This is a genomic window from Pseudomonas gingeri, assembly GCF_013385425.1.
In the GTDB taxonomy this organism is placed as follows: Bacteria; Pseudomonadota; Gammaproteobacteria; order Pseudomonadales; family Pseudomonadaceae; genus Aquipseudomonas; species Aquipseudomonas gingeri_D.
In genome coordinates this window covers 115,344-170,392 of the sequence record NZ_JACAQA010000006.1, presented here as the reverse complement: position 1 = coordinate 170,392, position 55,049 = coordinate 115,344, and the positions used below count along the sequence as shown (strand labels likewise).

At 63.3% G+C, this 55,049-nt stretch carries 55 protein-coding genes (1 of these 55 only partly in view); 33 read left to right on the top strand and 22 right to left on the bottom strand.

The window, feature by feature from the left end; genetic code table 11:
• The 3 genes in view from HX830_RS12180 to HX830_RS12170 are tightly spaced (at most 23 nt apart) and all read right to left on the bottom strand, a layout consistent with a single transcriptional unit that may run on beyond the window.
• Positions 1–809, bottom strand: partial view of an ATP-binding protein gene (locus HX830_RS12180; RefSeq protein ID WP_152737177.1) — the start only. The gene continues 1,087 nt to the left of window position 1, outside the view; 809 of the gene's 1,896 nt are visible here — the first part of the coding sequence; the start codon lies at positions 807–809; the stop codon falls past the left edge of the window.
• Positions 806–1,717, bottom strand: coding sequence for an ABC transporter substrate-binding protein (locus HX830_RS12175; protein WP_177100424.1), 912 nt, complete (start codon positions 1,715–1,717; stop codon positions 806–808). Before HX830_RS12175 ends, HX830_RS12180 begins: the two co-directional genes overlap by 4 nt.
• Positions 1,718–1,740: 23 nt before the next feature.
• The gene (locus tag HX830_RS12170; protein ID WP_177100422.1) at positions 1,741–3,819 is read right to left on the bottom strand and encodes a TonB-dependent receptor plug domain-containing protein; all 2,079 of its coding nucleotides are present in this window, start codon (positions 3,817–3,819) and stop codon (positions 1,741–1,743) included.
• A gap of 240 nt (positions 3,820–4,059) precedes the next feature.
• Here HX830_RS12170 and HX830_RS12165 point away from each other — a divergent pair, with 240 nt between their 5' ends.
• From HX830_RS12165 to sixA, 3 genes are read left to right on the top strand one after another with little or no spacing between them, the layout of a single operon-like run.
• Positions 4,060–5,085, top strand: a complete 1,026-nt coding sequence (locus tag HX830_RS12165; RefSeq protein WP_177100378.1) for an NAD(P)H-dependent glycerol-3-phosphate dehydrogenase — start codon at positions 4,060–4,062, stop codon at positions 5,083–5,085.
• Between the two features lie 24 nt (positions 5,086–5,109).
• Positions 5,110–5,445: a DUF4389 domain-containing protein gene (locus HX830_RS12160; protein WP_100940855.1), complete on the top strand. Its 336-nt coding sequence runs from the start codon at positions 5,110–5,112 to the stop codon at positions 5,443–5,445.
• The gene (sixA, locus tag HX830_RS12155; protein WP_177100376.1) at positions 5,442–5,891 is read left to right on the top strand and encodes a phosphohistidine phosphatase SixA; all 450 of its coding nucleotides are present in this window, start codon (positions 5,442–5,444) and stop codon (positions 5,889–5,891) included. Before HX830_RS12160 ends, sixA begins: the two co-directional genes overlap by 4 nt.
• A 3-nt stretch (positions 5,892–5,894) precedes the next feature.
• On the opposite strand, the gene HX830_RS12150 is transcribed toward sixA, so the two are convergent.
• Positions 5,895–6,710: a pentapeptide repeat-containing protein gene (locus tag HX830_RS12150; protein ID WP_256350467.1), complete on the bottom strand. Its 816-nt coding sequence runs from the start codon at positions 6,708–6,710 to the stop codon at positions 5,895–5,897.
• 222 nt (positions 6,711–6,932) lie between these two features.
• Between HX830_RS12150 and HX830_RS12145 the strand changes: the two genes are divergently transcribed.
• The 5 genes from HX830_RS12145 to HX830_RS12125 all read left to right on the top strand — a co-directional run bounded on the left by HX830_RS12145 (position 6,933) and on the right by HX830_RS12125 (position 11,293).
• Positions 6,933–7,376: a hotdog fold thioesterase gene (locus HX830_RS12145; RefSeq protein WP_177100374.1), complete on the top strand. Its 444-nt coding sequence runs from the start codon at positions 6,933–6,935 to the stop codon at positions 7,374–7,376.
• A 111-nt stretch (positions 7,377–7,487) separates the two neighbouring features.
• The gene (locus tag HX830_RS12140) at positions 7,488–8,297 is read left to right on the top strand and encodes an alpha/beta fold hydrolase (protein ID WP_177100372.1); all 810 of its coding nucleotides are present in this window, start codon (positions 7,488–7,490) and stop codon (positions 8,295–8,297) included.
• Positions 8,294–9,148, top strand: a complete 855-nt coding sequence (locus HX830_RS12135) for an alpha/beta hydrolase (RefSeq protein WP_152737174.1) — start codon at positions 8,294–8,296, stop codon at positions 9,146–9,148. The genes HX830_RS12140 and HX830_RS12135 overlap by 4 nt, the downstream gene beginning before the upstream one ends.
• Positions 9,149–9,295: 147 nt before the next feature.
• Positions 9,296–10,114, top strand: a complete 819-nt coding sequence (locus tag HX830_RS12130; RefSeq protein ID WP_103498788.1) for a DUF4892 domain-containing protein — start codon at positions 9,296–9,298, stop codon at positions 10,112–10,114.
• A gap of 126 nt (positions 10,115–10,240) precedes the next feature.
• On the top strand, positions 10,241–11,293 hold the full coding sequence (locus HX830_RS12125; protein WP_177100370.1) for an AI-2E family transporter: 1,053 nt from the start codon (positions 10,241–10,243) through the stop codon (positions 11,291–11,293).
• 135 nt (positions 11,294–11,428) lie between these two features.
• On the opposite strand, the gene xopAW is transcribed toward HX830_RS12125, so the two are convergent.
• The 3 genes from xopAW to HX830_RS12110 form a co-directional block, all read right to left on the bottom strand.
• Entirely contained in the window at positions 11,429–12,301 is an 873-nt protein-coding gene (gene xopAW, locus HX830_RS12120; protein WP_177100369.1) for an EF-hand domain-containing protein, read from the bottom strand.
• A 115-nt stretch (positions 12,302–12,416) separates the two neighbouring features.
• Complete coding sequence (locus HX830_RS12115) at positions 12,417–13,457, bottom strand: ATP-binding protein (protein WP_177100367.1); 1,041 nt, start codon at positions 13,455–13,457, stop codon at positions 12,417–12,419.
• Positions 13,457–14,221 carry a response regulator gene (locus tag HX830_RS12110; RefSeq protein ID WP_152737172.1) on the bottom strand — a complete coding sequence of 255 codons (765 nt, stop codon included), beginning with the start codon at positions 14,219–14,221 and terminating at the stop codon, positions 13,457–13,459. The genes HX830_RS12115 and HX830_RS12110 overlap by 1 nt, the downstream gene beginning before the upstream one ends.
• 351 nt (positions 14,222–14,572) lie before the next feature.
• Between HX830_RS12110 and kdpF the strand changes: the two genes are divergently transcribed.
• The 6 genes from kdpF (at position 14,573) to HX830_RS12080 (ending at position 22,582) form a co-directional block, all read left to right on the top strand.
• The gene (kdpF, locus tag HX830_RS12105) at positions 14,573–14,662 is read left to right on the top strand and encodes a K(+)-transporting ATPase subunit F (RefSeq protein ID WP_017128001.1); all 90 of its coding nucleotides are present in this window, start codon (positions 14,573–14,575) and stop codon (positions 14,660–14,662) included.
• Between the two features lie 11 nt (positions 14,663–14,673).
• Positions 14,674–16,368, top strand: coding sequence for a potassium-transporting ATPase subunit KdpA (gene kdpA / locus HX830_RS12100; RefSeq protein ID WP_152737171.1), 1,695 nt, complete (start codon positions 14,674–14,676; stop codon positions 16,366–16,368).
• A 10-nt stretch (positions 16,369–16,378) separates the two neighbouring features.
• Entirely contained in the window at positions 16,379–18,442 is a 2,064-nt protein-coding gene (kdpB, locus tag HX830_RS12095; RefSeq protein ID WP_103498617.1) for a potassium-transporting ATPase subunit KdpB, read from the top strand.
• A 70-nt stretch (positions 18,443–18,512) separates the two neighbouring features.
• Positions 18,513–19,064, top strand: a complete 552-nt coding sequence (gene kdpC / locus HX830_RS12090; RefSeq protein ID WP_103498618.1) for a potassium-transporting ATPase subunit KdpC — start codon at positions 18,513–18,515, stop codon at positions 19,062–19,064.
• Positions 19,065–19,204: 140 nt separating this feature from the next.
• On the top strand, positions 19,205–21,856 hold the full coding sequence (locus HX830_RS12085; protein ID WP_103498619.1) for a sensor histidine kinase: 2,652 nt from the start codon (positions 19,205–19,207) through the stop codon (positions 21,854–21,856).
• A gap of 36 nt (positions 21,857–21,892) precedes the next feature.
• On the top strand, positions 21,893–22,582 hold the full coding sequence (locus HX830_RS12080) for a response regulator (protein ID WP_177100365.1): 690 nt from the start codon (positions 21,893–21,895) through the stop codon (positions 22,580–22,582).
• Here the strand turns inward: HX830_RS12080 and HX830_RS12075 are convergent.
• Positions 22,579–23,625 carry a patatin-like phospholipase family protein gene (locus HX830_RS12075; protein ID WP_103498621.1) on the bottom strand — a complete coding sequence of 349 codons (1,047 nt, stop codon included), beginning with the start codon at positions 23,623–23,625 and terminating at the stop codon, positions 22,579–22,581. The genes HX830_RS12080 and HX830_RS12075 overlap by 4 nt on opposite strands.
• Positions 23,626–23,834: 209 nt before the next feature.
• Here HX830_RS12075 and HX830_RS12070 point away from each other — a divergent pair, with 209 nt between their 5' ends.
• The 6 genes from HX830_RS12070 to HX830_RS12045 all read left to right on the top strand — a co-directional run bounded on the left by HX830_RS12070 (position 23,835) and on the right by HX830_RS12045 (position 29,892).
• Complete coding sequence (locus tag HX830_RS12070) at positions 23,835–24,113, top strand: hypothetical protein (RefSeq protein WP_100940841.1); 279 nt, start codon at positions 23,835–23,837, stop codon at positions 24,111–24,113.
• Between the two features lie 269 nt (positions 24,114–24,382).
• Positions 24,383–25,300, top strand: a complete 918-nt coding sequence (locus tag HX830_RS12065) for an AAA family ATPase (RefSeq protein ID WP_103498623.1) — start codon at positions 24,383–24,385, stop codon at positions 25,298–25,300.
• Positions 25,270–26,253, top strand: a complete 984-nt coding sequence (locus HX830_RS12060; RefSeq protein ID WP_177100363.1) for a DUF58 domain-containing protein — start codon at positions 25,270–25,272, stop codon at positions 26,251–26,253. Before HX830_RS12065 ends, HX830_RS12060 begins: the two co-directional genes overlap by 31 nt.
• Positions 26,250–28,220, top strand: coding sequence for a transglutaminase TgpA family protein (locus HX830_RS12055; RefSeq protein ID WP_177100361.1), 1,971 nt, complete (start codon positions 26,250–26,252; stop codon positions 28,218–28,220). The genes HX830_RS12060 and HX830_RS12055 overlap by 4 nt, the downstream gene beginning before the upstream one ends.
• A 7-nt stretch (positions 28,221–28,227) precedes the next feature.
• The gene (locus tag HX830_RS12050) at positions 28,228–28,992 is read left to right on the top strand and encodes a CHAD domain-containing protein (RefSeq protein ID WP_152737167.1); all 765 of its coding nucleotides are present in this window, start codon (positions 28,228–28,230) and stop codon (positions 28,990–28,992) included.
• A gap of 102 nt (positions 28,993–29,094) precedes the next feature.
• Positions 29,095–29,892 carry an acyl-CoA thioesterase gene (locus HX830_RS12045; RefSeq protein WP_177100359.1) on the top strand — a complete coding sequence of 266 codons (798 nt, stop codon included), beginning with the start codon at positions 29,095–29,097 and terminating at the stop codon, positions 29,890–29,892.
• A 36-nt stretch (positions 29,893–29,928) separates the two neighbouring features.
• On the opposite strand, the gene HX830_RS12040 is transcribed toward HX830_RS12045, so the two are convergent.
• From HX830_RS12040 to HX830_RS12030, 3 genes are all read right to left on the bottom strand, one after another.
• Positions 29,929–30,168, bottom strand: a complete 240-nt coding sequence (locus HX830_RS12040; RefSeq protein ID WP_177100357.1) for a terminase — start codon at positions 30,166–30,168, stop codon at positions 29,929–29,931.
• A gap of 83 nt (positions 30,169–30,251) precedes the next feature.
• On the bottom strand, positions 30,252–31,730 hold the full coding sequence (locus HX830_RS12035; protein ID WP_177100355.1) for a methyl-accepting chemotaxis protein: 1,479 nt from the start codon (positions 31,728–31,730) through the stop codon (positions 30,252–30,254).
• Positions 31,731–31,827: 97 nt separating this feature from the next.
• Entirely contained in the window at positions 31,828–32,634 is an 807-nt protein-coding gene (locus HX830_RS12030; protein WP_177100354.1) for a TatD family hydrolase, read from the bottom strand.
• A gap of 237 nt (positions 32,635–32,871) precedes the next feature.
• Between HX830_RS12030 and HX830_RS12025 the strand changes: the two genes are divergently transcribed.
• From HX830_RS12025 to HX830_RS12015, 3 genes are all read left to right on the top strand, one after another.
• Positions 32,872–34,296, top strand: a complete 1,425-nt coding sequence (locus tag HX830_RS12025; protein WP_177100351.1) for a transglycosylase SLT domain-containing protein — start codon at positions 32,872–32,874, stop codon at positions 34,294–34,296.
• 101 nt (positions 34,297–34,397) lie between these two features.
• Positions 34,398–34,835, top strand: coding sequence for a DoxX family protein (locus HX830_RS12020; protein WP_100940830.1), 438 nt, complete (start codon positions 34,398–34,400; stop codon positions 34,833–34,835).
• A gap of 345 nt (positions 34,836–35,180) precedes the next feature.
• The gene (locus HX830_RS12015) at positions 35,181–35,489 is read left to right on the top strand and encodes a class I SAM-dependent methyltransferase (RefSeq protein WP_177100349.1); all 309 of its coding nucleotides are present in this window, start codon (positions 35,181–35,183) and stop codon (positions 35,487–35,489) included.
• 30 nt (positions 35,490–35,519) lie between these two features.
• Here the strand turns inward: HX830_RS12015 and greB are convergent, their stop codons facing one another.
• The 3 genes from greB to HX830_RS12000 are packed head-to-tail and all read right to left on the bottom strand — an operon-like array spanning position 35,520 to position 39,239.
• A complete protein-coding gene (gene greB / locus HX830_RS12010; RefSeq protein WP_103498635.1) occupies positions 35,520–36,017 on the bottom strand; it encodes a transcription elongation factor GreB in 498 nt (165 codons plus the stop codon).
• A 34-nt stretch (positions 36,018–36,051) separates the two neighbouring features.
• The gene (locus HX830_RS12005; protein WP_152737162.1) at positions 36,052–38,556 is read right to left on the bottom strand and encodes an ABC transporter permease; all 2,505 of its coding nucleotides are present in this window, start codon (positions 38,554–38,556) and stop codon (positions 36,052–36,054) included.
• Entirely contained in the window at positions 38,556–39,239 is a 684-nt protein-coding gene (locus HX830_RS12000) for an ABC transporter ATP-binding protein (RefSeq protein WP_103497657.1), read from the bottom strand. The genes HX830_RS12005 and HX830_RS12000 overlap by 1 nt, the downstream gene beginning before the upstream one ends.
• Before the next feature lie 10 nt (positions 39,240–39,249).
• Here HX830_RS12000 and HX830_RS11995 point away from each other — a divergent pair, with 10 nt between their 5' ends.
• The 3 genes from HX830_RS11995 to HX830_RS11985 all read left to right on the top strand — a co-directional run bounded on the left by HX830_RS11995 (position 39,250) and on the right by HX830_RS11985 (position 41,296).
• Positions 39,250–39,855, top strand: a complete 606-nt coding sequence (locus tag HX830_RS11995) for an arylesterase (protein ID WP_103497656.1) — start codon at positions 39,250–39,252, stop codon at positions 39,853–39,855.
• A 54-nt stretch (positions 39,856–39,909) separates the two neighbouring features.
• Positions 39,910–40,203, top strand: a complete 294-nt coding sequence (locus HX830_RS11990; RefSeq protein WP_100940825.1) for a hypothetical protein — start codon at positions 39,910–39,912, stop codon at positions 40,201–40,203.
• Between the two features lie 127 nt (positions 40,204–40,330).
• Positions 40,331–41,296: a L,D-transpeptidase family protein gene (locus HX830_RS11985; protein ID WP_103497655.1), complete on the top strand. Its 966-nt coding sequence runs from the start codon at positions 40,331–40,333 to the stop codon at positions 41,294–41,296.
• 133 nt (positions 41,297–41,429) lie between these two features.
• Here HX830_RS11985 and oprI read toward each other — a convergent pair whose 3' ends face one another.
• A complete protein-coding gene (gene oprI / locus HX830_RS11980; RefSeq protein ID WP_100940823.1) occupies positions 41,430–41,681 on the bottom strand; it encodes an outer membrane lipoprotei OprI in 252 nt (83 codons plus the stop codon).
• A 684-nt stretch (positions 41,682–42,365) separates the two neighbouring features.
• Between oprI and HX830_RS11975 the strand changes: the two genes are divergently transcribed.
• On the top strand, positions 42,366–42,647 hold the full coding sequence (locus HX830_RS11975; protein ID WP_040065473.1) for a GNAT family N-acetyltransferase: 282 nt from the start codon (positions 42,366–42,368) through the stop codon (positions 42,645–42,647).
• Between the two features lie 60 nt (positions 42,648–42,707).
• On the opposite strand, the gene HX830_RS11970 is transcribed toward HX830_RS11975, so the two are convergent.
• Together HX830_RS11970 and HX830_RS11965 are read right to left on the bottom strand one after the other, a co-directional pair.
• A complete protein-coding gene (locus HX830_RS11970; RefSeq protein WP_103497654.1) occupies positions 42,708–43,784 on the bottom strand; it encodes a 3-deoxy-7-phosphoheptulonate synthase in 1,077 nt (358 codons plus the stop codon).
• Between the two features lie 129 nt (positions 43,785–43,913).
• The gene (locus HX830_RS11965; protein ID WP_103497653.1) at positions 43,914–44,360 is read right to left on the bottom strand and encodes a PilZ domain-containing protein; all 447 of its coding nucleotides are present in this window, start codon (positions 44,358–44,360) and stop codon (positions 43,914–43,916) included.
• Between HX830_RS11965 and HX830_RS11960 the strand changes: the two genes are divergently transcribed.
• The 4 genes from HX830_RS11960 (at position 44,359) to cysB (ending at position 47,523) form a co-directional block, all read left to right on the top strand.
• A complete protein-coding gene (locus HX830_RS11960; protein WP_177100347.1) occupies positions 44,359–44,745 on the top strand; it encodes a thioredoxin family protein in 387 nt (128 codons plus the stop codon). The genes HX830_RS11965 and HX830_RS11960 overlap by 2 nt on opposite strands.
• Positions 44,742–45,707: a putative 2-dehydropantoate 2-reductase gene (locus HX830_RS11955; protein ID WP_177100345.1), complete on the top strand. Its 966-nt coding sequence runs from the start codon at positions 44,742–44,744 to the stop codon at positions 45,705–45,707. Before HX830_RS11960 ends, HX830_RS11955 begins: the two co-directional genes overlap by 4 nt.
• A 229-nt stretch (positions 45,708–45,936) precedes the next feature.
• Positions 45,937–46,437 (top strand): universal stress protein, encoded by a 501-nt coding sequence (locus HX830_RS11950; RefSeq protein ID WP_103497650.1) that lies wholly within the window; start codon positions 45,937–45,939, stop codon positions 46,435–46,437.
• A gap of 111 nt (positions 46,438–46,548) precedes the next feature.
• Positions 46,549–47,523: an HTH-type transcriptional regulator CysB gene (cysB, locus tag HX830_RS11945; protein WP_040065465.1), complete on the top strand. Its 975-nt coding sequence runs from the start codon at positions 46,549–46,551 to the stop codon at positions 47,521–47,523.
• A gap of 189 nt (positions 47,524–47,712) precedes the next feature.
• Here cysB and HX830_RS11940 read toward each other — a convergent pair whose 3' ends face one another.
• The 5 genes from HX830_RS11940 to rloA form a co-directional block, all read right to left on the bottom strand.
• Entirely contained in the window at positions 47,713–48,447 is a 735-nt protein-coding gene (locus HX830_RS11940) for a phosphoadenylyl-sulfate reductase (RefSeq protein WP_100940816.1), read from the bottom strand.
• A gap of 108 nt (positions 48,448–48,555) precedes the next feature.
• On the bottom strand, positions 48,556–49,899 hold the full coding sequence (gene pabB, locus HX830_RS11935) for an aminodeoxychorismate synthase component I (RefSeq protein WP_177100420.1): 1,344 nt from the start codon (positions 49,897–49,899) through the stop codon (positions 48,556–48,558).
• A gap of 117 nt (positions 49,900–50,016) precedes the next feature.
• Positions 50,017–51,003, bottom strand: a complete 987-nt coding sequence (locus tag HX830_RS11930) for an alpha-L-glutamate ligase-like protein (protein WP_177100342.1) — start codon at positions 51,001–51,003, stop codon at positions 50,017–50,019.
• Positions 51,003–52,535: an osmotic stress tolerance membrane protein RloB gene (gene rloB / locus HX830_RS11925; RefSeq protein WP_152737159.1), complete on the bottom strand. Its 1,533-nt coding sequence runs from the start codon at positions 52,533–52,535 to the stop codon at positions 51,003–51,005. Before rloB ends, HX830_RS11930 begins: the two co-directional genes overlap by 1 nt.
• A 5-nt stretch (positions 52,536–52,540) precedes the next feature.
• Positions 52,541–53,080 carry a retropepsin-like aspartic peptidase RloA gene (gene rloA, locus HX830_RS11920; protein ID WP_103497647.1) on the bottom strand — a complete coding sequence of 180 codons (540 nt, stop codon included), beginning with the start codon at positions 53,078–53,080 and terminating at the stop codon, positions 52,541–52,543.
• 303 nt (positions 53,081–53,383) lie between these two features.
• On the opposite strand from rloA, the gene HX830_RS11915 reads away from it, so the two are divergent.
• Both HX830_RS11915 and prpB read left to right on the top strand, forming a co-directional pair.
• On the top strand, positions 53,384–54,106 hold the full coding sequence (locus tag HX830_RS11915; protein WP_103497646.1) for a GntR family transcriptional regulator: 723 nt from the start codon (positions 53,384–53,386) through the stop codon (positions 54,104–54,106).
• The gene (gene prpB, locus HX830_RS11910) at positions 54,103–55,002 is read left to right on the top strand and encodes a methylisocitrate lyase (protein ID WP_103497645.1); all 900 of its coding nucleotides are present in this window, start codon (positions 54,103–54,105) and stop codon (positions 55,000–55,002) included. Before HX830_RS11915 ends, prpB begins: the two co-directional genes overlap by 4 nt.
• Positions 55,003–55,049: the final 47 nt, after the last annotated feature.

Here is a 55,049-nt window from a genome sequence, read left to right as displayed (position 1 = left end):
GCCAGGAAGTCCGACTTGGCATTGTTCGCCCGCTCCGCCTCTTCACGGGTCTGTATCAGTTGGGCGATGGCCTGGTGCTGTTCGCGACTGGCCTGGTCGAGGGCGCCGGCGAGGTTGTTGATATGCCGCGCCAGGGCGCCGAGCTCGGCGTCGTCGACCACTGGCAACTGGGTCTTGTAGTCACCCTGTTGAATCGCCTTGACCGCCAGGCCCATGGCGCTGATCGGCTGCGCCAGGCTGGCTGCCAGGCGCCGCGCGAGGAGAAAGGTGAAGATCAGGGCGAACAGCGCGAGGATCCCGGCCTTGAGCAGTATTTCCTGTTGCCGCTGGCTGAAGGCGTCATTGGACATGCCGACAATCACCCGCCCCAGGTAGTCCTCGCTCTGCGTTACGCCGGGTGCGCTGCCTTCCTGCAGGAAGTCATTTTCCAACTGAATCCGTTGCAGGCGTACCGGCGCCTGGAACAATTTCACCGACTGCAGCCGGAAGTGTTCCTGGGAGGGCTGCTCGACATACACCAGGATATTGTTGCTGCGGTCCTGAACCTCGAGGAAACGCACGTGGGGGGTGGCCAGGGTCGCCCGCATCAGGCTTTCGAGGACTTCGTTGTTGCCGGAAATCACCCCGTATTCGGTGGCCGGCGCCAGCTGGTTGGCGATCAGTTGACCGGTGTGGTCGAGCTCCTGGCGCAGGTCCTGGATCCGCACGAAGGTGAAGAAACTGATCAGCAGCAAGGTCAGCAACAGCGCGGGGCCGAGGCTGATCATCTGGGTCCGGGCGCTGATGCCCCAATACCGTCGCAGGGTCATGGGCGGGTCTCTCCTTCGGCCAGCCGGGAGGCGAGCGAGGCTTCGTCGATCGGTTCGATACCCAGGGAACGGGCGACTTGCGGGTTGCTCAGGACCTTGAAGCGTTGCGGGTACAGGCTGCCCGGCCAACTGGACGGGGCGCGGTCGAGCAACTGGTCGAGGACCGCCAGCCAGTCGGTCTGGTCGCTGAAGGTGCTGGCCAGGCTGCCGGCCTTGACGAAGCCGGCGTTGGGGCCGATCAGTGCCAGTTGCCGGGCATAGCTGCTGAGCAGCAGGTTCTTCGCGGTCCTGGGGTTGTACAAGGTCGGGTCGTCCAGCCCGAGCAGCACGTCGCAGCTCTTGAGCAGGGTTTGCAGGGGCCGGCTGTCGCCGGTGTCGTCCCAGCGCTGGGGGACGATCTCCAGTCCCAGGGGGCGGGCCGCCTGGTTCAGTTCGGCCAGCAGGAATTCGCTGTCACGGGTATAGAGCACGCCGATCCGCCTTGCCTGGGGCATCACTTCGTGGATCAGGCGCAGTTGGCGCGACAGCGGCGGGTCGCTCCAGAGCAGGCTGAGATTGGCGGTCGCTGCGCTGTCCAGGCGTTGCATGGCCTGCAGGCGGCTGATACGCAGGACCAGGGTCGCCGGCCCCTGTTTATCCTTCAGCCGCCAGTCCAGGCTGGGTGGGTCCAGCAGGATCAGGCGGGTGGCCGGGGGCAGGCGGCTGGGTTCGGGCATCTGCGCCAGGGGCACGAAGCGTATCTGGTCGTGCGGGCGCTGTTGCGCCAGGGCGGCGGTAAAGGCCTGGACCCCGGGGCTGTCCTCGACGCCGGTCAGCAGCACCTCGGCCGAGCGAGCCGGGAGGCTCGCCAGCAGCACGAGCAGGGCCAGGCCCAGTCGCCTCAGGCGCCAGCTCCATGCCGATGTCATCCTTGACCCCAGGCGGCTCATGTTCAGAACTCCAGTTCTGCGCTGAAGTACAGGGCACTGCGCTGGTTGTAATTGTTGTCGGGCCAGGTGATGGGCTGGTCGTCGAGACGTTGTTGCAGCATCCCGGCCAGTTCCAGGCTGGCCCGGCGAAAGGGAATCCGCTTGGCCAGGCGCAGGTCGACCCGTTCGAAGCGATACTGGTTGATGGCGTCGTCGCCATAGTAGAAGACCGAACTCGACCAGCCGCCGCCCCAGTCGCGCATCCAGCCGGCCGAGCCACTGTTGCGGGCGGTGAACTGCTTGTCGACCGGGTTGCTGGCCTGGACATCGACATAGGCATAGGTCAGGCGCAGGCGGTTGGCACTGTCCAGGCGCCAGTCGAACTGGGCTTCGCTGCCGGTGAAGCGGGAGCTGTTGACGTTGCTGGCGATAAACTGGTTGTTGCGCAACGGCGTGCTGATCATGTCGCTGATTTCGTCATAGAACAGCTTCACGTCCAGGCTCAGGCCGATCTCGGCGAAGAAACCGTTGTAGCCCAGTTCCCGCGAGCGCATTCGCTCCTTGTCCAGGTTTCCCGGGCCACGGGTCTGGACGAAATACTGGCCGCTGGTCTGGCCGTAGGTGGGCGAGCTCAGGTTGGTGACCTTGTAGCTCCAGTTGACGTTGTTCTCGAACATATCCGGCGAGCGGATCGCTTCGGAATAGACCGCGCGCAAGCCGTGCCGGGGATTGATCAGGTAGTTGACTGCAAAGCGCGGGGTCAGGGAGGCGCCGGTCAGTTGCGCGTCTTCGTACATGGCACCACCCTGCACCAGCCAATGCTCGCTGGCGCGCCATTCGAGCTGGCCGAACAGGCGCCAGGTACTGTCGTCGATGGTGCCGTTGAAATAGGTCTCGGAGTCGGCCTTGTCATAACGATAGTTCATGCCGCTGACCAGGCGCAGGCTGTCCGAGAGGCTCAGGGTGTCCTGCAGTTCGAGGTCGTAGCGGGTCTCGCGGGTGCTCTGGTCGATATTGCCGCAGACCGTCTGGCTGGCGCCCTGATTGAACCATTGGTCCAGAACCTGATTGGCCAGTGCCTGTTCCGAGACGCCACCCGGAGGGGGCCTGCCGACTGCGTACTGGGTCATGTTACGTGCCAGGTTTTCGGCATAGTTGGGGTTCAACTGCCACAACTGAGTCAGTTGTGGGCTGAATGACACCTTGGCATCACAGGCTTGCCAGACCTGCTGGCGATCCCAATGTTGGGCCGAACCCTGGATATACAGGCTGTGTTGGGGATTGATATCCAGGTTCCAGCGCAGGGAACCGGCGTAGTCCTTGGCCAGCACATCGGAGTTGTCGCCGGCCGCGGTGATCCCGGGGAACACCGCCTGGTAGGTATAGGGCCGCTGGTTGGTGCCGTCCTTGACGTTCAACTGCCAGTCGATGCTCTGTTGTTCGTTGAGCATCTGGCTGACCGAGAGGCTGACCCGGGTGACACGCCGGCCGTCGCGGTAGTCATTGCCCAAGTGGTCGCTCTGGAACCCCTCGTCCTCCTCGCCGGACATCGACAGGCGCAGGTCGCCGGTACCCCAGCCGGTGCCCTGGCTGGCGTACCAGTCATTGATGCCGCGCTCGCCGCGGGTGATCTTCAGGGTTGAGCCATGGGTGCTGCCCGGTGACTTGGTGAGGATATTGACCACCGCCATCAGCGCATTGGCGCCGTAGCTGACGGTGTTCGGGCCGCGAAATACCTCGATGCGCTCGATATCCTCGAGGGCTACCGGGATATCGCTCCAGTCCACGGTCGCCAGGCCCGCGCGATAGACCGAGCGGCCATCGATCAGCACCTGCATGCGCCGGGCGTTGGAGGCATCGGTGCCATGGTAGTTGATGCTGGCCTGGTTGCCGTTGGTGTAGCCGACCATCATCCCCGGCACCAGGCGCAGCAGCTCGCTGATATCCCGGGCGCCGCTGGCCTTGATCAGTTCGTTGTCGATGACCGTCATGCTGCCGGGTACCGCGGCCGGCGATTGTTTCAGGCGGGTGGCCGTCAGCACCTCGGGCAGGGGCTGGTTTTCCATAAACAGGTCGTCAGCCAGCAACGGGCCGCTGAACATCAGGGCCAGGACGAAGGAGGAACGCGTGGTGGGAGGGCCAAAAGACACGGCACAGCCTTGAAAAAAATAATAGCCGTGCATGTTAACCGAGCTTGCCGGGTTTGCCATGGCGTATGGCCGTCATTGTATAGGCTGAATCGGTCAAGCGCTCAGGCCAGGGGATTCGTATTGGGGCTGGCTGCCGGTGGCGTGCTCCGTATAATGCAGCCATCGCCATTGGTAGGGATAGACGGGTTACATATGACTGAACAGTACCCAATCGCGGTTCTGGGGGGCGGAAGTTTCGGCACCGCCATCGCCAATCTGCTGGCCGAGAACGGTCACCGGGTGCGCCAATGGATGCGCGATCCCGAGCAGGCCGAGTCCATTCGCGTCAATCGTGAGAATCCGCGTTACCTCAAGGGCATCAAGGTGCATCCGGCGGTCGAGCCGGTCACCGACCTGGTCGCGACCCTCGAGGACTGTGAACTGTTTTTTGTCGCCTTGCCCTCCAGCGCCTTGCGCAGTGTGCTGGCGCCCCATGCCGGGCGCCTGGTGGGCAAGCTGCTGGTGAGCTTGACCAAAGGCATCGAGGCCCACACCTTCAAGCTGATGAGCGAGATCCTCGAAGATATCGCCCCGCAAGCACGGATCGGCGTGTTGTCCGGGCCGAACCTGGCCCGCGAAGTGGCCGAGCACGCCTTGACCGCCACGGTGGTCGCCAGCGAGGACGAAGAGCTTTGCAGCCGTGTCCAGGCCGCGTTGCATGGGCGGACCTTCCGCGTCTATGCCAGCGCTGACCGCTTCGGCGTCGAGCTGGGCGGAGCGTTGAAGAACGTCTACGCGATCATTGCCGGCATGGCGGTGGCGCTGGACATGGGCGAGAACACCAAGAGCATGCTGATTACCCGGGCCCTGGCGGAAATGACCCGCTTTGCCGTCAGCCAGGGCGCCAACCCCATGACCTTCCTCGGCCTGGCCGGGGTCGGCGACCTGATCGTCACCTGTTCCTCGCCGAAGAGCCGCAACTATCAGGTCGGCTTTGCCCTCGGCCAGGGCCTGAGCCTGGAAGAGGCGGTCACCCGCCTGGGTGAAGTCGCCGAAGGGGTCAATACTCTCAAGGTGCTGAAGGTCAAGGCGCAGGAAGTCGGAGTCTATATGCCCCTGGTGGCCGGTTTGCATGCCATTCTGTTTGAAGGGCGAACCCTGACCCAGGTGATCGAGCTATTGATGCGCGGCGAGCCGAAAACCGATGTCGATTTTATTTCCACCAGCGGTTTCAACTGATATTCAGCGCCACGGGAGCGAGCCATGAACGAGTCCAAGTACGAATCCATTGTGTTGCGCATTGTCTGGATGCTGGTGTTCCTGCTGGTCTGGCAGGTCGCGCAGTTCATCCTCGGCGGGGTGGTGCTGGTGCAGCTGGGTTACAGATTGTTCTACGGCGCGCCAAGCGCCAACCTGATGAACTTCGGCGACAGCCTGAGCCAGTTCCTGGCCCAGATCGGTCGCTTCGGCAGTTTCCATACCGAACAGAAGCCCTGGCCGTTCGCCGATTGGCCGACCCCTCGGGCTCCGGAAGGCGAAGCCCCGCATGTGGTGCCGCCAGCGCCGCATCCGGCCCGTGATGAGGAGCCCAAGCTATGAAAGTCTGGGTTCTGCGTCATGGTGAAGCCGAACCCCAGGCCCGCAGCGACGCCGAACGGGCGTTGACCGCCCATGGCCGCGAGCAGGTCCTGCGCAGTGCCGCGCACCTGATCGGCCAGCCATTGCAGGCGATCTACGCCAGTCCTTACCTGAGGGCGCAGCAAACCGCGCAGCTGGTACGTGATGCGCTGGGTTTCGATGCAGAGATCATCACCGTGCCCTGGCTGACCCCCGAGGGTAATCCGCGGGATGTCAGCCAGCGGCTCGACACCGGCGAGAACCTGTTGCTGGTCAGCCATCAGCCGTTGGTGGGCAATCTGCTCAGCCTGTTGCAGCACGGCCATGTGCGCCAGCCGGAGCCCATGGGCACCGCCAGCCTGGCCGAGCTGGAAGGGGAGTTGCCGCTGGACGGGGCGATGACGCTGCTGGGCGTCAGGCACCCCTGAGGTTCAGTGACTCAACACCGCGCCGAGCAGATCGGTGCGGGTGTTTTTCAAGGTCGCGGCGTTGACCTTGGCGCCCTTGAACAGACAGGCTTCAAAGTGACCGGAGAGCACCGCATTCCTCAGGTCGCAATGGCTGAAGTCGTTGCTTTTGAAACCACTCGAGAGCAGCGCGCCGTTGAGGTTGGCCGCCCTGAAGTCGGCCTCCTGGTATTGCCCGAAAAATCTCACCCCGCGTAAATCGCCGCCGCTCAGGTCGACGCCGATCATATTGACGTTGGTCACCTGCAAGGTCCGTAACGCCTGGCAGATGGACGCCTTGCTCCAGTACCTGAACGCACGGCGGGTTTCGTCGTCCTGGAATGGCAGGCACGCGACGGCTTGATGATCCTTGGTGGCAATGTTCTGGGCGCAGCGCTTCAGGGCGTTGGTCAGTTGCGGTGACAGCGAGGGCGGCACCCGCAAGTCGAAGAGTTTCTTCTGCACATGCAGGGATACCCGGCCGCCACCGTCCAGGTGAACGCCGTCCCAACTGTTGAGGATGCCGGTAAAGCGCGCGGCGGCGGCCACCATCAATTCCAGCAGGTCGGCCAACGGGTACTGGCGCAGGGACGGCGCGCTGCCGAGGAACACCCGAGCCTGGGCCAGTGAGTCCTTCAAACCCAGCAGGGTCAGGTCCCGTTCGATCTGCGAGAAATCGTCTGGCATCAGCTCGCAGATCGTGCGGCTGTGCAGCTCGCTCGGGTGGGGGGTTGAGAGAACGGGGACCTGGGGGTTACCCGTGGGCATGAAGCGACGAAGAAGACGGCCTATCGTTGCCATGGAGATCTCTTGCAAGGGCTGGAAGGCGGAAATTCGACGCGATATGCCCCTTGGCGACTATCAGATTCCGCCCGGATTTCCTCGTGTGGGCTGTTGCCTCCTGCGTGCCGCAGGGCCTTTTTCAGCTTGCGAGCTTCTGTTCTTCCGTGAAATAGTCGACCGAGCGTCTGCTTGGTTGGCTGGCCGCCGGCATGACGAACAACCACAGTAGGGGAATCAACCATGGCTTTGTGGCGCACCGTACCGAATCTCGAACAACTCAATGCCTTGCAGAAAAACACCATCGGCGAACTGCTGGATATTCGCTTCGAAGCCTTTGACGATGAATCGCTGACCGCCAGCATGGTGATCGATCATCGCACCCACCAACCCTACGGGCTGCTGCACGGCGGCGCCTCGGTGGTGCTGGCCGAAAGCGTCGGCTCGATGGCCAGCTACCTGTGCATCGACGCGAGCAAATTCTATTGCGTGGGCCTGGAAATCAACGCCAACCACCTGCGCGGCTTGCGCAGCGGGCGGGTGACCGCCGTGGCCAAGGCCATTCATATCGGTCGCACCACCCATGTCTGGGATATCCGCCTGAGCAGTGACGAGGGCAAGGCCAGCTGCGTGTCGCGCCTGACCATGGCCGTGGTGCCGCTGGGGCAAACACCGCCGGCGCGCTGAGCCGGGTCATAGCCATGGCCGGACTGTCATCATTCCTGGCAGTTACGGTCATTGCTGTGGGACCCGCGCGTGCCGACAATGAACACCTGTCTTTTTCGAGATGCTCCCGGTATGTCGCAACCCGTGTTCTTTGCCCACGCCAACGGTTTTCCCTCGGGGACCTACGGCAAGTTGTTCGCCGCGCTGGCCCCGGAATATCAGGTGGCGCATCTGCAACAGCATGCCCACGACCCGCGTTTCCCGGCGGACGATAACTGGCACAACCTGGTCGACGAACTGATCCACCATCTGGAGCAGCAGCCCGAACCGGTCTGGGGTGTCGGCCATTCCCTGGGCGGTGTCCTGCATCTGCACGCGGCCCTGCGTCGCCCGCAGCTCTACAGGGGCGTGGTGATGCTTGACTCGCCGGTGCTGACCCGTGCCGACCAGTGGGTGATCCGCGCCGCCAAGCGCCTGGGTTTTATCGATCGGCTGACGCCGGCCGGGCGCACCCTGGGACGGCGGGAAGAGTTCACCGACCTCGCCGCCGCGCGTCAGTACTTTGCCGGCAAGACCCTGTTTCGCGGCTTTGATCCGGAGTGCTTCGACGCGTACCTGCAACATGGTCTGCGCCAGGACGGCGGGCGCTTGCGCCTGAGCTTCGATCCGGCCACGGAAATCAGCATCTATCGTGGTGTGCCGCACACCAGCCCGGGCCTGGCCCGGCATTTGAAGGTGCCACTGGCGGTGGTCCGTGGCCAGCAGAGCCGGGTGGTCATGCCCCATCACACCCGCAGTGTCGGCCGCCTGCCCCATGGCGAATCCCTGAGCATGCCCGGCGGCCACATGTTTCCCCTGGAGCGTCCGCAGGACACCGCGCGTTTGCTCAAGGACATTTTCGCCCGCTGGGAACGCCAGGACGGGCAGGGACGTTGCGCATGAGCCATCCGGTCGAAGAGGTACGCCTGAGCCTGCCGCATATCGAGTTGGCGGCTCATCTGTTCGGTCCCGAGGACGGGCAGCCGGTGATTGCCCTGCACGGTTGGCTGGACAACGCCAACAGCTTCGCGCGCCTGGCGCCGAAGCTGCACGGCCTGCGTATCGTCGCCCTGGACATGGCCGGGCACGGGCATTCCGGACATCGACCGGTGGGCGCCGGGTATGCGTTGTGGGACTACGTCTACGATGTCTTGCAGGTGGCTGAACAGTTGGGCTGGAAGCGCTTCAGCCTGTTGGGGCATTCGTTGGGCGCGATTGTCTCGATCGTGCTGGCCGGTGCCTTGCCGGAGCGGGTGACGCGCCTGGCCCTGATCGACGGCGTGATTCCTCCTACCAGCAGTGGCGAAAACGCCGCCGAACGCCTGGGCATGGCCTTGCAGGCGCAGTTGGAATTACAGGACAAGCGCAAGTCGGTGCATGGGACCCTGGACCGGGCCATCGAAGCGCGCATGAAAGGGATGGTGGCGGTCAGCCGTGAAGCCGCTGAATTGCTGGCCCAGCGCGGACTGATGCCGGTGCCCGGCGGCTACACCTGGCGCAGCGACAACCGCCTGACCCTGCCGTCGCCGTTGCGCCTGACCGAGGAGCAGGCCATGGCCTTTATCCGTCGTATCGCCTGCCCGGCGCAGTTGGTGGTGGCCGAGCAAGGCATACTGGCCCAGCACAAGGACTTGCTCGATCGTCTACCCTTTAGCCTGGAGCACCTGCCGGGTGGGCACCATCTGCACTTGAACGACGAGGCCGGGGCCATCCTTGTCGCAGACTGTTTCAATCGCTTTTTCTCCACGCCTTGACTTGTCGCCTGCAACTGTCGAGGCTTGGTGGGTTGAAAGGGAGACAACCATGCCAGACCTCGACCTCCACACGACCTTGAGTCGTCCTGTTCCGGCACGTTCTGTTCCGGTTATCGCGCTTACCGTTCAGGCCCTGTCTATCCGATGATGAAGTTATCCACAGCCCTGGCCTGCGCCTTTGGGATGGCCTGCTGCAGTTCGCCGCTTTTCGCCGCCGATGTACCGGGCAGTCATGACCTGGCGCTGGTGCCGCGTCTGGCCGATGCGCAGATCGTCGACTATCGGGCGCCGGCCGAGCTGGAACGGATTTATCCACAGAGCGCGATCCGCAAGATCAGCAACCGCCTGCGCACCGATGCCCAGGTCAGCGCCCGTGGGCAGATGACCTCGGTGACCTATGAGCTGCCGCCCGAGCATGGCGCCGACGAAGCCTTCACCGCGGCGCGCGAAGCCTTGCAGAAGGAGGGCGCGCAGTTGCTGTTCTGGTGCCAGGCTCGCGACTGTGGGGAAAACAGCCTGTGGGCCAATGAAGTGTTCGGTAATTCCACGTTGTCCGGTGCCGACGATCAGCAGGCTTACCTGCTGCTGCGCCTTGCGGCCCCGGCGGACAATTCGCTGGTGGCGTTGTACAGCATCACTCGCGGCAACCGCCGCGCCTACCTGCATGTGGAGCAGTTCGCCTCCGCTTCGCCGCTGGGCGAATTGCTGCCCACCTCCGCGACCTTGCTGCGGGAACTGCGCGATACCGGCAAGCTCGATTTCCCGAAATTGGCCGGCGCCCCCCAGGATACCTGGGTCACCCTGATTTCCCGGGGCCTGAACCTGGACGCTACCTTGCGGGTCAGCCTTTCTGGAGCCTCCGCCGAGGCCTGGCGCCAGGCGCTGATGGCCCAGGGCGTGAGGGCCGCGCGCCTGGAGGCGGGCAGCGCCACCTCCAGCGGTTTGCATATCGAATTGCTGCGTTAGGCGCTGTACGAATGACCACCGAGAGACGATCATGCGCGTTTACCGCTGAACCCGGGTCGTCTGTCGGTAAACGCCTGACCCGGGCTTGGCCTACGCTTTCATTGCCGTCTCTTGTCTGGAAAGACCATGCCCAATAATGATCGTCTGCTGGTGCAGATACTGCTCCTGGTACTGTTCGGTGCCACCTTGTGGGTGCTGGCGCCGTTCTGGTCGGCGCTGTTCTGGGGTGCCGTGCTGGCGTTTGCCAGTTGGCCGCTGATGCGCCTGTTGACCCGTGTGCTCGGTCACCGCGAATCCCTGGCGGCCGGGCTGCTGACGTTGGGCTGGATGTTGCTGGTGGCCGTGCCCCTGGTCTGGCTGGGGCTCAACCTGGCGGACCATGTGCGCGATGCGGTGACCTTTATCAAGGATGCCCAGGTCGACGGACTGCCCGCGGCCCCGGCCTGGCTGGGCAGCTTGCCGATCGTCGGCGAGCGCCTGGTGGGCCTCTGGAACACCATCGACCAGCAAGGCGCGGCCATGCTGCTGGCGATCAAGCCTTATCTGGGGCAGGTCGGCAACTGGTTGCTGGCGCGCAGCGCGCAGATCGGCGGCGGGATCCTCGAACTGACCCTGAGCATTGTCTTCGTGTTCTTTTTCTATCGCGACGGTCCGCGACTGGCGACCTTTATCCACGGCTTGCTGGAGCGGCTGATCGGCGAGCGTGCCGATTACTACCAGGAGCTCGTGGCAGGCACGGTGCAGCGGGTGGTCAACGGGGTGATCGGCACGGCGGCGGCCCAGGCCCTGCTGGCGTTGATCGGTTTCCTGATCGCCGGTATTCCCGGGGCCCTGGTACTGGGCATCGCGACCTTCCTGCTCAGCCTGATTCCCATGGGGCCGCCGCTGGTCTGGATTCCCGCCACGGCCTGGCTGGCCTGGAAAGGCGAGTACGGGATGGCGGTGTTTCTCGGGATCTGGGGCACGTTCATCATCAGTGGCGTGGACAACGTACTCAAGCCGTACCTGATCAGCCGTGGCGGCAACCTGCCGTTGGTGATTGTGTTGCTGGGAGTGTTCGGGGGCTTGATCGCCTTCGGCTTTATCGGCCTGTTTATCGGCCCGACCTTGCTGGCGGTGGCCTACAGCTTGCTGATCGACTGGAGCGCGAGCCAGTCGCGGCGTGAAGAGAAGTCCTGATCTTCGTTCGATCTTGAAAGCAGCACCGAACCTGTAGGCGCGTGTCTTGCCCGCGAAGAGGCCCTTGAGACCGCTAAAAGCTTCGCGGGCAAGCCACGCTCCTACAAGGTCAGGTGTGTTCTTACAGCCGATGGATCAGGCCGCGGCGGCAGTGACGTTACCGCTCTGCGCCACGGTCTGGCTCTTGAGGTTGACCATCAAGCGGCTCAACGCCTCTTTGATGTTGTCCTGGGCGGTCTGGCTATTGGTGCCCGAACCGGTACCCGAGCCGCTACCACTGTTGCTGCTGCCGCTCGCATTGGCCAGGGCCTGGAGCAGGAACGTGGTGGCGTTGAAGCTGCTGCTGGTGGTGCTGCTGGTCGCGTCAGTGCTCGAGCTGCTGGTCGAGGTGCCCTGCAAGGCGCTGGTCAACTCGGCCTGGCTGATGCTGCCGTCGCCATTGGTGTCCAGTTCACTGAACAGGTCAGTGGCGGACACGGCTTGTGGCGGTGGTGGTGGCGGCTGGATTCCGGACAGGGCCGAAGCCAGTTCGCTGCTGCTGATGCTGCCGCTGTTGTCGGTGTCCAGAGCGCTGAACAGCGAGGAGCTGTCGGCGGTGCTGCCGGCGTTGGTCAGCCCGGCGGCCAGTTCGCTGCTGCTGATGGAACCGTCACCATTGGTGTCCAGGGACTGGAGCAGCTCATCGGCCAGTTGGGTATCGGGCTTGCCGCCGCCATGACCGCCGTGGGCGTGAGGCTTCATCGCCGACAGTTCGGTGGCACTGATGGTGCCGCTGCCGTCGGTGTCCAGCGCGCTGAAATTCTGACTCAGGTCATTGAGCACTTTGCTGCCGCTGTTCTGCGACAGGGCGGCGTTCAGTTCGTCCTTGCTGATGGAGCCGTCACCATTGGTGTCGAGCTTGGCCAGCAGTTGCTTCTGGAACTGTTGCTGGCGTTGTGTCGCTGTCGTGCTGCTGGTGTTGTAACCGGTATAGCTCGAGTAGTTGCTGACGCTACTGATCGTGCTCATAAGTGCACACTCCCTAAGTGTTGGCAAAGCCAATGACAGTGCATCGGCTTGTGCAGACTCCAAGGCTCAGGTGTCGAGGGTGTGTGGGCTTTGTACCTGTTGTTACACAGAGGGCTCAGACCCGGGGCAGACGGACCACGGCGGTCAGGCCGCCGCCCGGGGTTTCCTCCAGGGTCAGCTCGCCGCCCAGGCGCTGGGCCGCTTCCCGGGCGATGGTCATGCCCAGGCCGACGCCGCCGGAGTTGCGGTTGCGCGAACCTTCCAGGCGATAGAAGGGTTCGAACACCGCCTCGCGTTTTTCCGCGGCAATCCCCGGACCATGGTCGATCACCCGGATCAGCAATTGCCGACGGCTGTCTTCCAGGGTGATCAGGGCGTCGCCGGCATAACGCAGGGCATTGTCCAGCAGGTTGTTCAGGCACGAACGCAATGCCATGGGCTGCACCAGCAACGGCGCGCAGTGGCCGCTGGCCTGGACCTGCGAGCCCTGGTCCTGGGCGTTTTCGCAGAGGGATTCGACCAGCGCCTGGACGTCCATCCATTGCATGGCTTCGCTGGTGCGCTGCTCATGCAGGTAACTGAGGGTGGCATCGAGCATGCCGATCATGTCGTCCAGGTCCTGGCGCATCTGACCCTGGAGTTTCATGTTGTCGACCTGTTCGAGCCGCAGCTTGAGGCGTGACAGCGGCGTGCGCAGGTCGTGGGACACCGCGCCGAGCATGCGCCCGCGTTGCTGCACCTGTTCACGGATGCGTTGCTGCATCAGGTTGAAGGTGTTGGCCGCCAGCCGTGCTTCACGGGGGCCGGTCTCATCCAGCGGCGGGCTGTTGAGGTCTTCGCTGAGGCGTTCGGCGGCGTCGCTCAGGCGCTGGATCGGCCGCGATAGCAGCTTGGCGCCATACCAGGCGACAATCACCAGGGAAATGATCTGCAGCGTCAGCGGCACCAGCGGTCCGCCGAACCAGGGGCGGGGCGGGCGGCGGTGGGGCGGCGGATGGTCGGGGTCGAAATTTTCCATCATGCCGGGAGGTGGCGGTGGTGGTGGCCCGCCACCGTAATGATGGAACCAGAGAAAACCCAGCAAATGGGCGAGGATGATCGCCACCAGCGACACGCCGAACAGGCGACCGAACAGCGTGTCGAGGCGTGCGCGCATCAGCCGATCTCTTTTGCGTCGAACAGGTAGCCTTCACCGCGCACGGTCTTGATCAGTTGCGGCGATTTCGGGTCGTCGCCGAGTTTCTGCCGCAGACGCGAGACCAGCAGGTCGATGCTACGGTCGAAGGCCTCGATGGAGCGACCCCGGGCGGCATCGAGCAACTGCTCGCGGCTGAGGACCCGGCGCGGGCGTTCGATAAACACCCAGAGCAGGCGGAACTCGGCGTTGGATAGCGGCACCACCAGCCCGTCGTCGGCGATCAGCTGGCGCAGCACACTGTTCAGGCGCCAGTTGTCGAAGCGGATATTGGCCCGCTGTTCGGTGCGGTCGTCACGTACCCGGCGCAGGATGGTCTGGATCCGGGCCACCAGCTCACGGGGTTCGAAGGGCTTGGCCATGTAATCGTCGGCGCCCAGTTCCAGGCCGATGATCCGGTCGGTGGGTTCGCAACGGGCGGTGAGCATCAGGATCGGGATGTCCGATTCGGTGCGCAGCCAGCGGCACAGCGACAGGCCGTCTTCACCCGGAAGCATCAGGTCGAGGACCACCACGTCGAAGGTTTCAAGCTGCAAGGCCTGGCGCATGCCGGCGCCGTCGGTGACACCGGTGGCCTGGATGCTGAAGCGTGCCAGGTAGTCGATCAGCAGTTCGCGGATGGGAATATCGTCATCGACGATCAGCGCGCGGACATTCCAGCGCTTGTCATCGCCCGGTGAGAGCGGTTTGTTGACATCAGCCAGAGGAGCGGGAGTGTTCTGCATGCGGGCGATTATCTACCGGTAAGCGGCCAACCACGAAAGAGGGGCCGCGAATTGTTGCAGGATAGGTACCCGGTCCGAAGGCCGGAATCCCTTTCAAGTGTAGCTATGCACGAAGCTACAGGGGGCGGATGTTGGCCGCTTGTCGGTTTTGTATCGAGACTGATACAAGCGGCCCGCGTCAAATCGGTCATCTCCCTGGAACTCCTACGGATTCTAGGGTGTAACTCCTACGTAAAGTCACTCTTTACGCCTTCTTTACGCATCGCCCCCGGCCTCGCCCTCGTTCCTTTACGGCCTCCCTCACGACAATAAGCCCCACACACGGCCGTTGCCGTACCAAGGGGAAATTCCATGAGCATTCTGGACGGGGTGTCACTGCTGCTGGCTGTGGCGCTGTTCATTTATCTACTGGTTGCGCTGTTGCGCGCGGACCGGAACTAGGAGCGGCAGGTATGCACAGTTATGACTATTTGCTGATCCTGGCGTTTCTCGTGCTGGTGCTTGCGCCGGCACCGGCATTGGGGCGGTTCTACTACAACGTGATGGAAGGTAAGCGGACCTGGCTGACGCCGGTGTTCGGGCCGCTGGAACGGGCCTGTTATCGCTTGTCCGGGGTCGATGCCAGCAGCGAGCAGAGCTGGCAGAAATATGCCCTGGCCTTGCTCGCCTTCAACCTCGCGGGCTTCCTGGTGTTGTTCGCGATCCTGCTGTTCCAGCAGTACCTGCCGCTCAACCCGCAGAATCTGCCGGGTCTGGAGTGGACCCTGTCGTTCAACACCGCCATCAGTTTCATGACCAACACCAACTGGCAGAACTACAGCGGTGAAGCGTCCCTGAGCTACCTGAGCCAGATGGCCGGCCTCACGGTGCAGAACTTTGCCAGTGCCGCCACCGGCCTGGCCGTATTGGTCGCTCTGTGCCGCGGCATCAGCCGACGTTCAACGGCGACCCTGGGCAACTTCTGGGTCGACATGACCCGTGCCATTCTCTATGGCTTGCTGCCGATGTGCCTGATCATGGCGCTGTTCCTGGTCTGGCAGGGTGTTCCGCAGACCTTCGCCCACTACGTCAATGCCGTGACCCTGCAGGGCGCCGACCAGGTCATTCCCCTGGGCCCGGCGGCCAGCCAGATCGCGATCAAGCAATTGGGTACCAACGGCGGCGGTTTCTTCGGCGTCAACTCGGCCCATCCGTTCGAAAACCCGACCGCCCTGAGCGACCTGATCGAACTGGTGTCGATCATCCTGATTCCGGCGGCGCTGGTGTTCACCTTCGGGCATTACGTCAAGGACCTGCGCCAGAGCCGAGCCATCATGGGTTGCATGCTCGCCCTGCTGCTGATCGGCGGCGCGGTGTCGCTGTATGCCGAATATCAGCCGAACCCGGCGTTGCACAATCCGCTGGTGGAGCAGACCGCTCCGTTGGAAGGCAAGGAAACCCGCTTCGGTACTACCGCCAGCGTGGTGTGGGCGGTGACCACCACCGCCGCCTCGAACGGTTCGGTCAACGCCATGCATGACAGCCTCAACCCCCTGAGCGGGATGGTGGCGCTGGTCAACATGATGGTCGGCGAGGTGATCTTCGGCGGCGTCGGCGCGGGCCTCTACGGCATGCTGCTGAACGTGCTGATCGCGGTGTTCCTCGCGGGCCTGATGATCGGTCGTACTCCGGAATACCTGGGCAAGAAACTCCAGGCCAAGGAAGTGCAACTGCTGGTGGTGACCTTGCTGGTGATGCCAGTGGGCACCCTGGTGCTCGGCGCGCTGGCTGCCAGCCTGCCTGGACCGGCCGCGGCCGTCAGCAACCCGGGGCCCCATGGCTTCAGTCAACTGCTGTACGCCTACACCTCGGCCACCGCGAATAACGGTTCGGCGTTCGGTGGTTTCAGTGCCAACACCGCGTTCCACAACCTGATGATGAGCCTGAGCATGCTGCTCGGTCGCTTCGGTTACATCTTCCCGGTACTGGCCCTGGCCGGCAGCCTGGCGATGAAGAAGACCGCACCGATTGGCCAGAACAGTTTTCCGACCCATGGCCTGCTGTTTGTCACGTTGCTGACGGTGACCATCCTGCTGGTGGGTGGCTTGACCTTCCTGCCGACGCTGGCGCTGGGCCCGATTGCCGAACATCTGAGCATGGGTTTCTGAGGAAATAATGATGAATATGCCTCTTCCCGCAGCAAAAACGGCGCAAGCCAGACCGGCCGAGCCAGCCAAGACCGCGATGTCCGCCCTGTGGCGTCCGGCCCTGGTCCAGGCTTTTGTCAAGCTCGACCCGCGCCAGTTGCAACGTGCACCGGTGATGTTCGTGGTCGAACTGACGGCGATCCTGACCACTGTCCTGTGCTTTGTGCCGGACAGCACTGTTTCGATCTTTATCTCCGCCCAGATCGCCCTCTGGCTGTGGTTCACCGTGTTGTTCGCCAACTTTGCCGAGGCCCTGGCCGAAGGGCGCGGCAAGGCCCGCGCCGACAGCCTGAAGGCCGGCAGCGAAGGCCTGGTGGCCCATCGCCGCAAGGCCAATGGCAGCTTCGAATCGGTTCCCGCCGCCAACCTGCGCAAAGGTGACGTGGTACGGGTGGCCGCCGGGGAAATGATCCCTGGCGACGGCGAGGTGATCGAAGGGATCGCCGCGGTCAACGAAGCGGCGATTACCGGTGAATCCGCACCGGTGATCCGTGAGTCCGGCGGCGATCGCTCGGCGGTCACCGGCAATACCCGGCTGGTGTCCGACTGGCTGATCGTGCGCATCACCGCCAACCCCGGTGAGTCGACCCTGGACCGCATGATCGCGTTGGTGGAAGGTGCCAAGCGCCAGAAGACCCCCAACGAAGTGGCGCTGGATATCCTGCTGATCGGCTTGACCCTGATCTTCCTGCTGGTGGTGGTGACCCTCCAGCCGTTCGCCCACTTCTCCGGTGGCAGCCTGCCGCTGGTGTTCCTGGTGGCATTGCTGGTGACCCTGATTCCGACCACTATCGGCGGCCTGCTCTCGGCCATCGGTATCGCCGGGATGGATCGCCTGGTGCGCTTGAATGTGATCGCCAAATCCGGCCGCGCGGTGGAAGCGGCGGGTGACGTGCATGTGCTGTTGCTGGACAAGACCGGCACCATCACCTTCGGTAACCGTCGCTGCACGGCGGTCTACGCCACCCCTGGCGTCAGCGCCAAGGAGCTGGCTGAAGGCGCCTTGCTGGCTTCGCTGGCGGACGACACCGCCGAAGGCAAGTCGATTGTCGAGTACCTGCGTGAACTGCATCCGCAGCAAGAACCGACCGCGGCCGAACTGACCGCCGTGCCGTTCAGCGCCGAAACGCGGCTGTCGGGTGTCGACTACCAGGGCCGGGTCTATCGCAAGGGCGCGGTGGATTCACTGCTGGCCTTTGTCGGCCAGAAACGCAGCGACCTGTCACCGGTTTTGTCCCGGGAAGTCGACCGGATCGCCCAGAGCGGTGGTACGCCGTTGCTGGTCTGCGCCGATGGTCGTCTGCTGGGGGCCATTCACCTGAAGGATGTGGTCAAACCAGGCATTCGTGATCGCTTCGCCGAATTGCGCAAGCTGGGTATCCGCACCGTGATGGTGACCGGCGACAACCCCCTGACCGCCGCCGCTATTGCGGCCGAGGCGGGGGTTGACGATGTGCTGGCCGAAGCCACTCCGGAGAAGAAACTGGCGCGGATTCGCCTGGAGCAGAACGACGGTCGTCTGGTGGCGATGTGCGGTGACGGTGCCAACGACGCCCCGGCACTGGCCCAGGCCGACGTCGGCATGGCGATGAACGATGGCACCCAGGCGGCGCGTGAAGCGGCGAACATGGTCGATCTCGACAGCGACCCGACCAAGCTGCTGGACGTGGTGCAGATCGGCAAGGAATTGCTGGTCACCCGAGGGGCGCTGACCACCTTCTCGATTGCCAACGACGTGGCCAAGTACTTCGCCATCCTGCCGGCGCTGTTCGCCTCGATTTATCCACAGCTGGGCGTGCTCAACGTCATGCACCTGACCAGCCCGCAGAGCGCGATCCTCTCGGCGATCGTGTTCAACGCCCTGATCATCGTCGTGTTGATCCCGCTGGCCCTGCGTGGCGTGCGGGTGCAGGCGGCGAGTGCCGCCCACCTGTTGCGGCGCAACCTGCTGATCTACGGGCTGGGCGGGATCGTGGTGCCGTTCGTGGGGATCAAGGCCATCGACATGCTGCTGACGGCGCTGCACCTGGTGTGACGCGTTTTTCTGCAGGGGCCGGCAAGCCGGCGCCTGCAGGTTGTGTACCCCTGAATTTGAGGAATTGAACATGTCCAGCGTAGTACGTCCGGCCTTGAGCCTGTTGGTCCTGATGACCCTGATTACCGGTGTCGCCTATCCCCTGGTGGTCACCGGCGTGGCCCAGGTGGTCTTCCCGGCGCAGGCCAATGGCAGCCTGGTGCGTGATGCCGACGGCAAGGTCCGTGGCTCGAGCCTGATTGCCCAGGATTTCACAGGTGACACCTGGTTCCATCCGCGGCCTTCGGCGGGGGCCTTTGCCACCGTGTCGAGCTCGTCGAGCAACCTGAGCCCGAGCAACCCGGCCCTGGCCACGCGGATCTTCGACGATGCGACCAAGCAGGCGGTGCCCGGCCAGGGCCCGGTGCCTCTGTCGATGCTGACCACCTCGGCCAGCGGCCTCGATCCGCACTTGCCACCTGAAGCGATTCGCTATCAACTGGCGCGGGTAGCGCAGGCGCGCAACCTGCCGACGGCCGATGTCGAGCGACTGGTTGAAATGCATATCGAGCAACCGCTGATTGGCCCACCGGTGGTCAATGTGCTTGCCTTGAATGCGGCCCTGGCCGAAGTTTCGAAGTAACGCGGCCAATGCCGCCAACACCTTTGTGGGAGCCGGCTTGCCGCCGATGAGGCCCTTGGAGCCTGCGTCGATCTTTTGGTCGCCATCGCCGGCAAGCCGGCTCCCACAAGGTGTCAGCTTTATAAGTGAGAACCGATGACATGAGTGATTCCGGTCGCGCCGACGCGCTCCTAGCAGAACTGCCCCGCGACGGTCGTGGCCGGCTCAAGGTCTTCCTCGGCGCTTCGCCCGGTGTCGGCAAGACCTACGCCATGTTGCAGGCCGCCCACACTCAACTGCGCCAGGGTGTGAAGCTCCTCGCCGGGGTGGTGGAAACCCACGGCCGTGCGGAAACCGAGGCGCTGCTCAGCGGTTTGCCGCAGCAGCCGCTGGTGCGCTCCGAATATCGCGGGGTCCTGCTTGAAGAAATGGACCTCGACGGCCTGCTCAAGGCCAAGCCCAAGCTGGTGCTGGTCGATGAACTGGCCCACAGCAACGCCCCCAACAGCCGTCACGTCAAGCGCTGGCAGGATGTCCAGGAGTTGCTGGCCGCCGGTATCGATGTGTTCACCACGGTCAACGTCCAGCACCTGGAAAGCCTCAATGACCAGGTGCGCGGTATTACCGGTGTACAGGTCCGTGAAACCTTGCCGGACTGGGTCCTGCAGGAGGCCGACGAACTGCTGCTGATCGACCTGCCGCCCCGGGAACTGCTGGAGCGCCTGCGCGACGGCAAGGTCTATGTGCCGGAGCAGGCCCGCGCCGCCATCGATGCATTTTTTACCCAGACCAACCTCACCGCCTTGCGCGAACTGGCCATGCAGACGGCCGCGGCCCAGGTCGACAACGACCTGGCCCTCGGTTACCGGACCCTCGGCCAGGCGGCGCCGGCCCTGCGCGGACGCCTGCTGGTGGGAGTGGATGGCGATGCCCAGGCCGAGCGCCTGGTGCGCCATGCCAGTCGGGTCGCCCAGCGCCGGCATCTGCCCTGGAGCCTGGTGCATGTGGACAATGGCAGCGTGCGCGACGAGCAGTCGCGCCTGCGTCTGCAAAGTGCCCAGCAACTGGCCGAGCGTCTCGGCGGCGAAGTGGTGCTGCTGCGCGCCGGGGAAGTGGCCAAGACCCTGATTCAACATGCCGCCGAACGCCGCGCCAGCCTGGTGCTGGTGGGGCAGTCACGGCAACGTTGGCATCGCCGACTGTTTGGCGGAGGCCTGGCGGCGCGTTTGTTGCGCAGTGCCCACGGCCTGGAAATCAACGTGCTGGACCGTGACGAAGAGCAACAGGTGGCGCGTACCCGCGATCCGCAAGCGGTGGTCTGGTTCGACTACGCGATGGCTCTGGTGGCGACGATCCTGGCCACCGCCCTGGCCTGGGGCGTGGCCAGTGTGCTGCCATTGCCGAATATTTCCCTGGTGTTCCTCGCCGCCGTGTTGCTGGTGGCGGTGCGCAGCAGCCTGGGGCCGTCGCTGGCCTGTGCGGTGCTGTCGTTCCTGAGTTACGACTTCCTGTTTATCCCGCCGAAATTCTCCTTCGCCATCCAGCGTGAGGAGGATGTGCTGACGCTGCTGTTTTTCCTCTTGATGGCAGCGCTCACCGGTAACCTCGCGGCGCGTCAGCGGCGGCAACTGGAGGCCCTGCGCGATACCCAGGAAGAAACCAGCGAACTGCTCGACCTGTCGCGCAAGCTGACCGCGGCCACTGATCGCCAGGCAGTCATCAGTGCCGCTTCACAGCACCTCAGTGGCTGGGAAGAGCTGCAAATCTGTCTGCTCAACCGCGATGGCCAGGGCGGCTGGAAAGTCGAGACCGGTGGCCCGCAGACCTTCTCCGAGTCCGAGCGGGCCGCCGCCGATTGGGCCTGGCAGCACGACCAGCCAGCGGGCATGGGCACCGGCACCTTGCCGTTCGGGCGTTGGTGGTGGTGGCCGTTGTCGGCGGAAGAGGGGCCACTGGCCCTGTTGGGTGTATCCCCCAAAGAGGGACAGACCCTGAGCGGGCAGCGTCGCCGTTTGTTGACCGCCCTCAGCCAGCCGCTGGCCCAGGCCCTGGCCCGGGCGCAGTTGGCCGATGACCTCGAGGCCGCTCGCCTGCACGGCGAAACCGAACAACTGCGCAGTGCCTTGCTCGCCTCGGTGTCCCATGACTTGCGTACCCCGCTGACGTCCATGCGCGGCAGCATCGACAGCCTGTTGGCGTTGGGCGAGGCGATTCCCCTGGAAGATCGCCGGGAACTGCTGGAAGGCACCCGCGACGAAGCCGAGCGCCTGGACCGTTATATCCAGAACCTGCTGGACATGACCCGGCTCGGCCACGGGGCGCTGAAGCTGGCCCGCGACTGGGTCGCGCCGGCGGATATCATCGGCAGCGCGCTGAACCGGCTGCGAGCGGTGTTGGCGCCGTTGCAGGTCAGTACCGAGTTGCCGGCGGATTTGCCGCTACTCTATGTGCACGCGGCGCTGATCGAACAGGCGCTGATCAACGTGATGGAAAACGCCGCGCGCTTTTCACCGCCCCAGGGGCGCCTGCAACTGCGTGCCGGCACCACCGACAAGGAGCTGTTTTTTTCCGTCAGTGACGAAGGACCGGGGATTCCGCAAGATGAGCGGCACAAGATTTTCGACATGTTCTACACTGCCGCCCGTGGCGATCGCGGCGGGCAGGGTACGGGCCTGGGCCTGGCGATCTGCCAGGGGATGGTCGGCGCACACGGCGGACATATTGCCGTGGATGATGGCATTGACGGCCATGGCACCTGTATCACCCTGTTCCTCCCTTTGCAGGAGCAACCGGGCATTGAAAGTGAAGCCTGATATGCTTTGGCCACCGATTGCCATGATGTTAAGACCATGACCCAGACCACGACCATCCTGGTCATCGACGACGAACCGCAGATCCGCAAGTTCCTGCGCATCAGCCTGGTGTCCCAGGGCTACAAGGTGCTGGAGGCCGGTACCGGCGCCGAGGGCCTGGCCCATGCCGCCCTGAACAAGCCGGACCTGCTGGTGCTCGACCTCGGCTTGCCGGACATGGACGGCCAGCAGGTGCTGCGTGAGTTTCGCGAATGGTCCACGGCGCCGGTGCTGGTGCTCTCGGTGCGGGCCGGCGAGGGGCAGAAGGTCGAGGCGCTGGATGGCGGGGCCAACGACTACGTGACCAAGCCGTTCGGTATCCAGGAGTTTCTCGCGCGGATTCGCGCCCTGTTGCGCCAGGCGCCCAGTGGCGAGGCCCAGGAGGCGGCGCTGACCTTTGGTCCGCTGACCATCGACCTGGCCTACCGGCGGGTGTTGCTCGATGGCGCGGAAGTGGCGCTGACCCGCAAGGAGTACGCGGTGCTGGCGCAACTGGCGCGGCACCCCGGGCGGGTGATCACCCAGCAGCAGTTGCTCAAGGATATCTGGGGGCCGACCCATACCGAAGACAGTCACTACCTGCGGATCGTGGTCGGGCATCTGCGCCAGAAGCTGGTGGATGACCCGACCGCGCCACGGTTTATCGTGACCGAGGCGGGGGTCGGTTACCGGTTGCTCGATAACTAGCCCTGGCGCCCTTCTTCCTCATAGCGGTCCAGCGTATCGCTGGCAATCAAGCGTCCCAGGGCGATCAGCTCCGGGGCCTTGTAGAACTCGAAGAAGCGGCACACCCGCTTGGGCACGTTGATCAGGATATCCGGCGGGTAGCCGGCGATCTTGTACTGCGCCAGCGAGGTCTGCATCACCTCGAAACTCTGGTTGATCAGGTCCAGCAGCGAGGCCGGGCCGACGTTGTCGATGATGAACGAGCCGGTGGCGGACTTCGGCGCGCCGTCGTTTTGCGGTGCGGCAGCCGGTTGCCGGGCCTGGGGTTCCTGGCCATCGAGCCAGGGATTGCCGACCTGGGCAGCCTCGCTGGCGAGGGTCTGTTGTTCCAGGCGCAATAGCTCCTCGGCCTGTTTACGGCGGAACGGCAGGCGCGAGCCCATGGAACTGAGCAGGTTGTTGAAGCGGCTCTTGAACGCCGGCGGTCGTTGGATCACCGGTAGCTGGTACTGCTTCTGGTTGGTGGCGTTGAGGTTGACGGCGATGATCAGGTCGCAGTGGCTGGAGACCACCGGAACGATCGGCAAGGGATTGAGAATGCCGCCGTCCACCAGCATGCGGTTGCCTTGCATCACCGGGGTGAACAGGCTGGGAATCGCCGCCGAGGCGCGCATCGCCTGGTGCAGGCAACCTTCCTGGAACCAGATTTCCTGCTGGTTGGTCAGGTCGGTGGCGACGGCGGTGTAGGGAATACGCAGGTCCTCGATATTGACCTCGCCGACGATCTTGCGGATCTGCCCGAAGACCTTTTCGCCGCGAATGGCGCCCAGGCGAAAACTCACGTCCACCAGGCGCAGCACATCCAGATAGTCCAGGCTCTCGATCCAGCGGCGGTAGTCGTCGAGTTTGCCGGCCGCATAGATGCCGCCGACCACCGCGCCCATGGAGCAACCGGCGATACAGGCGATGTCATAGCCGCGTCTTTCGATTTCCTCGATCACCCCGATATGGGCATAACCCCGGGCCCCACCCGAGCCCAGCACCAGCGCAACACGTTTTTTCATGAGTCAGTCCTTGAACAAGCGGTTGTTAACAATGCACCTCCGGCGAGGCGGGTACAATCGTGGCATCGGCTGTTCTTTGCCGTTGAATTGTCTCGACTGCACCCATCGTCATCTTGATTGGCTAAGCTTGAGTGAAAGACCAAGGCACTTTTTGCCTGGCGTGCCGTCATAACCTGCACAAGTGTTTATTTTCTCCTGAGGTGTCATCGATGAAAGCCTGGATCTGTGTGCCATTGATTGCGTTGGCGTTGGCCGGTTGTGCTGGCAAAACTGCCTACCGGGACAGCTGTGGTACCGAACTGGATGCCGCCTGGCACGAGCTGGACCTGGCCAAGGCCGAAGGTTTTGCCGGGACCGTGAGCTACTCCAAGGCGCTGTCGCTGCTGACCGGGGCCAAGACCCAGCAGCAGTTCGAAGCCTATGAGGGCTGTACCAACAAGGCCGAGAAAGCGCGTTTCTACATCCGTGAGTCCCGCGCCGGACGTTGAGCCCATTAGTGCGGTCCCTTATAGACGCATGGCATGCCCAATGCCCGTCAGTCAAGGCCGAACACAATCCCCGTAGGAGCAGGGCTTGCCCGCGAAGAGGCCCGTGAGGCGGCCAAAAGCTTCGCTGGCAAGCCAGGCTCCTACAGGTTGGGTGTTGTTGCAGAAAGCAGGTTCGGTGTTGTTATGGAAAATAGCGCTATTTCACAAACCTGCATTGCAGTAGAAACACGGTAGTATCTTCGGCTTCTCCCAAGTTCGGATGTCTGCCTATGCGCAGTAAACTGGAAGCCTGTCTGCAGGCCGTGAACCAGGTAGTGTTGGGCAAGGATGCGCAGGTTCGCCTGGCCCTGACCTGCCTGCTGGCCAACGGTCATCTGCTGATCGAAGACCTGCCCGGCATGGGCAAGACCACCCTCAGCCACACCCTGGCCAAGGTCCTTGGCCTGAGTTTCCAGCGTATCCAGTTCACCTCCGACCTGTTGCCCAGCGATATCCTCGGCACCTCGGTGTTCGACAAGGACAGCGGGCTGTTCGTGTTCCACCCGGGACCGATCTTTGCCGAGCTGGTGCTGGCCGACGAAATCAACCGGGCTACGCCCAAGAGCCAGAGCGCCTTGCTCGAAGCCATGGAAGAAGGCCAGGTGACCATCGAAGGCGCCACCCGGCCCTTGCCATCGCCGTTCTTCGTGATCGCCACGCAAAACCCCAGCAGCCAGGGCGGCACCTTCGCCTTGCCGGAGTCGCAACTCGATCGTTTCCTGATGCGGGTATCCCTCGGCTATCCGGCCCGGGCCGCGGAAAAGGCCCTGCTGCAAGGCGTGTCGCGCCGCGACCTGTTGCCAAAACTGCAACCGCTCCTCAACCATGCCGAATTGTCGGCGCTGCAACAGCAGGTCAAGCAGGTGCGCACCAGCGATCCGTTGGTGGACTATGTGCTGCGTCTTGTTGGCGCGACCCGCGACCAGCCGCAATTCGCCTGGGGACTGTCACCACGCGCGAGCCTGGCGATCCTCGCCGCCGCCCGTGCCTGGGCGCTGTTGGCCGGGCGCGACTATGTGGTGCCGGAAGACGTCCAGGCGGTCCTGCCCTCGGTGGTCAGCCATCGCCTGCGCGAGCGTGCCGATCCCACCGGGCAGGGCGGTGGTGCCCTGGTGCAGTGGCTGCTGCGCGAGGTGCCGGCGCTTTGATCCGGCGCCTGCGCGAGTACTGGCAGGCCTGGCTGGCGCGGCGCCTGCCGCCTTCGGCGCGGATTCAACTGACCCAGCGGCAGATCTTCATCATGCCCAATCGCGCCGGCGGGGTATTTGCCGCGCTGCTGGCGCTGATCCTGATGGTCGCCATCAACTACCAGAGCAGCCTGGCCTACGCCCTGTGCTTCCTGCTGCTGTCGGTGTTCGTGGTGGCGATCCTGCATACCTGGCGCAATCTGCAGGGGCTGGTGCTCAGTGCCGGGACCGGGCCTGCGGTGTTTGTCGGCGAGCAGGCGCGTTTTCTCGTGCGCCTGGAGAGTGCCGGCAAAGCCCATCAGTCCATTGGCCTGGGCTGGTCGGCGCAGGCTGTGCACAGCGTCGATGTGCCGCCCGCGGGTTTCTGCGAACTGGAGTTGAACCGGCCGACCCTGGTGCGCGGCTGGCTGCACGCGCCGCGCATCGGTGTCGAAAGCAGTTTTCCGCTGGGGATCCTGCGGACCTGGAGCCGGCTCGACCTGGGACAGAAGGTGCTGGTTTATCCACAGCCCCTGGAAGGCGAGCTGCCGACCCTGGCCAGTGCGCTCGCCGATGACCGCGAAGAGGGGATGCGCGCCCACGGCCAGGGTGTCGATGACTACCAGGGCCTGAAGGTCTATCAGCCCGGCGACTCCTGGCGGCGCCTGCACTGGAAAGCCTACTCCCGTGGCCAGGGCCTGCTGATCAAGGAATTCGCCCGGCTCGACGGTCGTGAGCTGTGCCTGGACTTCCTGGCCCTGGGCGGGGATGTCGAGCAGCGCCTGTCACGCCTGTGTTATTGGGTGCTGGAGTTGTCCCGTCGCGAGACCATGTTCTCCCTGCATCTGCCTGACCAGATGCTGGACAGCGATACCGGTGCGGCCCACTGCGAGGCCTGCCTGCGGGCCCTCGCGCTGTTCGGGAAAAGCCCATGAGCGCCGCGCCACTGATTTCCCGCGCCAGCCTGGTCTGGTTGCTGGTGGCCCAGACCCTGGTGATGCTGCCGTTCTGGTTCCATGTGCCGCCGTGGATGGTCGGGTTGTGGCTCGGCTGCACGGTCTGGCGGATTCAGGTCTACCGCATGCGCGCGCGTTTTCCCGGACGCCTGATGGAACTGCTTCTGTTGCTGGTCACCATCGGCGGTATCTGGCTCTCGCGCAGCAGCCTGATCGGACTGGACGCCGGGGCGGTGCTGCTGGTGGCGATGTTTATCCTCAAGCTGGTGGAAACCCGCACTCGCCGCGATGCCCTGGTGCTGATTTTCCTCGGGCTGTTCTGTGTCGCGGTGGCCTATCTGTTCGAGGACAGCCTGCCCTGGGCGTTCTACAGCCTGCTGCCGGTGGGGGCGCTGCTGGCGGCCCTGGTCGGTTTGCAGCAAGGCGCGACGACCCGGCCGCTGAAGACCTTGTGGTTGTCCATGACCCTGTTGCTGCAAGCCTTGCCGTTGATGCTCCTGCTGTTCCTGTTTTTCCCCCGTATCGCGCCGCTCTGGTCATTGCCGTTGGCCATCGACAAGGCACAGAGCGGGTTGTCCGAAAGCATGTCGCCGGGGGATGTGGCCGAGCTTGGGCGTTCCGCGGAACTGGCCTTTCGCGCCAGCTTCGAAGGCCCCATGCCGGCGCGTCGCGACCTGTATTGGCGGGCGCTGACCCTGGAGCAATTCGATGGCCGGCGTTGGAGCCAGGCGCCATCGGTGAACTACAGCCAGGCGCCGAAATGGCAGGCCGCTGGCGAGTCCTGGCGCTACAGCATCATTCTCCAGGCCAGCGGCAAACCCTGGTTGCCGGCACTGGATGTGGCCCGCACCGATCAGGTCGATGTGCACCAACTGGCGGACTATCGGGTGCAACGCCAGCGGCCGGTGCAGCAGGTCTTGCTCTATCGGGCCGAGTCCTGGCCGCGGGTGATGCGCGATCCGCAACTCAGTGACCGGGCTCGGCGCCAGGCCTTGCAGTTGCCGACCCAGGGCGATCCGCGCAGCCGGCAGTGGGCAACACAGTTGCGGCAAACTTATCCACAACCCCAGGCGCTGGTGGCGGCGCTGCTCAAGCATTTTCACGACGAGCCCTATTACTACACCCTCAAGCCGCCGACCCTGGGCGCCGACAGTATCGACGCTTTCCTCTTCGACAGCCGCCAGGGCTTCTGTGCGCATTATGCCGGGGCCATGGTCTACGTGTTGCGGGCGGCGGGAATTCCGGCGCGAATGGTGGCCGGCTATCAGGGCGGTGAGCTGAATCCGGGGGGCAATTTTCTCACGGTGCGTCAGTTCGATGCCCACGCCTGGGTCGAATACTGGCAGGACGGACAGGGCTGGCGCAGCGTCGATCCGACCTATGCGGTGGCTCCGCAGCGTATCGATCAGGGCTTGGAGCAGGCCCTGGCGGCCGACGAGGATATGCTCGGCGCCTCGTCACTCTCACCACTGCGTTACCCACATCTGACCTGGCTCAATAATCTGCGCCTGGGCTGGGATAATCTCAATTACGGTTGGCAGCGCTGGGTCCTGGGTTATCAGGGCGACCAGCAATTGCAACTGCTGGGGCGCTGGTTCGGCGATCTCACCGCCTGGGCCCTGCCGGTCGGTCTGGTGCTGATCCTGGGGCTGCTCTCGCTGTTGCTGCTGCGCCCCTGGCGCAATACCTCCGATCCGTCGCTACGGGTATTCGCCGCCTTTGAAAAGCTCCTGCGTCGGCGTGGGCTGGTGCGCGAACCGGGCGAGGGCCCACAGGCGTTTGGCGAGCGGGCGGCCCGGGAGTTGCCACGCCAGGCGGAAAATATCAATGCATTTGTCCAGAGCTTCGTGGCCCAGCGCTATGCTGAACAGGCCCCGTCGATGGATGCATTGCAACAGAGGTTGCGGTCATTGCGTCGTAGTCTTGGAAGTTCGATTTGGGAGTAAGTGTCGAATGTCTGCCCTGGTGGATGAATTGGTGGTTCAGGTCCTGAGCCTGGAAGTGCGCTTGTTGGCCTGTCATGCGCGGGTGGATGCGCTGACCGACGAGGAGGGCCTGCATGATTTACGCACTACGGTACGGCGTCTGCGCAGTTTGTTGCGGCCGTTGCGTGGCTTGCCGGGTGTCGAACAGGTCGAGCAGGCGGCGCAGCAGGTCGGCAGCCTGACCACGCCGATTCGCGATCGTGAAGTGCTGGCCGCCTACCTGCATCGGCAGGGGCATCATGTGGCGGCGGCGCGGCGTACGGAACAGTTGTCCGATGATTACTGGGCCGTGGCGCGTAGTCCCGAACTGAAACAGCTGTTCAGTGTGCTCGATGCCTTTCCGCGTTTTCTCCGGGCTTCGCAACACCAGGGCCTGTTGAAGGGCCTGCACAAACGCATCGAAAAGCGCTTGGCCAAACAGTGGGAGGCGCTGGATGAAGCCTTGCATGACCCGCTGCATGACCGCCATCGGTTGCGGCTGTTGATCAAGCGCGTACGTTACGCCGCCGAAGCCTATCCGCATCTGAACCGCTTGCCGGCGCCAGCCTTGAAATCCTTGAAGTCGGCCCAGGAAGCGCTGGGTGATTGGCATGATTGCTGGCAATGGTTGTTGCGGGCGGAACAGGAGCCGGACCTGCAATCCTGTGTGACGGGTTGGCGCAGGACCATGGCCCTGGCCGAGAACAAGGCCGACCGGGTGCTGGATCGGTTGAGCGAGACCTGTTTCAGCTGAGTGCCGACGGCTTGTTTGACCGCTGCTTTGGCCGGTATGAGTGCTGTGTGCTGCGAATGAGCTGGTTACTATTCTGTAGGATTTTTTCCAGCTGAGGTCAGCATGCGCTTTTCAGATTTGCTCGATGCGGTTCGCCGCGAGCCCAAGGGGCTTTCCATTCCTGCCGAGTGGGCGCAGGGGCGCGCCACGTTTGGCGGCCTGATGGTGGCGCTGCAATACGAGGCGATGCGCGCCCGGGTACCGGCCGAGCGGCCGGTACGTTCGCTGGCGATCACTTTTGTCGGGCCGGCCGAGCCTGGGGTGCCCATCGATTTTGAAGTCGAGGTGCTGCGCGAGGGCAAGGCGGTCAGCCAGGTGCTGGGCCGGGCCATGCAAAATGGCCAGGTGGTGACGTTGGTTCAGGGTAGCTTTGGCGCGTCGCGGGAATCGGTGGTGGAGGTGGCGGCTGAGCCGGCACCCGCGTTCAAGCATTGGGACGAATGCCCGGAGGCGCCCTATATCCCGGGAGTGATGCCGGAGTTCATGCGTAATCTGGCGATGCGCTGGGGCGTGGGTGGCATGCCTTTTACCGGTAACAAATCCCGCGAGATGGGCGGCTGGGTGCAACTGCGTGGGGATGTCCGGCAAGAGCCGCTGACCGAGGCGCACTTGCTGGCCCTGGTGGATGCCTGGCCGCCGGCGGTGTTGTCACACCTGGGCAAACCGGCGGCCGGCAGCACCCTGACCTGGACGGTGGAGTTCGTCCAGCCATTGCTGGAACTCGATACCCTGGACTGGTGCAAATACCGCGCGGTGATCGAGCATGCCCGCGACGGCTATGGCCATGTGGCGGCGGCGTTGTGGAGCGCCGATGGACGGCTGATCGCATTGAGCCGGCAGACCGTTACCGTGTTTGCCTGAGGCCGGCAAGCCGGCCTTCAGGGGAACGGTGCTGGCTCAGGCTTCCAGTGCCAGGCTTTGACCTTTGCTGCGCAGGCTGAATGCGGCCACCAGGCCCAGCACGCCAACGGCGAAGTTGGTCGGGTTCTGCGCGAACACGCCGGAACTCACCAGCAGGAAGGACAGTGCGAACAGGGCCAGCGCCAGCAGTTGCATGCCTTCGCGGGTGCCATCGTTCGAAGCTTGGGGGGCAACCCGCCATTGCCAGGCGGGGAAGTTGGGGTGACGTTGGCCCATGATCGTGTCCTCTGTTCGTGTAGTCGGTGAACAGAGAGTAAGCCCGGCCAGCTTTCCGGGCGAATCAACTCTTCCTATCGATCCTATAGTTTGAGCTGGCCAATCGCCTTGCTCAGCTCTCCCGCCAGCTTCGCCAGGTCATGGCTGGTGGTGGCCGAGTCCACGGTCTGTTGCACGGTGTTCTCGGTCACGTCGCGGATGCTCACCACCGCCCGGTTCATTTCTTCCGCGACCTGGCTCTGCTGTTCGGCGGCCACGGCGATCTGGGTGTTGCTTTCGCGCATCTGGGCCACCGCGCTGGTGATCTGCGCCAGCGCTTCCCCGGCTTCCTGGGCCTGTTGCACGCAGTCGTCGGCCTTGAACGAGCTTTCCTGCATAAAGTCCACGGCGTCGCGGGTGCCGGCCTGCAAGGCGGAGACCATGGTGGTGATCTCGTCGGTGGAACTCTGTACGCGCTTGGCCAGGTTGCGCACCTCATCGGCGACCACCGCGAAACCCCGACCCATTTCCCCGGCCCGGGCCGCTTCGATGGCGGCGTTCAGTGCCAGCAGGTTGGTCTGCTCGGCGATGCTGTGGATGACGCTGACCACGCCATTGATCTTCTGGCTGTCCTCGGCCAGTTGCTGGATCATCGTCGCGGTCTGCTGCACGCCGCTGGACAGCCCGGTGATCGATTGCTGGACCCGGTTGACTACGACGTGCCCGCTGCCGGCCAGGTCGTCGGCGGTTTTCGACAGGTCACGGGTGGCGCCGGCGTGCTGGGCGATGTGATAGACCGTGGCTGACATTTCGTTGATGGCCGTGGCGGCCTGGTCGGTTTCGCTCTGCTGGCCGAGCATGCCGTGGCGCACGTCGTTCATGCTCGAGGCCAGGCGCGCGGCGCCGACATCCAGTTGCGCCGCCGTGCGCGCCACCGTGCCGACCACCCGCTGATAGCCGGCTTGCATGGCATTGAAGGCGCTGGCCATTTGTCCGACTTCGTCCTTGCCGGCCAATGGCACACGGGCCGAGAGGTCGCCGGTCTTCTCCACGTGGAGCATCACGTCCTTGAGGGTATTGAGCTGGCTGAGCAGGAAGCGGATCAGCAACTGCGAGGCGCCGAGCATCGCCAGCATCAGGATGAACACGGCCACCGCATAGTTGGCGAAACGTTCGCTGAACACCTGGGCCAGGCTTGGCGCATAGGCGAGTACGGCGACCTGCTGTTCGCCACGGCCGAGCACTTGTGCGCCGAGCAGCGGGTTGTCGCCGAACAGTGGCATATAGTCGTAAGCGACCCAGCCGTTGGCGTCCTTGAGACGCGGCAACATCTGCCCCTTGAGGGTCGGCGTTTCACCGGCCTTGAACGGCAGCAGGTTGTCGGCCTCGGGCCAGGCCTTGTCTTCGGGCCAGGCGGCGAGCAAGTGAGCCTGGGCCTGGACCGCGGCGCGGGAGGCGTCGGTGCGGGCCTGTTGTTCCAACTGCACGGCGTACAGCACCAGAAACAGGGTGGTGACAAACGCGACCGCGTTCACGGCCCAGAACTTGTATTTCAGCGAGATATTGCTAAGCCAGGCACGCATGGTGGGTCTTCCCTGATAGGGCGGAAACAGTTTTGGCAAGGTGCCATTATTGTGCCGCTACTCAGGGAGGCAATTGTTGATATGGGTCAATGCCGCTTCAGTCGAGGCCCGGCAAATTGAAGAACGCGCGGGCGCAGGCGCTGGTGTGGGCAGCCAGGTCTTCCTGGCTTTCGTCGCGGTGCAGGGCCACTTCACGCAGCACTTCGCCCAGGTATGCCGGCTCATTGCGGCCGTTCTTCGGCTTGGGCCGCAGGCTGCGCGGCAGCAGGTAGGGCGCGTCGCTTTCGAGCATCAGGCGGCCCCGGGGAATCTCCCGCACCAGTGGGTGCAGGTGGGTGCCACGACGCTCATCGCAGATCCAGCCGGTGATGCCGATATGCAGGTCCAGGTCGAGATAGCTGAACAGCGCCTTCTGCTCGCCGGTGAAACAGTGCACCACGGCGGCGGGCAGGTGGTCGCGGTAGTCCCGCAGGATCTCCAGCAAACGGACGTTGGCATCGCGCTCATGGAGGAACACCGGACGCTGCAACTCCACGGCCAGGGCCAGGTGTTCCTCGAGGACTTTTTCCTGTTGCGGGCGCGGGGAGAAATCGCGGTTGAAATCCAGCCCGCATTCGCCGACCGCGCAGACGTTCGGTTCCATCAGCAGGGCTTTCAGACGAGCGGCGCTGCCGGCCCTCCAGTCACTGGCGGAATGGGGGTGGATGCCAGCGCTGGCGAACAGCCGCTGACCGCTCTGATCCAGCTCCCGGCACAGCTCCAGCGCCTGTTCGCTGGCCTCCAGACTAGTGCCTGTCACAATCAGTTGGCAGACTCCGGCGGCATAGGCACGGTCGAGTATTTCCTGCTGTTTGCCGGCAAAACCGGGGTTGGTCAGGTTGACGCCGATATCGATGAGTTGCATGGTGCTACCTCAGGCCACAGGCCGAAAAGCATACCAGAGCTGTAGATTTATAATAAAAATCAAGAACTACAACGAGTTATGACTGTCTCTTAAAGCCGGAAGAAAACATCGGTTGGCATGACCTCGGTGCCGTACCCAGTCTTTCGCACTTTTCGCGTTCAAAAGACGCTCGATTTCAGTTGTTCGACTTCAGGCCACCTTCGTCTGAGGCTGGGCAGTATTCTTTCCGGAGAACGGATGAAGAAGCGACCCTCGCTGTTGCTCCTGCTGTGCCTGTCCCTGCTGCTGCCGTTGCCGGCGCTTGCGCGGTTGGCCGGGCCGTTGGAAATCGCCCAGCCGGGCAAGGTCCGTGACCTCGCGGAGATTCGCAGCAGCCGGGTCCTGCGGGTATTGGTCAACCAGAGCCGCAACAGCAGCGGCGAGGTCCAGGGCGAGGTCATTGGCCTCGAATACCATCGCCTGCGCGCCTTTGAGCAGTTCCTCAACAGCCAGGCCCGCGACAACCAGGAGATCACCCTCAAGATCATTCCCAAGGCCAAGGACCAACTGCTCGGCGCCTTGCAGCGTGGGGAGGGTGATCTGGTAGCCCCAGGGGAATTGCTCGAAGTCCAGCCTGGGCACGCGGTGCTCGCCAGCGATCCCCTCGGCAATACGGTGCCGTTACTGCTGGTGGGGCTCAAAGGCGAGAAGCGCTTTACCCGCTTTGAACAACTGTCCGGCCGGACCCTGGCCCTGACCCCCGGCAGCGCCGCGGGTGAGGCGGTCAACCAGATCAACCAGAAACTGGCCTTGCGCAAGTTGCCGCCGGTCAAGATCGAATGGGTCGATCCGAGTCTGGCGGCAGAGGATGTGCTGGAGATGGTCCAGGGCGGGATCTTTCACCTGACCGTCGTCGAGCAGCCGATTGCCGAACGCTGGGCGCGGATCATGCCCAAGCTGCGTTTCGACAAGCAGGTGCTGGTCAGCGAGCCGGGGCAGATGCACTGGTTCGTACGCGACAATGCTTCAATGCTGCGGGCGAGCATCGACCGCTTTCTCAAGACCTACAAGGCCCCTTCGGACCAGGACACGGCGTTTCTGCGGATCTATCGACGCCTGTACCAGGTGCATTATCCGCTGAGTCGCAGTGATCGGGCGAAGCTGGAAAAGCTCCGTCCGGTCTTGCAACGGCATGCCCAGGCCCAGGGCATCGACTGGCTGAACCTGGCGGCGCTGGCCTTCAAGGAATCGGCCCTGGATCCCGGCGCCCGGGGTGCCAGCGGCGCGACCGGACTGCTACAGATCACCCCCTCGGCGGCGCAGCGGGTCGGCGTCGGCAATATCCAGAATGTCGATAACAATGTGCAGGCCGGGGCCAAGTACCTGGCGATGATCCGGCGCAAGTTCTTTGCCAGCCCCAAGCTCAACGAACGCGAGCGCATGGCCTTTGTCCTGGCGGCCTACAACATGGGCCCGGAACGGGTCCAGGGCATGCGCGCGGAGGCCCGTCGCCGTGGCTTGAATCCCAACCAGTGGTTCTTCCAGGTCGAGCGCATTGCCATGGAGCAGGTGGGGATGAACGCGGTGAACTATGTGAACAGCGTGAACAAGTATTACCTGGCATTTGACCGCGAGCGCGACTCCCTGGAGCCGAATGCGAGGAAGATCGCCTCTCGGAAGTAATCTAATAATTAGATTGTTTTATCAGGTTTTTTGCGCTTTTTACATTTTAAAAACTGATTAATATGAGGCCCATCAACCCCTATATCAAAAAGGATTCACCGATGAGCACCTTGATCAATCGCGTTCTGAGCACCCGCGCCGGTTATGGCCTGACTGTCCTGCGGATTTTTGTCGGGATCATCTTTGCCGCCCACGGTTCGCAGAAGCTCTTCGGTCTGTTCGGCGGCTACGGCCTGGCCGGCACGGCGCAGTGGATGGAGAGCATCGGCCTGGCACCGGGTCACCTGATGGCCCTGTTGGCGGGCGGCACCGAGTTCTTCGGCGGCCTGGCCCTGATCATCGGCCTGTTGGCCCGTCCGGCGGCGCTGGGCCTGACCTTTACCTTGCTGGTGGCGATCTTCTCGGTGCATATCCACAACGGTCTGTTCATGGCCAACAATGGTTATGAGTTCGCCCTGGCCCTGTTAGGTGGGACACTCGCGGTACTGATCGAAGGGGCCGGCAAACTCTCGGCGGACGCGGCCATCGCCCGCTCGTAGAATCCAGACGACAGCGCAAGCCTTTGTTGGAGCTGGCTTGCCGGCGATAGCGTCCGATTCGGCGATGCAAGGCTCACTGGCCTCATCGCCAGCAAGCCGGCTCCCACACGAATACGACAAGCCCGCATTTTTGCGGGCTTGTTCGTTGTGGAGGATTCTTGACAGCCAGCCACCGGCTTCTCTAGGATAAATACATGCGCCGATTTAAACAGCTACTTGCGGGGCGCCAGGTGGATCAAAAGACCGCCGACAGAAGCTTGAGAGAAGCTTCGAAATACCGCTAAAGCGCTGGTTCGGTGTTGCCTCACACCTGCCCGGCAGATCGTTGAGGTGGAGACACGCACTTTGAACAACCCACGCCCCGTTGTACGTCTGACGCCCATCACGGCGAATCTGCCTTTTCGCAACCCTAAAATCCTCCTCGGCGGTACACACCAGCCCACGCTGCTGCGTTATCTCGACGGCTGGCCACGACGCAAGGGTCGCGCCTCGGCGTTCCTGATCCAGTTTGTCGAGGACGGTGACTCCTTGGCCCGCTTTGCCGATAACAGTTTTGATCTGGCGGTGATCCAGGCGCCGGATGCCGAGCACGCCCAAGCCGTGATCCGCCAACTGACCCGCGTTGCGCGGCAGGGGTTGATCACGCGGCGCTAGAGACGTCAGGTGGCATGACCGCCGGCAGGTTCAGGGATAGTCGATGGCGGTGACGTACACCAACTGCTCGCCAGTGGGCGCCATCACCCGGATCTCCGCATCCAGCGCCTTGCCGATCAGGGCCCGGGCCAGTGGCGAATCGATACTAATCAGGTTCTGCTTGAGGTCCAGTTCGTCCGGGCCGACGATACGATAGCGCGATTCCTTGCCGTCTTCGTCTTCGATGGTGACCCAGGCGCCGAAATACACCTTGTTCAGGTCGCTGGGCCGTTCGTCGACCACCTTCAGGCTTTCCAGACGCTTGGTCAGGAAGCGCACGCGGCTGTCGATCTCGCGCAGCATCTTCTTGCCATAGGTGTATTCGGCGTTTTCCGAACGATCGCCCTGGGCCGCCGCCTCGCTCACCGACTGGGTGACCTGGGGGCGGCGCACATGCCACAGCTCGTGCAACTCGGCGCGCATGCGGGCCTCGCCCTCGGGGGTGATCAGGGCGGTGCCGGCAGTGCGGGGTGGGCGGTAGCGACTCATTGGTATCCCTTGGCGAAACAAGACCTTGAGTCTATCAGCCCTCGCGCAGCACTGTCAGCGGGCTGACATTCAGCGCCCGGCGGGTGCCGAACACACCGGCGCCGCCGACCATCACCGCACCGATCAACGGCAGCAGCAACAGCCAGGGATGCAGGTGCCAGGGCAGGTCGAAGGCGAACCTGTAGAGCACCCAGCTCACCAGTTCCGTGCCGAGGGCTGCCAACAGGCCGCTGGCCGCGCCCAGCAGGCCGAACTCGATCCGTCGTGCCTTGACCAGCAGTTTTCGCTCGGCCCCCAGTGCCCGCAGCAGCGCACCTTGGCGGATGCGTTCGTCGAGGGTCGCCTGCAAGCCGGAGAACAGCACGGCCATGCCCGCCGCCAGGACGAACAGCAGCACGTACTCCACGGCAATGGTCACCTGCGCCAGGATACTGCGCAGCTGCTCCAGCAGGGCTTCCACCTGCAAGATGGTTACTGCCGGGAAGGCCCGGGACAGTTCGACGACGTCCTTGTCGTGCCCCGGTGCCAGGTAGAAGCTGGTCAGGTAGGTCGCCGGCAAGTCCTGCAGGGTGCCGGGCTGGAAGATCATGAAGAAGTTCGGCTGGAAGTTGTCCCAGTTGATGGTCCGCAGGCTGGTGACCACGGCCTCGCGATTGGCCCCGCCGACGCTGAACACCAGGTGATCGCCGAGCTTGAGCTTCAGGCTCTGGGCAACCTTGGTTTCCACCGAGACACCGGGAATGTCCCCGCTGGGTTTGTCCGGCCACCAACTGCCTTCGGTCAGGGTGTTACCCGGCGGCAGGTCGGCGGCCCAGGTCAGGCTCAGGTCGCGCTGGGTGGCGCGATCGCCGCCGGAATCCTTGCTGACGATCTCCTGCACCGGGGTGCCGTTGATGCTGATCAGCCGGCCGGGCACCACCGGATAGATCGGCGCCGACTTGGCCGCGAGCTGGATCAGGTGGTCGCGAAAACCGTCCTTGTCCGCCGGCAGGATATTCAGGGCGAAATAGTTCGGTGCATTTTTCGGCAACTGGTTCTGCCAGGTATCGAGCAATTCACCGCGCAGCAGGGCGATCAGGGCCATGGACAGCAGGATCAGGCCGAATGCCAGGGACTGCCCGGCCGCCGCCAGCGGATGGCGCAGCAACTGGCCCAGGCCCAGGCGCCACGGCAACGAGGCCCCGGCCAGCAGTCGGCGCAGGCTTTGCAGGCCGAGCAGCAGCAGTCCGCCGAGCACCAGCGCGGCGATCACCCCGCCACCGAGCAGGGCGAAGGTCAGCAGCAGGTCCAGGCTCAGGCGCCACATGATCAGGCCCAGTGCGAGCAAGGCCGCGCCGTAGACCAGCCAGGTGCTGGCCGGGATCGGCAGCAGGTCGCGGCGCAGTACCCGCAGCGGCGGCACCCGGCCGAGGGCGGCCAGGGGCGGCAGGGCGAACCCGGCCAGCGCCACCAGGCCGGTGCCGATACCGGCGAGCGCCGGCATCAGCCCGCCCGGCGGAACGTCGGCGGGCAGCAGGTCATGGAGCAGGGCGAACAGGCCCAGTTGGGCCAGCCAGCCGAGCAGGGCGCCGCAGACACTGGCCAACACGCCGAGCATCGCCAGTTGCAGGCTGAACAGGGTCATGGTTTCCCGGCGTGACAGGCCCAGGCAGCGCAGCAGGGCACTGGCGTCGAAGCGCCGGGCGGCGAAACGGCTGGCGCTGAGGGCCACGGCGACGCCGGAGAGCAGCACCGCCACCAGGCTGGCCATATTCAGGTAACGCTCGGCCTTGCCCAGGGCGCCGCCGATCTGCCGGTTGCCGTCGCGGGCATCGAGCAGGCGCTGGTTCGCCGCCAGGCCGGGGGTGATTGATTCGCGATAGGTCGCCAGGGCGTTCGCCGGACCGCGCCACAGTTCGCGGTAGTCGACCCGGCTGCCGGGCTGGACCACGCCGGTGGCGTCGAGGTCGGCGAGGTTGATCAGCACCCGCGGGGTCAGGCTGTAGAAGTTGACGGAGCGATCCGGCTCATAGGTCAGGACCCGGGCCAGGCGCACTGTTTTCATGCCGACGTCGATGCTGTCGCCGATCTTCAGGTCCAGCGCGGTCAACAGTCGTGCTTCGACCCAGGCCTCGCCGGGTGCCGGTCCACCGCCGGCGGTTTCGGCGCCGAACGGTTCGGCGGCGCTCTTGAGTGCACCGCGCAGCGGGTAGTGTTCGTCCGCGGCCTTGATGCTCGACAGCTGGATAGCATTGTCGGTGGCGATCACGCTGGAGAACTCGACCGCCCGCGCATGTTCAAGCCCCAGGTCGCGGCCGGCCTGGATCTGTTCCGGACGGGCGCCGGAGGTGCCGTCGAGCACCAGGTCGGCGGCGAGGAATTCGGTGGCCCGCAGCAACATCGCGCCGTTCAGGCGCGCGCCGAAGTAGCCGATGGCGGTGCTGGCCGCGACCGCCACCAGCAAGGCGAAGAACAGCACCCGCAGTTCACCGGCGCGGGCATCGCGCAGGAGCTGGCGTGTGGCGAGGCTGAACAGGCGCAACAGCGGCAGGCGTGCCATCAAGGCTCCAGGGGGCCGACCAGATGGCCGGCGTCAAGACGGATCAGGCGCCGGCAGCGATGGGCCAGGCGTTCGTCGTGGGTCACCAGCACCAGGGTGGTGCCGCGTTCCTGATTGAGTTCGAAGAGCAGGTCGCTGATGCGCTCGCCGGTATGGCTGTCGAGGTTGCCGGTGGGTTCGTCGGCGAACAGTACATCGGGTTCGGCGGCAAAGGCCCGGGCGATTGCCACCCGTTGCTGCTCGCCGCCGGACAGCTGGCGTGGCGAGTGGGTCAGGCGCTGGCCCAGGCCGACCCGTTCGAGCAGGTCGCGGGCGCGTTCGCGGGCGTCGCTACGGCCGTCCAGCTCCAGGGGCAGCATGACGTTTTCCAGGGCATTGAGGCTGTCCAGCAGTTGGAAGCTCTGGAACACGAAACCGACGTGTTCGGCGCGGATCCGCGCGCGCTGGTCTTCGTCCAGTGTGCTCAGGGCCCGACCGGCCAGGGTGACTTCGCCGGCGCTGGGCAGGTCGAGGCCGGCGAGCAGGCCCAGCAGGGTCGATTTGCCCGAACCCGAGGCACCGACGATGGCCAGGCTGTCGCCCTTGTTCAATGTCAGGCTCAAGGGGTGCAGGATGGTCAGTTCACCTTCCGTGCTGGGAACCACTTTGCTAAGGTTCTGCGCGGTGAGAATACTTTCGCCCATGGAGAATCCGATGCGAGTGTGGTTTTTGAGTGCCGGCCTGGCCTTGATGTGCATGGCCCAGAACGCGGCGGCGGGTACAGTGCTGATCGTGGGCGATAGTATCAGCGCGGGTTTCGGCCTGGATACCCGCGTGGGATGGGTCGCCCTGCTGGAAAAGCGTCTGAAGACCGAGGGTTTTGCCGACCAGGTGGTCAATGCGTCCATCAGTGGCGACACCAGTGCGGGGGGCCAGGCGCGGCTGCCGGCGCTGCTTGCAGAGCATAAACCGCAGGTGGTGGTGCTCGAGTTGGGCGGCAACGATGGCCTGCGTGGGCAGCTGCCGGCGCAATTGAAACAAAATCTTGCATCGATGATCGACAAGTCCCAGGCCACGGGTGCAAAAGTGCTGTTGCTGGGGATGCAGATTCCGCCCAATTATGGTCAGCGCTACACCCAGGCCTTTGCCAAGGTCTATGGTGAGCTGGCCGAGGAAAAACACGTCGCCCTGGTGCCGTTTTTCCTCGAAGGCATCGGCGGCCATCCCGAACTGATGCAGGCTGACGGGATTCACCCGGCACCCGCGGGGCAGGGGATGTTGCTCGATAATGTCTGGCCGAGGTTGAAACCGCTGCTTTGAGCTTTTCTAGCGGCCGGCTTTGGGCTAATGTGGCGCCCCGATTTGGAGCCCCCGATGCAGCGTCCCGCCTGGTCCTTGTTTGCCTACCAACTGATCGAACCCGACGAGCAGCTCGATCTGTTCGCCTGTCAGGAAGTACGCGTGCACCTGGTCACCCGGCAGTTGGAACTCGGCGGCTCGGCCGATCGCACGCTGTGCGGCACGCTGTTGCCGGCCCAGCCGCGCTGGTCGGGGGTGGACCGCTCGATTTTCCAGGACCAGCGCCTGTGCCCCCTGTGCCGGGCGATTCTCGAGTCGCAGAAGCGCGGTACGCCGCCGATCTGGCCGGAACTGCGCTTCGAGCTCTGAGCCCCGGCAACCTGTACCGTACCTGTCTCGTTACGATTGTCCCGGCGTGGCATCTCCCTTGCAGGTGCGCTGTCGGTGTACAATTGCTGTCTATTTACTTACGTCGATCATGCGAAGGATGTCCCGGATGTTATCGCGCTTTCCCGCCGTCACCCGTTGCCTGTCTGTTGCCGCCCTCTGTGTGGCAGGTCCCGTTTCGGCCCTGGAACTGCCGCTGCCACCGCCTGGCGAGGACATCGTCGGCCAGGTCCAGGTGATCAAGGCCAAGTACGAGGACACCTTCGCTGACCTCGGGACCACCTACGACCTGGGTTATTCGGAAATGGTCGCGGCCAACCCGGGCGTCGATGCCTGGTTGCCGGGCGCGGGGACCGATATCGTCCTGCCGACCCGCTTCATCCTGCCGCCGGGCCCGCGCGAAGGCATCGTGATCAACCTGGCCGAATATCGCCTGTACTACTTCCCGAAAGGCCGGAATGTGGTCTACACCTTCCCGCTGGGGATTGGTCGCGAAGGCTGGGGTTCGCCGGTTGCCCACACCACCATTACCGCCAAGATCCCGAATCCGACCTGGACCCCGCCGGCCTCGATCAAGGCCGAGCACGCCGCCGAGGGTGATCCGCTGCCCAACGTGGTGCCGGCCGGTCCCGACAATCCGCTGGGCCCGTTCAAGTTCACCCTGGGTACGCCGGGCTATCTGATCCACGGTTCGAACATGAAGTTCGGCATCGGCACCCGCACCAGCCACGGTTGCTTCCGCATGTACAACAACAACGTGCTGGAGATGGCTGGCATGGTGCCGGTGGGCACTTCGGTGCGGATTATCAACGATGCCTACAAGTTCGGCGTGAGCGGCGGCAAGGTGTTCCTGGAAGCCCATACACCGCTGGACGACAACGGCAACCCTTCGGTGGTCGACAAGCACACCGCGGTGATCAATGCCTTGCTCAAGCGTGAAGACCTGGCGAACAACCTGCGGGTCAACTGGGATGAAGTGCGTGACGTGGTAGCGGCCGAAGATGGCCTGCCGACCGAAATCGCCGTGCCAGGTGCGCCGTCGATGGTCTCCAACGCGCCCGATCTGCAGCAGTAAGGGCGTTGTAAATGACCCGCCCGGGCCTTGAGGCCCTGGCGGGTTTTTTATGCCTGCGCGCCGACCACTTTCTGCCAGGCAAAAAAAAGCCGATCCAGTAATGGATCGGCTTGATAACAACCCCGAGGGATTATTACTTCTTGCTTGCTTTTTCGAGCATACGCAGAGCGCGCTCGTTAGCTTCGTCAGCAGTCTGTTGTGCTTTTTGAGCAGCAGCCAGAGCTTCATCAGCTTTGCGGTAGGCTTCATCAGCACGAGCCTGGGCACGAGCAGAAGCGTCTTCAGTAGCAGTCAGACGGGCTTCAGTTTCTTTGGATGCGCTGCTGCAACCAGTGGCCAGAACGGCGGCCAGGGCCAGAGCAGAGAATTTCAGAACGTTGTTCATCGTGTTCCCCTTCAAGGACTTTCTATTAATAACCATCTCCCCAGAGTGGGGATATAGTCGGCATACATACTACCCATTACTTGTAGTAAGTAAACTGACGTAACGCAAGAAGCAAAAAAAATTTTTGGAAGAGAATATTTTCAGCTAACTTTTCATCATCCTGTATAAAAAATGTGCAGCAACCGGGCGTGATTCGGGCGCTTTGGGCAAGTCCAATCTGCACTAGTGTGCCAGTCACAGGGACTGTCCACTGCTCATACACGCGTCGCGCTAGTCGCGGCGAATGACTCTTTTCTTCCACCGTCGGCAGGGCGGGGAGGCATCTTTGCCAATTGAAAAGTGACTTTAAGAAGCACTGTTCGTCTTACAACATAACATTCCGGCAATCTTCAGCCGCTGTTCAGGTTTTTCAGCGAAAGGGCCCGTTTGGCCGGGCTACCATGAGCCGGTCGGACCATATGACGAGCGTGTCTTGAGCAGGGCGGGCAGGACGCCTACTATCTGTCAGGTGCCCACTTGTTCGGGAGCTGTCGGCTCTTCTCGTTGTCCAACCAGGCACGGGGCGGCGTAGGATATTTGTGATGATTTGGCTGCTGTATCGATTTTTCGTACAGAGCTGGATGATACCTTCGTCGGAAAAACATGTAAGGTAGGGTCAGAATCCAAGACCCGCGAGGAGTAGTGATGAGCGAGGCGTTGTCCATCCACCATGACCAGGCAGGTCATCAATTCGAGACCAATGTGGACGGTCATCGTGCCTACCTGACCTATATGGACCTGGGTAAGCAGACCCTGGATATCTACCGTACCTTCGTGCCGAACGCCTTGCGCGGCCGCGGGATTGCGGCGGCGCTGACCGAACAGGCGCTGGCCTATGCCGACCAGATGGGTTACACGGTGATTCCTTCCTGCTCCTATGTCGAGCGTTACATGGAACGTCATCAGCGGCATGCCGCGAAGATCTGAGTCCACGACGCACACAAAAACGCCGGGCAATGCCCGGCGTTTTCGCGTCTGCGTGTCCGGTCAGCCGCGCTGACGCTTGGGCAACACGTCCTTGAGCTTGGCATGCATGCTGCGCAGGGTTTTTTCGGTGGCGCTCCAGTCGATGCAGGCATCGGTGATCGACACGCCGTATTGCAGGTCGGCGAGGTCTTTCGGAATCGCCTGGCAACCCCAGTTCAGGTGGCTCTCGACCATCAGGCCGATGATCGACTGGTTGCCTTCGAGGATCTGGTTGGCGACGTTCTCCATCACCAGCGGTTGCAGGGCCGGGTCCTTGTTGGAGTTGGCGTGGCTGCAATCGACCATGATGTTGGCCTTGATCTTGGCCTTGGCCAGCGCCTGTTCGCAGACCGCGACACTGACCGAGTCATAGTTCGGCTTGCCGTTGCCGCCGCGCAGGACCACGTGACCGTAGGCGTTGCCCTTGGTGGTGACGATGGACACGCCGCCTTCCTGGTTGATGCCGAGGAAGCGATGGGGGCTGGATACCGACTGCAGGGCGTTGATCGCCACGGTCAGGCCGCCGTCGGTACCGTTCTTGAAGCCCACGGCCGAGGACAGGCCCGAGGCCATTTCGCGGTGGGTCTGGGATTCGGTGGTGCGCGCGCCGATGGCCGACCAACTGATCAGATCCTGCAGGTACTGCGGTGAGATCGGGTCAAGGGCTTCGGTGGCGGTGGGCAGGCCCATTTCCGCCAGGTCCAGCAGCAGCTTGCGACCGATATGCAGGCCGTCCTGGATCTTGAAGGAGTCATCCAGGTAAGGGTCGTTGATCAGGCCCTTCCAGCCGACGGTGGTACGCGGCTTCTCGAAATACACGCGCATCACCAGGTAGAGGCTGTCGGACACTTCGGCGGCCAGGACTTTCAGGCGTTCGGCGTATTCGTGGGCAGCCTTGATGTCGTGGATCGAGCAAGGCCCGATGACGACGAACAGGCGATGGTCAGTGCCATCGAGAATATTGCGGATCACCTCGCGACCTTTGGTCACGGTGCGCAGGGCGCTCTCGCTCAGGGGAATATCACGCTTGAGCTGATCGGGAGTGATCAGCGTCTCGTTGGAGGCGACGTTAAGGTCGTTGATCGGTAAATCAGCCATCGTGTTACTCGTCAGGTCACGGATGCCGGCCGCCAGCGATCCCCGCGCGGCGGAGCGCAGCAGATTTAAGCGCGTCGGGGAGCCGAACCTTAGCGCGTTAGGCGGGGGGCGGGCAATGGCCTGGCCGGTTTAATCGAGTAAAGCTCGCACATAAGGGCGCTCCAGGCTGGCTTGGGAGAAGTCGCTGGCGTGTTCGCGAACCCATTCCTGGGCGATGACTTCGATGTTTTGCCGATCTTTGCTTTGTTGCTGGCGGGTTCGCTGGTAGCGTTCGATCTGGCAGACCTGCTCGCCCATGCGCGCGCCGAACAGGGTTTGTTCGTCGACAAAGGCAATGCCCACCCGGTAGCCGTGCTTGCGTTTCAGGCACCAGGCCACGTAGCCCGGATAACAGGCGCTGGCACCGAGGCTGGGAATACACATTTGCAACGCCGAGCCTTTGCGCCAGCCACGCGGTGAATAGCAGGAGACACCGCCCAGGCTGATGCGGTCGAGTTGGTGAAGAGAAATGCAGGAGTGCTCAAACAGGGTCAATGTGACGGGAACGTCATCGGGATGAGGAAGAAAGCGCACCATGAACAACGACTCCCTGCGTCGGTCAGTGGAAAAACTTTCCAACAGTATAGTGAAGAGCCTGGAGTTGACGGATTTTGATATCGACCGGAATCTATTGGACTTGCCAGGTGTTTCATTACTGATATTCACCAGTGTCGGCTGTGCCTCCTGCCGTTTCGCCCGGGAGGTATTGCCGACCCTGGCCTTGCCGGTCGAGCGCTTGTGCTGGATCGATGCGGGCGACAACGGCGGGGCGGTGCAGCGTTACGGGGTGTTTCATCTGCCGGCGCTGTTTGTGGTCAAGGACGGTGGTTTTCATGGAGCTGTGCAGTCACGCCTGGCCGTGAACGAGCTTGCCGACGGGGTTCGGCAGGCCTTGAGTCTTGTACCAGAGGAGTTGCCATGACAGGTTCAGCGAGCAGGCCGCGTATCGGCATTATCGGCACCGGTGCGATCGGTGGGTATTACGGTGTGATGCTGGCGCGGGTCGGCTTTGACGTGCATTTTCTGTTGCGTAGCGAGTTTTCGGCGGTGGCTGGGGACGGCTTGCGGATCGACAGTGCGGTGCACGGTGCCCTGCATTTGCAGAATGTGCAGGCCTATGCCCAGGCCGCCGACATGCCGCCCTGCGACTGGTTGCTGGTGGGCGCCAAGACCACCAGCAACGCCAGTCTCGCGCCGCTGATTGCCCAGGCCGCGGCACCGGGGGCGAAGGTGCTGGTACTGCAGAACGGCCTCGATGTGGAGGATGAACTGCGTGCGCTGTTGCCCGAGTCCCTGCATCTGTTGGGCGGGCTGTGCTTTATCTGCGTGCACCGTGCCGGCCCCGGGACCATCGTGCACCAGGCCCTCGGCGCGGTGAACATCGGTTATCACAGTGGTCCGTTGCTCGATGATGCGACGGCTCGCCAGGCTCTGGTCGAAGAGGGGGCCGGTCTGTTCCACGCGGCGGGCATCGAGTCCCAGGCCATGGCCAACCTGCAGCAGGCGCGCTGGCAGAAGCTGGTGTGGAACGTGCCTTACAACGGTCTGTCGGTGTTGTTGCGGGCCAGCACCACGCCGTTGATGAGCGATGACAGCAGCCGCGAACTGGTCCAGGCGCTGATGGCCGAGGTGGTCCGGGGTGCCCAGGCCTGCGGTCATGAGCTGCCGGTCGGTTATGCCGAGCACCTGTTCAAGGTGACGGAGAAGATGCCGGACTACTGGCCGAGCATGTACCACGACTTTGTCCATAAGCGGGCGCTTGAATTGGACGCCGTCTATGGGCGTCCGCTGGCCGCGGCAAGTGCCGCCGGTTGCGAGTTGCCGAAGATCCGAGCCCTGTACCAGGCCCTGGCCTTTATCGACGCGAACAATCGCCAGGATTGAATGCGCTCCTGTAGGAGTCGGGCTTGCCCGCGAAGAGGCCCTTGAGCCTTGCGTCGATCATGCGGCCCTCTTCGCGGGCAAGCCACGTTCCTACAGGTTTCAGGTGTTTTCAAGATCGGGTTTCTTCAAGGATGAGCAGCGGGGCCGGCCCGACCAGCCGTGCTCCGAGGTCTGCGGGGCGCTGCTAAGCTCAACTGAACTCCGCCATTCTGGCAGTCGAGGAGGCCCCATGATCCGTTCGATGTTGTACGCCACCGACCTCGGTCTGTATGCGCCTTATGTCATGCAGCATGCCCTCGAGTTGGCGCGGACGTTCAAGGCCGATTTGTATGTGGTGCACGCCGTCGAGCCGATGGGGTTGTTCGCCGAGTCGGTGTTGCAGAGCTACCTGGACGAGCAGGCATTGAACGAATTTCACAGCCAGGGTCTTAACACCGTGATGGCGACCATTGAGCAGCGGGTGCTCGACAGCTTTCGCGAGGAGTGTGCCGACGGGCTGCAGGACCTGAGCATGATCCAGTCGATCAAGGTGCTCCAGGGCGATCCTTCGCAGGTCATTCTCGAACAGGCCCGGGCTCTCTCGGTGGACCTGTTGATCGTCGGCAGCCATAGCCATGGTACTGGTAGCGAGGCGCATTTGGGGCGCACCGCCGCGCGGGTCCTGCAGTTGGCCCAGGTGCCGGTTTACCTGGTACCGCTGTTGCAACGCCGTCGCTATGGCGATGTCTGAGTCGGAAAGTCAGGGTTTTGATAAAAAAGTTCTAGATTTATTCTTCAAACCATTCATATAGTTATATATCGCCGCTGTTACTGCGGCGTTTACCTGCTTTGAGGGATACATATGAAGCTTCAACAACTGCGCTACATCTGGGAAGTGGCGCACCACGACCTCAACGTTTCCGCGACCGCGCAAAGCCTTTACACCTCTCAGCCGGGTATCAGCAAACAGATCCGCCTCCTCGAAGACGAGCTGGGTGTCGAAGTCTTCGCCCGTAGCGGCAAGCACCTGACCCGCGTCACGCCCGCCGGTGAACGTATCATCACCACGGCCGGCGAGATCCTGCGCAAGGTCGAGAGCATCAAGCAGATCGCCCAGGAATTCTCCAACGAGAAGAAAGGCACCCTGTCGATCGCCACCACCCACACCCAGGCGCGTTATGCCTTGCCGCCGGTGATCAGCAGCTTTATCAAGCAATACCCGGACGTGGCCCTGCACATGCATCAGGGCTCGCCGATGCAGATCGCCGAGATGGCCGCCGACGGTACCGTGGATTTCGCCATTGCCACCGAAGCCCTGGAGCTGTTCGGCGATCTGGTGATGATGCCGTGCTATCGCTGGAACCGTTGCGTGGTCGTGCCCCAGGGCCACCCACTGACCAAGCTGCCGAAGCTGACCCTGGAAACTCTGGCCGAATACCCGATCGTCACCTACGTGTTCGGTTTCACCGGGCGTTCCAAGCTGGACGAGGCCTTCAGCCATCGCGGCCTGACCCCCAAGGTGGTGTTCACCGCGGCGGACGCCGACGTGATCAAGACCTATGTCCGCCTGGGCCTGGGCGTTGGTATCGTCGCCAAGATGGCGGTGGACCCGGTACTCGACAAGGACCTGGTGGTGCTCGATGCCAGCGAGTTGTTCGAGTCCAGCGTGACCAAGATCGGTTTCCGTCGCGGCACTTTCCTGCGCGGTTTCATGTGCGACTTCATCGAGAAGTTTGCGCCGCACCTGACCCGTGAGGTCATGGCCAAGGCCATCCAGTGCCACAACAAGCAGGAACTGGAAGAGCTGTTCGATGGTGTCGAGCTGCCGGTGCACTGAGTCGCCCGAACATGAAAAAGCCCCGACTGGTTCGGGGCTTTTTTGTGCCCGCTGTCAGGCGCTTGAGGCACATAAACTGTGGGAGCGGAGCTTGTCGGATCGCCGTACCGCCGCGAAGCTTTTGGCGGCCTCAAGGGCCTATTCGCGGGCAAGCTCCGCTCCCACAGGTTTTGCGCTGTTCAGGACTCCTCAGATCTTGGCGATCAGATTGCCCGAGTGCAGGCCGCATTCCTTCTGCGTGGCTTCCTCCCACCACCAGCGGCCTTCGCGTTCGTGCTGGTTCGGCAGCACCGGACGGGTGCAGGGCTCGCAGCCGATGCTGATAAAGCCGCGCTCATGCAGGCTGTTGTAGGGCAGTTCGAGCATGCGGATATAACCCCAGATCTCTTCGCTGCTCATCTGTGCCAACGGGTTGAACTTGTACAGGGTGCGTTCCGGGGTGGAGAAGGCGCTGTCGATTTCCAGTGCCGCCACCTGGCTGCGGGTGCCCGGGCTCTGGTCGCGACGCTGGCCGGTGGCCCAGGCGCTGACCCCGGACAACTTGCGGCGCAGCGGCGCGATCTTGCGGATACCGCAGCATTCGCCGTGGTTGTCCTTGTAGAAGCTGAACAGGCCCTTGGCCTTGACGAACGGCTCGAGCTCATTGTGATCCGGGGAGATCAGCTCGATATCGATCTTGTAGTGCTCGCGCACCTGATCGATAAAGCGGTAGGTCTCCGGGTGCAGGCGACCGGTGTCGAGGCTGAAGACCTTGACGTTCTTGTTCAGTTTCCAGGCCATGTCCACCAGCACCACGTCTTCCGCGCCGCTGAAAGATATCCACAGGTCATCGCCAAACTGGGAAAAGGCCAGCTTGAGAATGTCCTGGGCGGACTTGTTAGCGTATGTCGCGGCGAGTTCTGCGACGTCGAACGGTTGGCTCATCAGGCGGTTCCTACAGTCAGTGGCGCTTTGCGCTCGAATAGGTGAATAGTAACAAAATCCTTCGGCGCCGGCCCCATGCTCAAGCACGATCCCTTGCGGGCACAGGCTTCAGAGGCTTTGCAGGGTGTCGAGCAAGACCTTCACCTTGGTGATGGACTCCTGGTATTCCGCCTGCCAGTCGGAATCGGCGACGATGCCGCCGCCGCCCCAGCAACTGACCTGGCCATCCTTGACCAGCAGGCTGCGGATGGCGATGGAGCTGTCCATCTCGCCGCGCACATCCAGGTACAGCAGCGAACCGCAATACAGCGCCCGTCGGGTCGGTTCCAGCTCGTCGATGATCTGCATGGCGCGGATCTTCGGCGCGCCGGTGATCGAGCCGCCGGGAAAGCTGCCGGCGATCAGGTCGAGGGCGTCGCGGTCGTCGGCCAGGGTCCCGGTCACGCTGCTCACCAGATGGTGCACGTTGGGGTAACTCTCCAGGCTGAACAGTTCCGGGACCCGTACCGAACCGATACGGCAGGTGCGCCCCAGATCGTTGCGCAGCAGGTCGACGATCATCAGGTTTTCCGCGCGGTCCTTGCTGCTGGCCAGCAGTTCGGCGGCGTTGGCCGCGTCTTCAGCCGCGTCGCGGCCGCGTGGGCGGGTGCCCTTGATCGGGCGTGTCTCGACCTGGCCCTGGCTCACCTTGACGAAGCGCTCCGGTGACAGGCTCAGCACCGCGCCGTGGTCGGGCAGGCTCTGGAAGCCGGAGAAGGGTGTCGGGCAGGCGGCGCGCAAGGCGCAATAAGCGACCCACGGATCGCCCTGGCAGTCAGCCCGGAAGCGCTGGGCGAAGTTGACCTGATAGCAGTCACCGGCCTGGATATAGTGCTGGATACGTTCGAAGGCCTGGCGGTAGGCGTCGGCCGTGAGGTCCGCGGTCATCGGGCCCTTGAGCTGGAATTCGTTGCTGTCCCGGGCGGCCGGCTGGCCGAACAGCTGGATCAGCCGTTCGCGCTCGGCGACTTCGACGCTGGGATGGAACACCAATTGGCTGCTGCCTTGCTGGTGATCGCTGATCAGCGCCCAGGCATACAGGCCGAAACGCGCATCGGGCAGTTGCAGGTCGTCCCGCGCCTGATTGGGCAGCTGTTCCAGGTGGCGGCCGAAGTCGTAGCTCAGGTAGCCGATCAGGCCGCCGGCAAACGGCAGTTCGCACGCCGCCGGAAGTTGTGCTTCGCCCAGGTGCGCCAGGTTGTCCCGCAGGCGTTGCAGGAACGCCGCGCCACGCTCGTCCGGCAACACCGCCAGTTGCTCCAGCGGCCAGGCGCTGAGCAGGTCGTAACGCCCGCGCTCGGCCTCGGGCCGGCCGCTGTCGAGCAAGACGGCGCCGGGCGCATGGCGGATCGCCGCGAAGTAATGGGCGGGATTGGCATGGTAGGGCAACGGATGTACGGTGCAGGTCAACATGGGGGGCGGGTCAGCCATGGGAGCGCGGTGCGCGATTGTAGTCTCCTGTAGGCGTTGCTCCTAGGGGCATGTCGCTGGATGGAGATTGCCTTGTAGGATCTGTCGTTGTGCAGTGGATCAGTCGTTGAGTGCCGGCACATGGCCGAACAGTTTCTGGACAAAACGCACCCGTGCCTCCGGCGTCTCGGTGATGCCCGCGGCGGCCAGTTCCGCCAGGTGGGCCTCCACGGCATGGGTCCGGTGGGTCAGCCCGCAGTCGTTGGCGATCTGGATATTCAGGCCGGGGCGGGCATTGAGTTCGAGGATCAGCGGGCCCTTGTCCTGGTCCAGGACCATGTCCACGCCGATATAACCCAGGCCGCAGAGCTCATGGCAGCCGGCCGCCAGTTGCATGAAGGCGTCCCAGTTGGGCAATTGCACGCCATCCACCGGATGGGTGGTGTCCGGGTGCTTGCGGATGATGTTGTTCAGCCAGGTGCCGCGCAGGGTGATCCCGGTCGCCAGGTCCACGCCCACGCCAATGGCGCCCTGGTGCAGGTTGGCCTTGCCATGGGACTGGCGGGTCGGCAGGCGCAGCATGGCCATTACCGGGTAGCCCATCAGTACGATGACGCGGATGTCCGGCACGCCTTCGTAGCTGATGCTCTTGAAGATCGGGTCGGGGGTGACCCGGTATTCGATCAGCGCGCGGTCGCGGTGCCCGCCCAGGGAATACAGGCCGGTCAGGATGCTGGAGATCTGGTGCTCGATTTCCCCGTGGCTGATCAGGCGTCCGGAGATCGAGCGATAGTGGCCCTCGAAACGGTCGGCGATCACCAGGATGCCGTCGCCGCCCGCGCCCTGGGCCGGCTTGATAACGAAATCACGGCGCCCGTCGATGATCGCTTCCAGCCGGTCGATTTCCTTTTCCGTGGAGATCACCCCGTACATTTCCGGCACCTGGATGCCGGCGGCGATGGCCCGCTCCTTGGTGATGATCTTGTCGTCGACGATGGGGTAGAGGCTGCGCTTGTTGTACTTGAGCACATAGTCCGCGTTGCGCCGGTTGATCCCCATGATGCCCCGGGCCTCCAGGGCTTTCCAGGTTTTCCACAGGCCGAACATCAGGCGTTTTCCTTGAGGAACGCCTTGAAGCGCAGCAGTTCGGTCAGGCGGTAACCGCGATAGCGACCCATTGCCAGCATGAAGCCCACCAGGATCAGCAGGATCGCCGGGAAGGTGAAGACGAAGTAGATCAGCTCCGGCACGGTCATGATCAGGTGCGCCAGGGAGGCCGCGAACAGCGTGCCGATGGCGACTTTCAGGGCATGATTGGCGCCGCGCTCTTCCCAGGTGATGGACAGGCGCTCGATGGTCATGGTCAGGATCACCATCGGGAACAGTGCCACCGACAAGCCACGTTCCAGGCCCAGCTTGTGGCTGAACAGGCTGATGGCGGCGATCAGCACCACGACGAAGGTCAGTACCACCGACAGCCGTGGCAGCATCTGCAACTTCAGGTGTTCCAGGTAGGAGCGTAGCGACAGCCCGAGGGCGGTAATGATGGTGAACAGCACGATGCCGAAGCCCAGCTGGGTTTCACGGAAGGCCAGGGCGATCAGCACCGGGGTGAAGGTGCCGAGGGTCTGCAGGCCGATCAGGTTGCGCAGGATCAGGATCACCAGCACGCCGATGGGGATCATCACCATGATCATGAAGGTCTGCTGGGTTTGCAGCGGCAGGCCATAGAGCGAATATTCGAGGAAGTTGGCGTCGGAGTTCTCGTCGGTCAGCTTGGCCAGGCGGATCGCGTTCATCTCGCTGTTGTTCAGGCTGAAGGTGACGCCGGCCTTCTTGCCGCCCTCGACGCTGATCAGGTTGTCGGCGCCGGTCCACCAGAGCAGGCGGTCGGACGGCAGGCCCTGTTCACCGGTGTCCGGGTTGAAATACAGCCAGTCCGTGCCGTTGAAGCTGCGCAGCCAGAGTTCCGGGGTCTGCGGTTGATCGGCCACAAGGCGCAGGGTGTGGGCGCGTTCCATCGGCACATGGGCGATGGACAGCAGCAGTTCGATGATCTGCGCCTTGTGCGGGGTCGACGGATCGCCGGCCAGCAGCAGCTTGACGTTGTCGTCGCCGAGGTTGTTGACCCGCTTGATGGTTTCGCCGATGAAGGTCTCGACGTCCGCCGAGTGCTGGCGGATCGGCGCGAGCAAGGCGTCCGCGGCGATTTTCTCCGGCCCCTCGATCGCCATGCTGTCGCGGAAGGTCGGACCTTTGACCTTGGGTTTCTCGCCGGTATAGCGCTTGGTCAGCACCAGGCGGTAATACAGCGTCTGCTTGCCACTGACCTTGCGTGCCGACCAGGTCACCTTGCGGTTGCCGTCGGCGCGGTTGACGCTCACCCCGTAGTTGTTGGAAATGAAGCTCTCGTTGAGGCTGACGTAGTCGCGGCTCAGGGGCGGCACGAACATCTGGATCTTCACCGGTTCCTTGGTGCTGGCGACGAACTCGACCTTGGCGTCGATGTTCCACAAGTCGTCCGTGGCATCCTCGGTGACGGGAATCCCCAGCACGAAAATCTGATAGGCCGTGACCGAAGCACCCAGCAACACCAGTACGGTGATGAGGATTTTCAGGTGGAGGGTGAGAGAACGCATTCGGATTACTCGGCGGTTTGTGCGTCGTGGCTGCAGGCGGGTTTGCCGGCAGCGTACTTAAGACTGGGGTCGACCAGCGCATCGAAGCGCTTGAGGGCTTCGGAGCCGATCAACAGCGGGTATTGGAAGCTGCTGCGGTCGGTCAAGTTCACTTCTATGCTGCGCAAGGCGCTGCCCATGCAGATTTCCAGGGTGATCACCGGGCGCGCGGTATAGGCGTTGCCCTCGTCCGGGTCATAGTCGCCGGCACGGCGCTTGATCTTGCTGACGCGGGCCAGGGGCAGTTCTATCGGATGCGAGTGGGCGGCGTCGATCGCCAGGTAGAAGCGCACCCAGCTTTCACCGTTGCGTTTGAACCGGTGGATGTCGCGGGCACTGAGGGAAGCGGTCTTGGCACCGGTGTCGAGCTTGGCCGGCACTTGCAGGTCGATCCCGGCCAGTTGCGCGTACTCGTTCAGGCCGTACACCGTCTTCTCGGTCGCGAGGCTGATGCCAGGCAGACAAAACAGGCAGAGAAGCAGTAGGGAGAAAGGCGTGAGTCTCATAAATCCTGGCGCGTATCGGGCAATCTTGATTCAAGGGGACTGGCAATATCGCGCAAGCATCCTCGTACGTCTGTCAGGAAAATATGACAGTCAGCGCATCGGCGGAAGCGCGCGGCATTCTAGCATGCTGGACTTGTCGCGCCAGCGCCGGACGCCTCCCTCGTCGGATAGGTCGAGGTTTGTTCCTTGAAGCGCGCTGTTTCAGTGCTTCTTAGACTATTGTCGACAATACCAATTAATTCTTTGACTGATTTGCTGATATTGGCTAGTTTTAGCGCCATTGATGGATAAGGTGTCGACAATATGTTGCATGAGCTGGAGCCACCCGCGATTGCCCAGGACGATTCGGAAACCTTGTCCGAGAACGTCTTCCGGCGCATTCAGGCGGCGATCGTCAAGGGTGAAATCGCCCCCGGCAGCAAGATTTCCGAGCCGGAGCTGGCCCGCACCTATGGCATCAGCCGCGGCCCGCTGCGCGAGGCCATTCACCGTCTGGAAGGCCAGCGCCTGCTGGTGCGCGTGCCCCATGTCGGGGCGCGGGTAGTGTCCCTCAGCCAGGCCGAGTTGATCGAACTCTACGAAATCCGCGAGTCCCTCGAAGGCATGGCCTGTCGCCTGGCGGCCGAGCGCATGACGGCCGAGGAAATCGAGGAGTTGAGAGAGGTTCTCAATACCCATGAGCGCGACGCGGCGTTCCAGGCCGGGGTCGGCTATTACCAGCAGGAAGGCGATTTCGACTTTCACTACCGGATCATCCAGGGCGCGGGCAACCGCACCCTGACCCAGATGCTCTGCGGCGAGCTGTATCAGTTGGTGCGCATGTACCGCATCCAGTTTTCCGTCACTCCCAATCGGCCACGCCAGGCGTTCGCCGAGCACCACCGGATTCTCGACGCCATCGCCGAGCGCGATGGCGAATTGGCCGAACTGCTGATGCGCCGCCATATCGGCGCGTCGAAACGCAATATCGCGCGTCACTACCAGGACGCCGTCCAACCGACAGCTACGAAGCGAGGTGAGTCATGAGTCAGGGTTCCAACAAGAGCACGCCCGGTCAGCGTTTCCGCGATGCGGTCGCCAGCGAACAGCCCTTGCAGGTGGTCGGCGCGATCAACGCCAACCACGCCTTGCTGGCCAAGCGCGCCGGCTTCAAGGCCATCTACCTGTCCGGTGGCGGTGTCGCTGCCGGCTCCCTCGGGGTGCCGGACCTGGGCATCACCGGCCTGGATGACGTGCTCACCGATGTACGGCGGATCACCGATGTCTGCGACTTGCCGTTGCTGGTGGATGTCGACACCGGCTTCGGGGCCTCGGCGTTCAACGTGGCGCGCACGGTCAAGTCGATGATCAAGTTCGGCGCGGCGGCGATCCATATCGAAGACCAGGTCGGCGCCAAGCGTTGCGGCCATCGGCCGAACAAGGAAATCGTCACCCTGCAGGAAATGGTCGACCGTATCAAGGCGGCGGTGGATGCCCGTACCGACGACAGCTTCGTGATCATGGCGCGTACCGATGCCCTGGCCGTGGAAGGCCTGGAGTCGGCCCTGGAACGTGCCGCCGCGTGCATCGAGGCCGGTGCCGACATGGTCTTTCCGGAAGCCATCACCGAACTTGAGATGTACAAGCTGTTCGCCAGCCGCGTGAAGGCGCCGATCCTGGCCAATATCACCGAGTTCGGTGCGACGCCGCTGTTCACCACCGAACAGCTGAAGTCCGCCGACGTGTCCCTGGTGCTGTACCCGCTCTCGGCGTTCCGTGCGATGAACAAGGCGGCGGAAAACGTCTACACCGCGATTCGCCGCGACGGCACCCAGGCCAATGTGATCGACACCATGCAGACCCGCATGGAGCTTTACGATCGTATCGATTACCACACCTTCGAGCAGAAGCTCGATGCGTTGTTTGCCCAGAAGAAGGGCTGAGACCTGACTACCCTGACTTGCCGGGTCCCTAATAAATTCAAGAATTG

Excerpts from the sequence above, each read along its gene's own strand:
- HX830_RS12175 (WP_177100424.1), bottom strand. The coding sequence starts at position 1,717 with ATGACATCGGCATGGAGCTGGCGCCTGAGGCGACTGGGCCTGGCCCTG.
- HX830_RS12170 (WP_177100422.1), bottom strand. The coding sequence starts at position 3,819 with ATGTTCAGCGGCCCGTTGCTGGCTGACGACCTGTTTATGGAAAACCAG.
- HX830_RS12165 (WP_177100378.1), top strand. The coding sequence starts at position 4,060 with ATGACTGAACAGTACCCAATCGCGGTTCTGGGGGGCGGAAGTTTCGGC.
- HX830_RS12160 (WP_100940855.1), top strand. The coding sequence starts at position 5,110 with ATGAACGAGTCCAAGTACGAATCCATTGTGTTGCGCATTGTCTGGATG.
- sixA (WP_177100376.1), top strand. The coding sequence starts at position 5,442 with ATGAAAGTCTGGGTTCTGCGTCATGGTGAAGCCGAACCCCAGGCCCGC.
- HX830_RS12150 (WP_256350467.1), bottom strand. The coding sequence starts at position 6,710 with ATGGCAACGATAGGCCGTCTTCTTCGTCGCTTCATGCCCACGGGTAAC.
- HX830_RS12145 (WP_177100374.1), top strand. The coding sequence starts at position 6,933 with ATGGCTTTGTGGCGCACCGTACCGAATCTCGAACAACTCAATGCCTTG.
- HX830_RS12140 (WP_177100372.1), top strand. The coding sequence starts at position 7,488 with ATGTCGCAACCCGTGTTCTTTGCCCACGCCAACGGTTTTCCCTCGGGG.
- HX830_RS12135 (WP_152737174.1), top strand. The coding sequence starts at position 8,294 with ATGAGCCATCCGGTCGAAGAGGTACGCCTGAGCCTGCCGCATATCGAG.
- HX830_RS12130 (WP_103498788.1), top strand. The coding sequence starts at position 9,296 with ATGAAGTTATCCACAGCCCTGGCCTGCGCCTTTGGGATGGCCTGCTGC.
- HX830_RS12125 (WP_177100370.1), top strand. The coding sequence starts at position 10,241 with ATGCCCAATAATGATCGTCTGCTGGTGCAGATACTGCTCCTGGTACTG.
- xopAW (WP_177100369.1), bottom strand. The coding sequence starts at position 12,301 with ATGAGCACGATCAGTAGCGTCAGCAACTACTCGAGCTATACCGGTTAC.
- HX830_RS12115 (WP_177100367.1), bottom strand. The coding sequence starts at position 13,457 with ATGCGCGCACGCCTCGACACGCTGTTCGGTCGCCTGTTCGGCGTGTCG.
- HX830_RS12110 (WP_152737172.1), bottom strand. The coding sequence starts at position 14,221 with ATGCAGAACACTCCCGCTCCTCTGGCTGATGTCAACAAACCGCTCTCA.
- kdpF (WP_017128001.1), top strand. The coding sequence starts at position 14,573 with ATGAGCATTCTGGACGGGGTGTCACTGCTGCTGGCTGTGGCGCTGTTC.
- kdpA (WP_152737171.1), top strand. The coding sequence starts at position 14,674 with ATGCACAGTTATGACTATTTGCTGATCCTGGCGTTTCTCGTGCTGGTG.
- kdpB (WP_103498617.1), top strand. The coding sequence starts at position 16,379 with ATGAATATGCCTCTTCCCGCAGCAAAAACGGCGCAAGCCAGACCGGCC.
- kdpC (WP_103498618.1), top strand. The coding sequence starts at position 18,513 with ATGTCCAGCGTAGTACGTCCGGCCTTGAGCCTGTTGGTCCTGATGACC.
- HX830_RS12085 (WP_103498619.1), top strand. The coding sequence starts at position 19,205 with ATGAGTGATTCCGGTCGCGCCGACGCGCTCCTAGCAGAACTGCCCCGC.
- HX830_RS12080 (WP_177100365.1), top strand. The coding sequence starts at position 21,893 with ATGACCCAGACCACGACCATCCTGGTCATCGACGACGAACCGCAGATC.
- HX830_RS12075 (WP_103498621.1), bottom strand. The coding sequence starts at position 23,625 with ATGAAAAAACGTGTTGCGCTGGTGCTGGGCTCGGGTGGGGCCCGGGGT.
- HX830_RS12070 (WP_100940841.1), top strand. The coding sequence starts at position 23,835 with ATGAAAGCCTGGATCTGTGTGCCATTGATTGCGTTGGCGTTGGCCGGT.
- HX830_RS12065 (WP_103498623.1), top strand. The coding sequence starts at position 24,383 with ATGCGCAGTAAACTGGAAGCCTGTCTGCAGGCCGTGAACCAGGTAGTG.
- HX830_RS12055 (WP_177100361.1), top strand. The coding sequence starts at position 26,250 with ATGAGCGCCGCGCCACTGATTTCCCGCGCCAGCCTGGTCTGGTTGCTG.
- HX830_RS12050 (WP_152737167.1), top strand. The coding sequence starts at position 28,228 with ATGTCTGCCCTGGTGGATGAATTGGTGGTTCAGGTCCTGAGCCTGGAA.
- HX830_RS12045 (WP_177100359.1), top strand. The coding sequence starts at position 29,095 with ATGCGCTTTTCAGATTTGCTCGATGCGGTTCGCCGCGAGCCCAAGGGG.
- HX830_RS12040 (WP_177100357.1), bottom strand. The coding sequence starts at position 30,168 with ATGGGCCAACGTCACCCCAACTTCCCCGCCTGGCAATGGCGGGTTGCC.
- HX830_RS12035 (WP_177100355.1), bottom strand. The coding sequence starts at position 31,730 with ATGCGTGCCTGGCTTAGCAATATCTCGCTGAAATACAAGTTCTGGGCC.
- HX830_RS12030 (WP_177100354.1), bottom strand. The coding sequence starts at position 32,634 with ATGCAACTCATCGATATCGGCGTCAACCTGACCAACCCCGGTTTTGCC.
- HX830_RS12025 (WP_177100351.1), top strand. The coding sequence starts at position 32,872 with ATGAAGAAGCGACCCTCGCTGTTGCTCCTGCTGTGCCTGTCCCTGCTG.
- HX830_RS12020 (WP_100940830.1), top strand. The coding sequence starts at position 34,398 with ATGAGCACCTTGATCAATCGCGTTCTGAGCACCCGCGCCGGTTATGGC.
- greB (WP_103498635.1), bottom strand. The coding sequence starts at position 36,017 with ATGAGTCGCTACCGCCCACCCCGCACTGCCGGCACCGCCCTGATCACC.
- HX830_RS12005 (WP_152737162.1), bottom strand. The coding sequence starts at position 38,556 with ATGGCACGCCTGCCGCTGTTGCGCCTGTTCAGCCTCGCCACACGCCAG.
- HX830_RS12000 (WP_103497657.1), bottom strand. The coding sequence starts at position 39,239 with ATGGGCGAAAGTATTCTCACCGCGCAGAACCTTAGCAAAGTGGTTCCC.
- HX830_RS11995 (WP_103497656.1), top strand. The coding sequence starts at position 39,250 with ATGCGAGTGTGGTTTTTGAGTGCCGGCCTGGCCTTGATGTGCATGGCC.
- HX830_RS11990 (WP_100940825.1), top strand. The coding sequence starts at position 39,910 with ATGCAGCGTCCCGCCTGGTCCTTGTTTGCCTACCAACTGATCGAACCC.
- HX830_RS11985 (WP_103497655.1), top strand. The coding sequence starts at position 40,331 with ATGTTATCGCGCTTTCCCGCCGTCACCCGTTGCCTGTCTGTTGCCGCC.
- oprI (WP_100940823.1), bottom strand. The coding sequence starts at position 41,681 with ATGAACAACGTTCTGAAATTCTCTGCTCTGGCCCTGGCCGCCGTTCTG.
- HX830_RS11975 (WP_040065473.1), top strand. The coding sequence starts at position 42,366 with ATGAGCGAGGCGTTGTCCATCCACCATGACCAGGCAGGTCATCAATTC.
- HX830_RS11970 (WP_103497654.1), bottom strand. The coding sequence starts at position 43,784 with ATGGCTGATTTACCGATCAACGACCTTAACGTCGCCTCCAACGAGACG.
- HX830_RS11960 (WP_177100347.1), top strand. The coding sequence starts at position 44,359 with ATGAACAACGACTCCCTGCGTCGGTCAGTGGAAAAACTTTCCAACAGT.
- HX830_RS11965 (WP_103497653.1), bottom strand. The coding sequence starts at position 44,360 with ATGGTGCGCTTTCTTCCTCATCCCGATGACGTTCCCGTCACATTGACC.
- HX830_RS11955 (WP_177100345.1), top strand. The coding sequence starts at position 44,742 with ATGACAGGTTCAGCGAGCAGGCCGCGTATCGGCATTATCGGCACCGGT.
- HX830_RS11950 (WP_103497650.1), top strand. The coding sequence starts at position 45,937 with ATGATCCGTTCGATGTTGTACGCCACCGACCTCGGTCTGTATGCGCCT.
- cysB (WP_040065465.1), top strand. The coding sequence starts at position 46,549 with ATGAAGCTTCAACAACTGCGCTACATCTGGGAAGTGGCGCACCACGAC.
- HX830_RS11940 (WP_100940816.1), bottom strand. The coding sequence starts at position 48,447 with ATGAGCCAACCGTTCGACGTCGCAGAACTCGCCGCGACATACGCTAAC.
- pabB (WP_177100420.1), bottom strand. The coding sequence starts at position 49,899 with ATGTTGACCTGCACCGTACATCCGTTGCCCTACCATGCCAATCCCGCC.
- HX830_RS11930 (WP_177100342.1), bottom strand. The coding sequence starts at position 51,003 with ATGTTCGGCCTGTGGAAAACCTGGAAAGCCCTGGAGGCCCGGGGCATC.
- rloB (WP_152737159.1), bottom strand. The coding sequence starts at position 52,535 with ATGCGTTCTCTCACCCTCCACCTGAAAATCCTCATCACCGTACTGGTG.
- rloA (WP_103497647.1), bottom strand. The coding sequence starts at position 53,080 with ATGAGACTCACGCCTTTCTCCCTACTGCTTCTCTGCCTGTTTTGTCTG.
- HX830_RS11915 (WP_103497646.1), top strand. The coding sequence starts at position 53,384 with ATGTTGCATGAGCTGGAGCCACCCGCGATTGCCCAGGACGATTCGGAA.
- prpB (WP_103497645.1), top strand. The coding sequence starts at position 54,103 with ATGAGTCAGGGTTCCAACAAGAGCACGCCCGGTCAGCGTTTCCGCGAT.